Here is a 57,135-nt window from a genome sequence, read left to right on the forward strand (position 1 = left end):
AAGTCTCCTACCGTCTGGCTTGCAGAAGCGGGTCTTGTCCCTCCACCCCCGACAGGTTCCTACCCTAACGCCATACAAGCGGGCCATGCCCGCGACAGCGCCCATGGGGCGCTCCTACAAGGGGAACTCCGTCATCAGCCCAAACGTTGTAGCCCCGTAGGGCGCAGAACGCGCCAGCGTTATCCGCCGTTCAAAAGCCGGCGGATAACCTGTTCCAGGTTATTCGCCCTACGATTCTGTAGGAGCGAGCTTGCTCGCGAACCGCCCTGCACCGGAGCTGCCGGTAACGCCATTCGCGAGCAAGCTCGCTCCTACAAACAGCCTACGACTATCCTTACCCTCCAGCCCTCCCCGCTCGCCGCGACACCGCCGGAGGCCGTCATCGACCCGGACGAAGCAAACTTCCTCAGCTACCTGCTCGCCGAAAGCGGCGACGGCGACGCGCGCGCCTTTGCCACGCTGTACCGCAACACGGCCGCGCGCCTCTATCCACTGGCGCTGAAGCTGAAGACCGATCAGACAGAAGCTGACGCGCTGCTGGTCGACACCTACCTCCATGTCTGGACCGACGCCGACCGCTACCACCCCACGCGCAGCGCCGCGCTGGACTGGATGATCGCCCTGCTCTACCAGCTCGCCGGCCACCCTGCCCCGCCGTCCTGCGACGAGCCCTGGCCGGAACTGCCGCCACCGGACGAACTCTGGCCCGCCATCCACGCGCGCATTCCCGATGACGAGGACGACAGCCCCGGCCTGCGCTGGCCGCTGATCATCGCCAGCCTGGTCGGTGTGCTGATCGGCGCGGCGATCTGCCTGAGCCTGCTGCTGGAGCTGCGCCCCGCGTCCTAGGCATTCGTCTGAAGGACGATGGGTATCGCTCTTCGAGCAAAGCCAGAAACACGCCGCCCCAGCCCCGTCACCCACCATAAAAACCCTGAATTCCGTACGGCATCACCTTGCCAAGCCGCCGCGTACTTGGCATAAACGTCCGATTCTTTTTCGCACATATAACAAGGAAGTTTCGATGCGCATTTTCGGACGCGTCCTACTTGCAGTTCTGCTGCTGCTCTTGCTCGTCGGCGGCGTCATCGCCTGGTACACCGCGCATCCCAATCTCCCCGAATACACCAAGCCGGACAAGATGATCCACCTCGGCCAATGGTCCAGTGAAGATCGCGAGCGTTACTACTACACGCCCCAGGGCACCCAGGTGAAAGGCCTGCGCTACGACTGGTTCACCCACCTCGAGCAACCCTTCTCCAAGGACAAGTTCGCCAGTCCGGAAAACCTCGCGCGTTTCGGCTTCCTCATCGAGCCCGAGCAGATCGGCCGCGACGCCGACGACACCCTGGCGGCCACCGCCAAGAACCCCGGCAACCTGCCAGTAGGCTTCGCCCGCCACCAGGACGGCGAGACCGGCGCCTGGTACCTCGACATCACCTGCTCCGCCTGCCACACCGGCGAGCTGCGCTACAAAGGCACCGCCGTGCGCATCGACGGCGGCGCCGCCATGCACTCCATCGCCTCCACCGTGCCCACCCTGCGCGGCGGCGCGTTCGGCCAGGCGCTGGGCGCCAGCCTCGCCTCCACCTACTACGTGCCGTGGAAGTTCGACCGCTTCGCCAAGGGCGTGCTGGGCGACCGCTATCCCAAGGGCAAGGCCGCACTCAAGCGCGACGTGCGCAACGTCATCGGCACCCTCGTCGGCACCGCCTGGAACGACACCCACCGCGGCCTCTACCCGACCCAGGAAGGCCCCGGCCGCGCCGACGCCTTCGGGCGCATCGCCAATGGCGTGTTCGGCGACGGCATCGACGCCTCCAACTACCGCGTCGCCAATGCCCCGGTGAACTACCCGCAACTGTGGGACATCTGGAAATTCGACTGGGTGCAATGGAACGGCTCGGCCATGCAGCCCATGGCGCGCAACATCGGCGAAGCCCTCGGCGTCGGCGCCACCCTGCGCATGTTCGAGAGCGACGGCAAACCGGTGATGGGCGATGAGCGCTACGCCTCCAGCGTGCGCCTGCGCGATCTCCACACCCTCGAAGAGACCCTCAAGCAGCTCAAGCCGCCGACCTGGCCGAAAGAGGTCTTCGGCGAGATCGACCTGAAGAAGGCCTCCCAGGGCCGCGCCCTGTTCCAGGCCAACTGCGTGTACTGCCACGGCCCGCACGTGAAGGAACCCGGCGCCGCGGACTACATCGCCCCGGCGCGGGTGCCCGAGTGGCGCATGAAGATGGTCCCCACCAGCGAGATCGGCACCGACCCGACCACCGCCGACAACATCGCCGACCACACCTTCGACGTGCGCTCGCTGAAGTGGAACCCCGACGAACTGAAGAACATGAACGTGCGCCTCTACCCCGAGAGCGACAAGCCGCTGGACCTGTCGAAGATCTCCGCGGCCAAGGGGCTGGCCTACGTCACCGCGTTCGTCGAGCAGCGCGGCTACCGCGACGCCCACATCGGCGCCGAGCAGCAGAAGGACATGAACGGTTACGGCCTCGACATCGGCGTGCGCGAACTGCGCGCCTACAAGGCCCGCCCGCTGGACGGCATCTGGGCGACCCCGCCGTTCCTGCACAACGGCTCGGTGCCCAACCTGTTCCAGATGCTCTCCCCGGTGGCCGAGCGCGACAGCCAGTTCTGGGTCGGCAGCTTCGAGTACGACCCGAAATTCGCCGGCTACCGCAGCGAGCGCTTCCCCGGCGGCTTCCTCTACAACACCAGCGCCACCGGCAACAGCAACCGCGGCCACGAATTCCGCGACGGCTGCCGCAAGGACGGCGTCATCGGCCGCGCCCTGTCGCCGGAAGAACGCTGGGCACTGGTGGAATACCTGAAGGTGCTGGGCAACCCCGAGTACGAAAGCCAGCTCGACCCGAACGTCCCCACCCCACCGTGGACGCCGGGGCCGAAGTGCGAGTGACGCCGATCCGATTTTCGTAGGACCGAGGGGGACGCCTAGTCATTGCTCGCGAACCCGCCCAACTCCGGCGCCGCCGGGTAGCCCGTTCGCGAGCAAGCTCGCTCCTACAACAGCTAAGCCGAAACGCCGCAGCATCATCGAAACGCCAATCCAGTCCCCTCTCCCTTCAGGGAGAGGGTTAGGGAGAGGGAGACGCCCAGCGCCGATCCATCCCGAAACACCGATCCGCCCCTCTCCCATCAGGGACAGGACTAGGGAGATGGAATCGCCCACCACCATTCCCTCCCCGCAACACCGATCCACCCAGCAGTCCCCTCTCCCCAGAGAGAGGGTCAGGGAGAGGGAAGCTCCTGGGGTCCCCTCCATAAAAAGAACACCAAAGGACCCCGTGCCATGCAATCCCTGCTCACCCGCATCTGGCTCTTCCTCGGCAAATGGCTCGGCCGTCTGCTGCTCGCCGTCGCCGCCATCGGCCTGCTCGGCTGGGGCCTCGGCAGCCTCTACTACGCGTGGAAATTCTCCGGCCCGGTCTCCGCCCAGGAAGAAATCCCGCCGGGCGAAGCCCAGCTCACCCAGGCCATCATCGAAGACGCCGTGCGCATCGTCGAACAGCACCGCGACAACACCCGCGTCCTGCGCGATGCCCACGCCAAAGCCCACGGCTGCGTGAAGGCCGAAGTCACGGTCGCCAGCGACCTCGCCCCCGGCCTGCGCCAGGGCGTGTTCGCCGAACCGGGGCACAAATGGGAGGCCATGGTCCGCTTCTCCAACGGCAACGCCTACCCGCAGTTCGACAGCGCCCGCGACGCCCGCGGCATGGCCATCAAACTGCTCGACGTGCCCGGCGCCAAGCTGATGCCCGGCAAGGGCCACGACACCGAACAGGACTTCGTCATGTTCAACCACCCGGTGTTCTTCGTCCGCGACGTCGCCGAATACCGGCAGAATTTCGCCGCGCAAGCCAGCGGCCAGAAGGTCGCCGCGTTCTTCCCCAGCTGGAAGCCCAACACCTGGGAAATCCGTCACCTGGTCATCGCCCTGCAGACCCTCGCCCCCGCCCCGGACAGCCCCCTGCAGGCCGGCTACAACGGCATCGCCCCCTACAAGCTGGGCGAGGCGAACAACATCAAGTACCGCGTCATCCCGCTGAGCGAAGGCTGCCCGGCCTACCAGCTACCCAAGCTCAACGAGAAGCTGCCCAACTTCCTGCGTACTGCGATGTACCAGCAACTCTCGGTCGACCGCGTCCCCGCCTGCTTCGCCCTGCAAGTGCAGAAACAGGACCCGAGCCACTACATGCCCATCGAAGACGTCAGCGTCGAATGGAGCGAGAAGGACTCCCCCTTCCAGACCGTCGCCACCGTCAGCATCCCGCCCCAGGACTTTGACAGCCGCGAACAGAACCTCGCCTGCGACAACCTCTCCTACAACCCCTGGCACGCCCTTCCCGAACACCGCCCGATTGGCGGCATCAACCGGCTGCGCAAGGCGGTTTATGAGGCGGTGAGTGTTTATCGGCATGAGCGGAATGGGGTGGGCAAGGATTAACCCTTCACTACGCGATTCTCATCCTGAATAGCCGAGGCGCTTATGGCGCACACGATAGCTTTTCCTAGTGACAAAATGGCTGGAAAGCGCATTTCAAATGCCCAACACATTCATAACAAACAAAAATCATTTAAACCAACAGAAAAAGGAAATACAACTAAAAGCAACAAATCAATATAAATACACTCGCATCCAAAAATTTTAATTGGCTTTCAAAAAATGATTATTGATGGAATTATTGAAAAAATCGGCGAAAGCGGCCCCAGAAGCTATTACGCTTTTGAAACTTTCATTTTAAATCTTTTAAAACATCACACAGAAAAACAAAACAGACCACTCTATTTCAACAACAACCCCAAAGGCACTATAGCAGCAGGAGACGCATTTGCACCAAAGGGAATAGATACAATCGAAGGGCCATTGATGATCGAGGTAAAATTCGATCTCTTAAGATCACCAAGAAAGCATTTGATAGACCTTATTCATCACAGAATCGAAACCGCAAAAGAACTAGACGAGGCAATACCAAAATTCTTAGTAATATTCGCAAAGCCAGGGAAAAGTTTCTATAAGGAAAAAATAGAAGAAGATATTCGAGCTGCAATGCTTGAAACAAGCGTTTTCCTCTGGGGCCCAGAAGAAATAAACAAGGTAATAAACCAGCATCGCGCAAAAACAAAGGAGATAGTTGACAATTTATTCGCATTGCGACTTGAGTCAGCAGTTAGTAGCTCACCTTCAAACTGGAGGGCAGAAAGAGATCGAGTCATATCAAAACTTAAGGATCAATATCTGAAAGGACAGTTTTCTTTACTCCTAGGGGCGGGTGTCTCTAGCTCTGCAGGCATGCCGGATTGGAACAGCTTGCTAAATTCACTTTTCGTCGGATACTTAACCAAAGAACTAAATGGAGACGGAGAAACCACCGACGCCGATATAGCCGAACTCGTAGATCGTCTAAACTCAATAAACGAACCATCCGCACTGATGGCCGCCAGGTATCTTCGGAAGGGTCTTGTAAAAAGCGACGCAGAATCCATAGACTTTATTACAGCGATCACGACAAGCCTATATAAGCTAAGAAACACAAAGTTCCCTATTGACTCCAGCCTTTTAAAGGCCATATCTGCAATGTGTACGCCCCGCAGGACAGGAGCAAAAATCAGATCTGTAATAACCTATAATTTTGACGACCTACTAGAACGTCAACTTCATAGCAGCAAAATTCACCACCACTGTATATACACAGAAAACGAAACGTACGACCCTGACGAACTCCCTATTTATCACGTTCACGGCTTCCTCCCGGAGGACAAAAAAAATTATTCCAGACTAGAAAAATCAACATTAGTTTTTTCAGAGGAAGGATATCATCAGATATATTCTGATTCATACCACTGGTCAAACCTAGTCCAGCTTAGCACTTTGCGAGAAAACAACTGCTTAATGATTGGTCTTTCTATGACAGACCCAAACCTACGCAGGCTTCTTGATATTTCAGCTAGAAGCATTGAAAGCAGCAAGCACTATACCTTCATGAAAAGATTGACCAAAAATAGTTTTTGCCACGACCTATCGCAGGACCCGCCAAAGAAAATAATTAGCAATGACCTAGGCGCAAATAAATTCTTAGAAAGGCATCACGCGCTTAACGAAGAAATCATGAAAGAACTTGGCGTGACTATTATTTGGTACGAAGAATACAATGAAATCCCAGAAATTCTTGAGGAAATTACAAGACAATAACACTAAGAGCCGATGACCGGACCGCTTGAAATGACTGAGAACATTGAACTAACCTGAATGTGCCCCGTGAAAAAGACGGGGCCGGGATTAGCAGCCCGAAACTCCAGAGACAATCGCCGATCTGTATCGGCGGCCCAACCATTTGGGCCGTCCACCGGAACGCGGCGTGTTGGTTCGTGTGGCTGCTGATCCAACATCGTCCGTAGGTGGTCTGCTCGTAGTAGAGATGCGACTGAAATGGACGATTTATCCCTGCCAATCCCGCTGCCCTTCCTCCGCAATCGCCGCACCCTGCGCGCCCTGCTGATCGACGATCAGGTCTGGTTCATCCTCTCCGACTTCTGCCGCGTGACCGGCTATGCGCACGAAGACCGCCTGGCCATGCGCCTGGCAGACGACCAGATTCGCCAGGAGCGGCTGCTGACCGAGGACGGCCTGGAGCTGGATTACGTGCTGCTGAGCGAATCCGCCGTGTACCAGGCGCTGGTGCTGTTCAACGTGCCGGACTATGGCGCGCTGCGGCGCTGGATCAGCGGCACGGTGGTGCCGCAGGTGCGCAGCCAGTTCAACGCCAGCGGCCCGCGCCATGTGCAGCTGCAATTCGAGCGGCAATGCCTGCGGGTGCTGGATTGGCAGGATGATCTCTGGGTGCGCTTCGGCGACCTGCCGCGCGTGCTTGGCGGGCGTTCGCCGATTGCCGGGCGCAGCGGCTGGCGCGGTTGGGCGAAAAGGTTGCGGACGTAGGGCATCGTCTGACCGAAGCTACCTGTAGGAGCGCGCCATGCGCGCGATCGCGGGTGTGGCCCGCTCCTACAGGAATTTACCGGCTTTTCAGATAGAGAACGGCAGAGCCGTAGCGCTCCAGCTTGGCGTCCGCCGTCACCAGTTGCAGCCCCTCGACCTGCGCCTGGGCCACCAGCATGCGGTCGTGCGGGTCCTTGTGGTCCTCATGCTGCGGCAGCGCGCGCAGTGCAACTGCATGAGCGCCGACGAAGGGCAGTTCGCGCAAACCACCCTCGAGGGACGCTCGGCGCAGTTCATCGGGCTCCACGCCCAGCGACTTTTTCGCAAGGCTGGCCTTGATGGCGATTTCCGCCAGGCTGATGGCGCTGAAATGCACAGGCTGGCCATTGTCCAGCGCGCTCTCGATCATCTGGCGGGCTTTGGGAGTCAGCCGTGGGTCATCCGTGGCGGCCCAGATCAGGATGTGGGTATCCAGCAATATCAATCGGATGGCTCCTCGAGATAAAGCTGGGCAATTTCGTCATCCAGGGCATCGAACTCGTCGGACAGACGGCCTTTCAGGCTACCGATGAAGGGTTTGCGCTGCCCCTCTCCATAGGTCAGCGATACCAGCTTGGCGACGGGCTTGCCTGCCTTGCCAATGATCACCACCTCCCCTTTCGCCGCCTGATCGACAAGCTTGGACAGGTTGGACTTGGCGTCATGGATGTTGTGGACGTCAGGTGCTTGCATGGCTGCGCCCCTCCGGGGACAGGTTAGCGACGAGCCCAGCTTAGCTAAGGTGTTAGCTAAAATACATCAGCCTCCGCCGAATCACCTGTAGGAGCGCGCCATGCGCGCGATCGCGGGCGTGGTCCGCTCCTACAGGGGGCGCTGCGTCAGAGCGTGCCGGCGAGCTTGAGGAGGGTCATTATCAGCCCGCCGATGGTCATGAAGGACGCGAGCAGCGTGCCGAGGATCAGCGGGACAACGCCGGCCGGCGAGACATAGGGCGTCACTTCCAGCAGGAAGCCGGGGCGGATGTGCTGCGGGGTCAGGCAGGTGATCCGGTAGTCGCCGGGCTCGCTGCAGCGGAATTCGCCCAGGGGATTGCTGGAGTTGCCGCCCATGTCGCTGCGGCGCACGGTGAAGACGTTGAAGCGGCTGTAGGCCTCATAGGGCACGGGCATGTCGGTGACACAGGCAGTGACGGCGAAATCGGCGTTGAAGTGCGCGGTTCCGGTGACGACGCTGAACGGCGGGAAGACGATGTTGACCACGTAGCGCCCCGGTCGCGGCAGCGCCACCACTTCCGCGCTGGCGGGGTCGGCCCAGCGGTAGCAGAGGTCAGGGGCGATCACCCGGCGCAGCCCGCCGATGCAGCGGACCAGCAGGTAACCGCCGAGCAGCATCACCAGCGGTGCGCTCCACAGCAGGGTCGAGGGGTCGAGGCTCATGGTGGGTTGTCCTGCGTGGGTTGAAGGCGGGCACCGTGGCGGTGCCCTCTTCCACTATGGCGCATGCGTTCACTGTGGCGATGCAGCACGGCTCGGCGCTCATGCAATCTGCCAAGGCCTGAAGGGGCTGATCTTGCAGGCTGCATGGCAATCGCCCGATCGCCTTTTACAAGCCATTGATAAAGCAGACTTTATTATTTTGTAACATTTGGCACAGCGGCTGCAAAAGCTCCCATCGAGGTTTCCACCCTCTCGCCACGGAGCAGCCAAGATGATGACAACTACTGATGCCTACGCAGCCACTGCCGTGGATACCGCCGATCATTCGGGGGTGTCCTGGGCGGCGGTGTTCGCCGGGGCCGCTGGAGCGGCGGCGCTGTCCCTGATCCTAATTCTCCTGGGCTTCGGCCTGGGCTTTTCCGCGGTGTCGCCCTGGCCGGGCGATGGTGCGACGTTCAAGCAGATGGGGATTTCCACCGTCATCTGGCTGATGCTGACGCAGATTCTCGCTTCCGGCCTGGGCGGCTACGTCGCCGGCCGCCTGCGGGTGCGCTGGGCCAGCCTGCATGACGACGAGGTGTATTTCCGCGATACCGCCCACGGCTTCCTGGCCTGGGCCGTGGCAACCCTGGTGACGGCCACGCTGGTGGTGGGCTCGGTGAGCAGCATCGTCGGCGGCGGCCTGCAGGCCGGGGCTGCGGCCGCTACCAGCGCTGCCGCTGCGGCGGGCTCGACCGGCGGCGCCAGCACTGCCAATGATGGCTCGGGCTACTTCATCGACCTGCTGTTCCGCGACAACCGTCCGGTGGCGGTGGGCGATGATGCGGCCCATGCCATCGCCACTCGCATCTTCGTGCGCAGCCTCGCCGAAGGTCAGCTCAACGCGGACGACCGCACTTACCTCGCCCGCGTGGTGGCACAGCGCACCGAGATCGGCCAGGCGGAAGCCGAGCAGCGCATCGACCAGGTATTCGCCGCCGCGCAGCAGGCCAAGCTGAAGGCCCAGCAAGCTGCGGATACGGCACGCAAGGTGGCCGCCGGCTCGGCGCTATGGATGTTCGTCGCGCTGCTGTGCGGCGCGTTCTTCGCCAGCTTCCTGGCCATCCACGGCGGCCGCCGTCGCGATGCGGTGGTGCTGGTGAACCGCACGCCCACCCATGCCATGTCCCATTCCCGTCCCGCCCATTGACTGGAGGCACACCATGCGCTCGATTCTTCTGTACTTCCTCGGCGTTCCGATCCCGATCATCATCCTGATCGCGCTGTTCTGGCACTGAATGCGGCCAGCCGCGCAGCAAAAAAGCCGCCCTTCGGGGCGGCTTTTTCGTGAGCCAGTGCGGATGGAAGCCCTGAAAGGTGCGTCAGCCACAGGAACCGTCGGCGGTTTCCTGGCTTTCGCGCATGAGGCGTTCGCCTTCGGCGCGCAGTTGTTCCCAGTTGGGCGTGTTCCGGCATTGCTCGGCGACGCGCACGGTCAGTTCGCCGATCCGGTGCATCTGCCGGGCGGATTCGCAGATACCCAGATCGCGGGATTGGGCTTCCTGGCCGACACGCTCCATGTAGAGCTGGGCCTTCTGCTGGGCGGCGTCGCAGCCGCCGGAGAGGTCTACCGAGGCGATGTCGGGAGCGACGGCCGAGGCGCTGTAGTTCTGGCCGCTGCCGCTGCTGGTGGCTGCGGCGGCCGGCCCGTCGGGCTGCACCAGGGTGCTGTTGCTGAACACGCCGCTGGCGGAGGAGCCATCAGGGTAACGGTATTTGCCGCGGCCACTGAGGGTACCGTTCTGCAGTTCGCCTTCGTAGCGGTCGCCCTTGGCCCACTGGATCACCGCAGGGCCGCTGAAGCTGCCCTTGTGCATGGTGCCTTCGGTGGTGGAGAACACCTGCCCGTTCACCAGCGACAGGAGGATGCCCTTGCCGTCGGCGAAGCCGCCCACGCATTGACCGGACCAGATGTAGCTGGGGTTGGAGCGCTGGGCGTTCCAGTTCTGCACCTGGCAGCCCTTGTCCGTCCTGGCGAATTCGCCGGCCAGGCAGGGCGCGCTGATCAACAGGGCGAGCAGGCTCGCCAGTCCGATTCGATTCATTCGATCACCCACTGAAGAGGGCCGGCACCTGATGGCCTCCCTGCGTGCGAAAGCGTAGTGGCACTCCGACACTGCCGCTAGCGGCAGGCGCCAGGCGGCGCGGGCGAGACTTCGTATTTATCGTCGCCATGCGCAGGAATATTCCGATAGAGCACTTTTCCCCCGCTCCCTAGCCTTGCGCTCCATGTCATCGACGCGCGCAAGCTGCTCATCCCGTGCAGCACTGTCCGCCGCCGTCCTGCCCTGGAGAATCCCCCGCATGTCCGCCCTCGAGAAGAAGTTGAACAAGCTGGCCGCCACTTTTCGGGCGGCGCTGGCCAAGGGGAATTACCAACTGGGCCGCGATACCGCGCGCCAAGCGCTGAAGATGGCGCCGAACCATCCCACGCTGCTGGCGGACTACGCCCTGTGCCTGATGCGGACCAAGGACTACGAACAGGCCTACAAGACCTACCTGAAGCTGCTGAACAAGCTGGGCGAGGACAATATGCCGGGGACGGCGCTGGACGGGCTGACCGAGGCCTGCGGCTGGCTGAAGCGCGAGGATCTGGTGCACCGTTACGGCAATCTGTCACTGAGCGTGGCGGACCGGAAATACAGCCAGTTCCCCGCCCATCCGCTGCCGGACGTGTCGCCACCGGCTTTCGACGGGAGTAGCCCAGAGCGCAACCTGATCGTCTTTTCGCTGTTCGGCGCCCGCCCGCGCTATTGCGAGAGCGCGCTGAAGAACGTGGAGGCCGCGCGCGAGCTGTTCCCGCAATGGCGCTGCCGCTTCTATGTCGACGATTCGGTGCCGCAGGCAGTGCTGGCCCGCTTGAAGGAGGCTGGCGCACAGGTTGTGCGAGTTGACGAAGCGACCCGCAGCGCCATCCCCGCGACCATGTGGCGTTTCCTGGTGATGGAGGACCGCGAGGTCTCGCGCTTCCAGGTGCGTGACGCCGATTCGCTGCTCTCCGAGCGCGACCGCGCAGCGGTGGAGGCCTGGCTGCAGAGCGGCTGCTGGTACCACCACATGCGCGATTACTTCAGCCACACCGAATTGCTGCTGGCGGGGATGTGGGCCGGCTGCCACAACCCGAATCTGCCGGGCATCCGCGAGCTGATCGCGCAGTACCTGAAGGAGGAGAAAGCCCACCAGCGCTTCGCCGACCAGTACTTCCTGCGCCGCAGCCTGTGGCCGACCATCCGCCAGAGCCTGCTGAGCCATGACGATCTGTTCGGCTTCCTCGGGGCGCAGCCCTTCCCGCCCCACGCGCCGGTGCGCTGGCGGACGGAGTCCTTCCATGTGGGCTGCAATGCCAGCTACCAGGGCATCAAGGTGCAGAGCAAGCTGAAGGACGGCGAGTTGCAGCCCTGGGGGTTGTTCGATGCCGAGGGCACGCTGCTGTGTCGTTACGAGACGCCGGTGGCCAGGGGACACCGGGAGGAATGGATGCCCTACTTCCTCTGCGAAGCCATTGCGGATGGCAGTTGCACGGTGCGTAGCCTGGCCAGGTGAGCAAGCTCGCCCTTCACGCGCGCGGGCAGAGCCCGATCCTACAGCGCGGCGGGGACATCCGCAGGATGGCTGGGGCCCGGGCGATACCCATGCTGGCCGTGCAGCGGATCGATGGGTATCGCTGCGCTCCACCCCATCCTACAAAGCCGCCCGAAGTCAGTCGATGCGGCGTCAGTAGACTTCCGGCACCTGCAACTCCTGCGGAGTGGGATGCCGGCGATAGCCTTCGTGGCGCTGCCGCTCGGGCAGGCTGACGGCGGGCTGATGCACTTCCTGATAGGGGATCTGCTGCAGCAGGTGGTGGATGCAGTTGAGCCGGGCCTTCTTCTTGTCGTCGGCCTGGACGATCCACCAAGGCGCTTCGGCGATGTGGGTGCGTTCGAGCATCACTTCCTTGGCCTTGGTGTAGGACTCCCAGCGGCGCCGCGATTCCAGGTCCATGGGGCTGAGCTTCCACTGCTTGAGCGGGTCGTGGATGCGGCTGAGGAAGCGGTAGTGCTGTTCCTCGTCGGAGATGGAGAACCAGTACTTGAGCACCTGCACGCCGGAGCGCACGAGCATGCGTTCGAACTCGGGCACGCTGCGGAAGAATTCCTCGTACTGGGCGTCGGTGCAGAAGCCCATCACCCGTTCGACGCCGGCGCGGTTGTACCAGCTGCGGTCGAACAGGACGATCTCCCCCGCCGCCGGCAGGTGCGAGACGTAGCGCTGGAAGTACCACTGGGTGCGTTCGCGGTCATTCGGTGCAGGCAGCGCGGCAACCCGGCAGACGCGCGGATTCAGGCGCTGGGTGATGCGCTTGATCACACCGCCCTTGCCGGCGGCATCGCGGCCTTCGAAGAGGATGACTACCTTGTGGCCGGTCTTCACCACCCAGTTCTGCAGCTTGACCAGCTCGGCCTGCAGGCTGAACAGGGTGTGGAAGTAACGCTGGCGCGCCAGGCGTTCCTCGTGGGTCTGCAGGCTGCCGTGGCGCAGCCCTTCGAAGTCGTAGAGTTCGTCGAACAGTTCGAGTTCGAGCTCTTCGTCGCGGTCATCCAGCAGGTCGCGCTGGACGCGTCGTGGGAAGTTCTTGTCATCGAGCAGCATGGTGGTTTGCCTTGTGCCGTCACTGGCTCAGTCACATCGCGTGACACTTTCATGACAGAAAAATGTAGTCATGCTTTGTGACGAATTCATGACAGCCAGTGAAAGAAATTTCTTACAAAGCCCGTGCTAGAGCGTTCCTCGATAGGACACCCGATGAATTAAGAAGGTCTTAACGGCGCCAGCGCACCGATGAATGGGGCTGCCAGCAAGGCGATATCAGCGCAGGGAAACGGCCGCGAATTTCCGTCCACGGCCGTTAACAGGAAGGGAACGGGTCAGGCGTCGGCCAGCGGGCGCGGCTTGTTGACGTACTTGAAGGTACCGGTCGCGGTGGCAACGACCACGCCCTGGCTGTTGCGCAGCTCGCCCTCGCAGAAGGCAATGGAACGGGTGTGATGCTGGACCTTGCCGTGGGCTTCGAGCACCTCGCCCACTTCGCCGCCGGGGCGCAGGAAGCTGGTCTTCATCTCCACAGTCACCACGCCGCGATAGGCTTCGTCGGCATCGCTGGCGCTCAGGGCCATGGCGACGTCGAGCAGGGTCATGATCAGGCCACCGTGGGCGTTGGCCCAGCCGTTCACATGCTGCGGTTCGACACGTATGACCAGACGGCCCGGCCCGTTGCCATCTTCCGCCGGGGCGTGGCGGAACTGCAGGAAATCGAGCATGGGAATGGCGATGCCACGGTGGGCGGTGTAGAGCTTGAGCTGGTCGATATCGAGGGGCATGGGGCTTCCTGGCACGTCAAATGGGGCCAGGCGATGTTCTCCGCTCCGGCCGGCGGATCGCAAGCCCGGCGCGGCTTCATGCATGGCGGGAATGCCCGTCGATTGCAGCGCTCAGGCGGCCGGGCGACGCCCCTCGCCGCGGGTGGTTAGCGCGAGCGGCGGGTGCCGTTCTTCTTTTCGCTCTGGCGCTCGACGGCCTGGACGAAGAGCTCCTCGACCAGCAGCGACTGGATCGGCGCGCGGGTTTCCAGCGACAGGCTCATGGATTCCAGCTTCTGGTTCACCCCCAGGCGGGCGATGCCGCACAGCAGGATGCGCTGGGCGCCGAAGATGTTGCCCTTGTCGACCAGCACTTCCCGGGGCTTTTCGCCATCCAGGTAGCTGATCTTGAGGGCAATGGCGGTGTCGTCGCGCACGGCGAGATTGAGCCAGGTGGCGACATTGAACTCGACGACCCAACCCAGGCCGGTCTTCTTGGCCACGGCTTCACGGACCAGGTGAGCAGGCACCGGTCCCAGGGGGGTACTGTGGTTTTCCATGGGCTACTTCTGACTGCTGCGGGTAGAGCGAAATGCGCTAACGGAAGACCTGATTTTATGTGAAGCAGTTCAAGTTTTCAGCCGGGAATTTGTAAGACATCGGCTACCAGGTATGCGCGACGTTACAGAAGCGAACCGCTCTGGAATGCCGTTTCCCGCAGGGAAAGGGATGAAGGACGCACAGCGGTGGCTCCGGAATATGGAATACAGTCCGACGAAGTGAATTAGCGGGGGATTAACGCGGTGCGAGGCCAGACCGGCGGTGGCCGGTTAAGGCCCGTGAGGTGATGCGGGATGGTGGGGTGCAGGCAGGAGCGAGGGGGACGCCCAGTTCCTGCTCGCGAACGGGTTACCCGGCGGCACCTCAACTGGGCGGTTCGCGAGCAAGCTCGCTCCTACAAAAATCGCGTCATTCCGAGTCAGTCACGCAACTCTTCGACCAGGCTCGCCACCGTCACCAGCACCGCGCCGGCCAGTGCCTTGGAGCGCGCCCCGCTCCACCCGGTGCGCGGGTTCGGCGACAGGTTGTGGTCCTTGAACGGCATTTCCAGGGTCAGCGACAGGCAGTCGTAGGTGCGGCCGACATGATTGCAGGCCAGGGTCAGGTTGGCCTTGCCCGGGGCATCCTTCGGATAGCCGTGCACGCTCTGGAATTCGCCGTTGGCCTCCAGGCGCTCGCGGAACAGGCTTTCCAGGCGATCCAGGCGTGGGGTGAATTCCGGGTTGCCCTCGCAGCCAGCGGCGAACACGAAGGGGATTTCCTCGTCGCCATGCACGTCGAGGAACAGGTCCACGCCGTAGTTGGCCATCTGCTGCTGGACGAACAGCACTTCGGGGCTTTCCTCGGCGCTGGGGGCGGCCCAGGCGCGGTTGAGGTCCTTGCCGGCGGCGTTGGTGCGCAGGTGGCCATGGAAGGCGCCGTCCGGGTTCATGTTCGGCACCAGGTAGAAATCGGCGCGCTCCAGCAGATGCTGGATGTCGGCATCGCCGGATTGCAGACGCTCGATCAGGCCTTCCATGAACCACTCGGCCATGTGCTCGCCGGGGTGCTGCTGCGCGATCAGCCAGATCTTGCGCGCACCCGTCGCGCCCTTGCCGATGCGCAGCAGGGGCAGCTCGCGGCCTTCGAGGCTGTGCCCGGTGGCGAGCAGTTCGGCGCCATTGGCCTGGGCGCGCTTCACCAGTTCGGCGTGGCGCGCGCGGCTGTAGGGCTCGAAGTAGGCGAACCAGGCCTGGGGCTGCTCGGCATCGAGGCTGAAGTGCAGGCCGTTGGCGTCGTAGGTACTCGGCACGCGGAACCACTCGCGCTGGTCGAACGACGCCACGGCGTTGTAGCCCGGCCAGCCGCCGGTGTAGCTGGAGCCGGGGGTGTTGGTCAGGCTGAACTGGTACTGCTGGCCGGGCTCGAGCCCCTCGGCCTTGAAGTGGAACCACTGGAAGTGCGGGCTTTTCGTGTCCGGGCGCAGCGCCAGGCGCACGTGGCGCGGGTCGCTGTCGTCGATGACCTGGATGTTGCCGCTGTCGAAATCGCAGTCGATCTTCATGAATTCTCCGTAGGCGCACGAACCTGAGGCGCCAAAGCCCTGCATTTTCGCCCTCCCCGCCGCGCCTGTCATGTAGCGGCGACTTGCCGGCGCAAACATATTATGCCTGTAATATAAATCAGGTAACGGATTGAAGCGGCCCTGCGCTGGTGATCCAGCGACCACCGGCTAACCTCGATTGACCTTTTCCACTGACGCTTTTCCAAGCATGGAGAACACGGCATGAGCGCATACGATGTGATCGTCATTGGCGGCGGCCCCGGTGGCTACAACGCCGCGATTCGCGCGGGCCAGCTGGGCCTGAAAGTCGCCTGCGTGGAGGGCCGCGAAACCCTCGGCGGCACCTGCCTGAACGTCGGCTGCATGCCGTCCAAGGCGCTGCTGCATGCATCCGAGCTGTATGAGGCGGCAGCCGGCGGCGAGTTCGCCAACCTCGGCATCCAGGTCAAGCCCAAGCTGGACCTGGCACAGATGATGAAGCAGAAGGCCGAAAGCGTGACCGCGCTGACCAAGGGCGTGGAGTTCCTGTTCCGCAAGAACAAGGTGGACTGGGTCAAGGGCTGGGGCCGCATCGACGGGCCGGGCAAGGTCGAGGTGACTGCCGCCGATGGCAGCAAGAGCACGCTGACCGCCAAGGACATCATCATCGCCACCGGCTCGGAACCCTCCCCGCTGCCGGGCGTGGAAGTCGACAACCAGCGCATCCTCGATTCCACCGGCGCGCTGTCCATTCCCGAGGTGCCCAGGCACCTGGTGGTGATCGGCGCCGGCGTCATCGGCCTGGAACTGGGCTCGGTGTGGCGCCGCCTGGGCGCGGAGGTCACGGTGATCGAATACCTCGACCGCATCTGCCCCGGCATGGACCTGGAAACCGCGAAGACCTTCCAGCGCGCGCTGACCAAGCAGGGCATGAGCTTCAAGCTGGGCTCGAAGGTCACCCAGGCCAAGGTCAGCGGCAAGCAGGTGACCCTGAGCGTGGAGCCTGCCGCCGGAGGCGCGGCGGAGTCCATCCAGGCCGATTACGTACTGCTCGCCATCGGCCGCCGTCCCTATACCCAGGGCCTCGGGCTGGAGAGCGTGGGCCTGACCACCGACAAGCGCGGCATGCTGGAGAACCACGAACACCGCAGTGCCGTGCCGGGTATCTGGGTGATTGGCGACGTGACTTCCGGCCCGATGCTCGCGCACAAGGCCGAGGACGAGGCCATCGCCTGCGTCGAGCTGATCGCCGGCAAGGCCGGGGAAGTGAACTACGAGGTGATCCCCAGCGTGATCTACACCCATCCGGAGGTCGCCACCGTGGGCAGGACCGAGGAGCAGCTCAAGGCCGAGGGTCGCGCCTACAAGGTCGGCAAGTTCCCCTTCACCGCCAACAGCCGGGCGAAGATCAACCACGAGACCGAGGGCTTCGTGAAGGTGCTGGCGGACGAGCGCAGCGACGAGATCCTCGGTGTGCACATGATCGGCCCGAACGTCGGCGACATGATCGCGGAGTACTGCGTGGCCATGGAGTTCCGCGGCGCCGCCGAGGACATCGCGCGCACCTGCCACCCGCACCCGACCCGCTCCGAGGCGTTGCGCCAGGCGGCGATGAATGTGGACGGCTGGGCCATGCAGGCCTGACCGCCGGTCGCTTCTGACGAGTGGTAGATGCGGCGCAATAGCGCACCCACCACAGCGCTGCAGGCCACGGCTGACGGGGCCTGCAGCGATCCGCTCGGTTTTATTTGCGACTACTTTGTGTACAAACGCGACATGGGCTGTGACTTTCTTCGACTCTGAAACCATCAATTGCGTGAACGAACACGAAAGTGGATGAACCGCTTTCGCCACCTTCGCAATGGATTACCGCAGAGAGATCACAACCATGCATGCGACTCTTCGTTTCAACGAGGCTCTGCTGATCACCGGACGAGCCTTCCAACCCTTCAATTGTGTGACCTGGGTTGACCAAGGGGGCGACGGCAGCCTCGACCTGTCCGTCCTCGATCGTACCGGTGCCCGCCTGCTGGGCCTCACCCGCATCCCCAGCTCCGCCTACTCCGACCCGGAGCAGCTCGAAGGCCTGCTGAACCAGGCCCGCGACGAGCTGAACCGCGAAGGCTACCGCCTGCAGGAATGGCACATGCCCGCCTGATCGGCAGATCGGCACCGCGAAAGAGCCCGGCCCCGGCCGGACTTTTTCATGGGCGCTGCCAGCCGTCGGCCAGCGCTCAATTTCCCGCCCCATCCGCCGATAGCGCGTTATCGGTCGCACCTCCTGCTGCATCGTTTCAGCTTCGAATCCGAACCCAGGCTTTCCACTCGTCCGATTCCCGCTCTGTGGCGAGGGATTCGCGGGCGCAGCGACCGACAATGATGGCAATTTGCAGCCATCCTGTGTTTTGCTTCCCCCAGTCTCGTCTTCCACCGGGCCTTCGGCACGCAGTACGGTCTTCGTTCAATGCTCGATCTGCAGCGATATTTCTACAGCGGCGACACCCCTTCGCTGCTGGTTTTCGGCGAGCACAACACGGCGCTGGTGGCGCTCTCCATCCTCATCGCCATCTTCACCTCGGCCATGGCCCTGCAGCTGTCGGGCGTGGCGCGGCTGGCGCGCAGCCCGTTCTACCGTCAACTGGCCATCGGCACCGGCGCAGTGGCGCTGGGCGGCGGCGTGTGGGCGATGCACTTCATCGGCATGCTGTCCTTCCAGCTCTGCGCGACGGTGCGCTATGACCCGCTGATCACCCTGCTCTCCGGCCTGCCGAGCCTGTTCGCCTCGTGGATCGCCCTGAGCCTGCTGGCGCGGCGCAACGTCAGCCGCCTGCAACTCATCGGCGGCGGCGTATTGGTCGGTGCCGGCATCGGCTCCATGCACTACAGCGGCATGGCCGCCATGCAGATGGCCCCGCTGCTGCGCTACGACCCGTGGATGTTCGCCCTGTCGATCCTGGTCGCCGTGGTGCTGGCGGTGATCGCGCTGTGGGTGCGCTTCGGCCTGCGCGGGCGGATGCGGCCGAACCTGACCATCCTGGTCAGCGGCGTGGTGATGGGCCTGGCGATCGCCGGCATGCACTACACCGGGATGGCCGCGGCGCGCTTCGTCGGCACCGAGGAATTCGGCGTCCCGCAGGGCGTGCAGGGCAGCTTCTGCCTGGCGATGGCGGTGTCCATGGCCACCATCAGCCTGAGCATCTGCGTCGCCGCGGTGAATGGCCTGCTGCGCTACCGCCAGCTGTTCCAGGAACTGCAGCGCCGGCGCAAGCACCTGGATTCGCTGCTCGACGCCGCCGTCGAGGCCATCCTCACCATCGACCACACTGGCGTGATCCGCTCGGTCAACCACGCCGTGCTGCGCCTGTTCGGCTGGCACCCGCACGAACTGGTCGGCCAGAGCATGCAGGTACTGATGAACGAGGCCTACGGGCACCAGTTCCGCATCGCCCTGGAAAGCTACAAGCGCAGCGGCGAGCGCCAGTTCCACAATTCCGAACTGGAGCTGGAAGGCCTGACCCGCGACGGCCGTGAATTCCCCGCCCGGGTCAGCCTCGGCGTCACCGATCACGACGGCAAGCCCTGGTTCGTCGTGTTCGTCGCCGACATCAGCGAGCGCCGCGTGATGGAGCAGGCCCTGCGCACCAGCGAGGAACAGTACCGCTCGCTGATCCGCAACATGCCCGGCATCGCCTTCCGGGTGCTGCCGGACGACGTCTGGAGCACGCTGTTCGTCAGCGACGCGGTCGAGGCCGTCACTGGCTGGTCGGCACAGGACTTCATCGACCGGCGTATCACCTTCGGCGAGCTGTATCACCCCGATGACCAACCGGCGGTGAACGAAGAAGTCCGCCGTGCCATCGCCGAGCGCCGCAGCTACGTCGTCGAGTACCGCATGTTCGACCGCAGCGGCGCCGAGCATTGGATCTGGGAAGGCGGCAGCGCCTGCTACGACGAAGCCGGCAAGCCGCAGTGGATCGACGGCGTGCTGCTCGACCAGACCGAAACCAAGCTGCTGAGCAACGAGTACGAGGGCAAGGTCACCGCCATCGGCCGCGCCATGGCGCTGATCGAGTTCGACCTGGAAGGCCGCGTACTCGCCGCCAACGAGAACATCCTCGAACTCTTCGGCTACACCGAGGCCGAGGTGCTGGGCCAGCACCACAGCCTGTTCTGCCCGCCGGACGTGGCCGCCAGCGCGAAGTACCAGGCATTCTGGCAGGGGCTGCGCGACGGCGAGTACAGCGCCGGCGAGTACCGCCGCCTGGCCAGGGACGGACGCGAGGTGTGGATCCACGCCACCTACAACCCGATCCTCGATTTCGACGGCAAGCCGGTGAAGGTGGTGAAACTGGCCACCGACCTCACCCCGCGCCGCGTCATGGAGCAGGAGCTGCGCAGCGCCCGCGACCGCGCCGAACAGGCCGCTGCCGCGCGCAGCAGCTTCCTCGCCAACATGAGCCACGAAATCCGCACGCCGATGAATGCCATCATGGGCTTCACCGAACTGCTGCTGGATTCGCCGCTGGAAGAGAACCAGCGGCGCTACCTGAGCACCGTGCAGAACGCCTCGCGCTCGCTGCTGGGTCTGCTCAATGACATCCTCGACACCGCCAAGCTCGACCGTGGCGCCATCGAACTGGAAGCCCTCGACTTCTCCCTGCCGGAGCTGTGCGAGCAGGTCTGCGCGGCGCTGCGGCTGTCCGCCGAGCGCAAGGGCCTGAGCCTGCAGATCGACTACGGCCAGCGCGCCGGCGAGTACTTCCAGGGCGACCCGCTGCGCCTGCAGCAGGTGCTGACCAACCTGCTGGGCAATGCGGTGAAGTTCACCGAGCGCGGCGAAGTGCGGCTGATCATCAGCGGCGAACCGGGCGCCCTGCGCCTGGCCATCCGCGACACCGGCATCGGCATCGCCGCCGACCGCCTGGAGCGCATCTTCGACCCCTTCGCCCAGGCCGACGCTTCCATGAGCCGGCGCTTCGGCGGCACCGGGCTGGGCACCACCATCTCGCGCCAGCTGGTGGAGCTGATGGGCGGCCGCATCACCGTGGAGAGCCGGGTGGGCCAGGGCAGCGTGTTCACCGTCGACCTGCCGCTGCCGGCCGGCCGCAGCGTGCAGCCGACTACTCGCAGCCACGCACCGAGCCTGCCGCCGCTGCGCATCCTGGTGGCGGACGACGTACCGCAGAACGTCGAGCTGCTGGAGCTGAACCTGCGCCGTCTGGGCCACCGCCCGCACAGCGTCGGCGACGGCCAGGCCGCCGTGGAGGCCTACAGCGGGCAGGACTTCGACCTGATCCTGATGGATGTGCAGATGCCCGGCATGGATGGCCTGGAAGCCACCCGGCGGATCCGCGGCATCGAGCAGGAGCGGGGCGCGGCGGCCGTGCCGATCATCGCCCTCACCGCCAGCGTGCTCGACCGCGACCGGCAGAACGCCCTGGACGCCGGCATGAACGGTTTCGCCAGCAAACCGCTGGACCTCGCCGGGCTGCTGGATGAAATGGCCCGTCTGCTCGGCGCCGCCCCGGCGGTACGCAGCGCACGAGCCAGCCAGCCCGCAACGCTGGCGACCCTGGACTGGAACGCCGGCGCGCACCTGTGGGGCGGCCCGCTGCCCATGGCGCGGGCCATCGTGCGCTTCCTCGACGAGCAGGAAGCTGGCCTCGCCACTTTGGAAAGCGCCGTGATCGACGGCGACCGTGCCGGCATCACCGCCCTCACCCACCGCCTGCGCGGTGCCGCCGCCAACCTCGCGCTGCCGCGTCTGGCCGGCGCCATCGGTGCGCTGGAAGGTGCCGCCGACCACGGTACGGCTGAGCAGCTGGGCACGGCACTGGAGCAAGTCCGTGCCGAGTTCGCCACCGTCCGCGAATCGGTGCCGCTGGTGCCGGAAGCAGTTGCCGAGGCTGTCGGCCAGGTCGTTGGCGAGACTGCCTCACAGGACCTGCGCGACGCGCTGCAAGCCCTGCAACTGGCCCTCTCCCGTGGCGGCCTCGACGACCAGGCGCTGGAACGCCTGCGCCTGGGCACCGCCCAGGGCGAGCACCGCGAGGCCTTCGAGGCCCTGCGCTACGCCATCGACGATTTCGACTTCGACCAGGCCCTGGAATGGGTCCGGACCCTCGGCACCCGCCTGGAGCGAGCATGACCCAGACCGCCCAAGATCATCGGCCCTGCCTGCTGCTGGTGGACGACGAAGCCACCAACCTCCAGGTACTGCGCCACATCCTGCAGGACGACTACCGCCTGCTGTTCGCCAAGGACGGCGACAAGGCGCTGGAGCTGGCCAACCGCGAACGCCCGGACCTGGTCCTGCTGGACGTGATGATGCCCGGCATGACCGGCTTCGAGGTGTGCCAACGGCTCAAGGCCGAGCAGAGCACCTGCGCGATTCCGGTGATCTTCGTCACCGCCCTGGCCGACGTGCCGGACGAGGCCAAGGGCTTCGAGGTCGGCGCGGTGGACTACATCACCAAGCCGGTGAGTCCGCCCATCGTCAAGGCACGAGTGCGCACACACCTGTCACTGGTCCGCGTGGAAGAGCTGCGCGAGACTCGCCTGCAGATCGTCCAGCGCCTGGGCAAGGCCTCGGAGTACAAGGACAACGAGACCGGCCTGCACGTCATCCGCATGAGCCACTACGCGCAGATTCTCGCCCGCGCCGCCGGCTTCGCCGAGAAGGCCGCCGACGACCTGCTCAACGCCGCGCCCATGCACGACGTGGGCAAGATCGGCATTCCCGACGCCATCCTGCAGAAGCCGGGGCGCCTGGAAGAGGACGAATGGGCGGTGATGCGCCAGCACCCGGAGATCGGCGCGCGGATCATCGGCGAGCATGATTCGCCGCTGCTCACCCTGGCCCGCAGTATCGCCCTCACCCATCACGAACGCTGGGACGGCACCGGCTATCCCAACGGCCTGCGCGGCGAGGATATCCCCGTGGAAGGCCGCATCGTCGCCATCGCCGACGTGTTCGACGCGCTGACCAGCGTGCGCCCCTACAAGCCGGCATGGAGCGTCGAGGACGCAGTGGAGCTGCTGCGCCGGGAGAAAGGCAGCCAGTTCGACCCGGAGCTGGTAGAGCTGTTCCTCGGCTGCCTGCCCGAGATCCTCGCCGTGCGCGAGCGCTGGGCCGACGCCGGCTGAACGGCGAGCCGTGCAAATCCTGCTTTACTCTCAGGCCTTCCCCCCTGCCGAGAACAAGCAAGATGAATGCGAAACAGCACGACACCCTGCTGGCCATGCTGCAGGCCCGCTTCGACCAGCATCCCGAGCGCCACAAAGGTATCGACTGGGCGGACGTCCAGGCGCGCCTGAAGAGCGCCCCGGCCAAGCTCAAGGCCCTGGAGCAGATGGAAGCCACCGGCGGCGAGCCCGACGTGGTCGGCCGCGAGAGCGCCAGCGGCGCCATCCTGTTCTTCGACTGCTCCGCCGAAACCCCGGCCGGCCGCCGCAGCCTGTGCTATGACCGCGAAGCGCTGGACGCACGCAAGAAGGACAAGCCCGCCGGCTGCGCCACCGAGTTGGCCGCGCAGATCGGCATCGAGCTGCTGGACGAGGCGCAGTACCGCCAGTTGCAGGAGCTGGGCAGCTTCGACCTGAAGACCTCCAGCTGGCTGCGCACCCCCGGCTCCATGCGCAAGCTGGACGGCGCACTGTTCGGCGACCGCCGCTACGAACGGGTCTTCACCTACCACAACGGCGTGCAGTCGTATTACGCGGCGCGGGGCTTTCGCGGCGTACTGAAAGTCTGACGGAAGGCTTGATGTAGTCCGTTTCTGAACGATTCCTGTACCGCCGCTGAACTTTCCCAGGGCCGCCCGGCGGCCCTTGATACAGGTCAGGCGAATTCCTCCGGGTGGCGCGCAGCCTTGTCGCACCCCACTCGATGACGAGGAATCTTCCGTGAAAACCCCCGCCTGCCTTCTGCTCGCCAGCCTGCTGGTCGGTTGCGGCCCGACGCCTCCGGTGCCGGCCGACAGCGTGCGCCCGGTGAAGCTCTACAGCGTGCCCGCCGCGGCCGCCGAAGGTGTGCGTCAGTTCCCCGGCCAGTTGGTGGCCTCGGATGAAGTCGACCTGTCCTTCCGCCTCGCCGGGCATCTCAAGACCCTGGCGGTGAAGACCGGCCAGCGCGTGGAGCGTGGCCAGCTGATCGCCGAACTGGACGACGCCGACCTGCGCCTGCGCCTGCGTGACCGCGAGGCCACCTTCAACCTGGCCCGCGCCCAGTACCAGCGTGTGGCCACGCTCAACGAGCGACAACTGGTCGCCCGGGCCGAGCTGGACCAGCGCAAGGCCCAGCTGGATTCCGCCGAGGCCGCGCTGAAACTGGCCCGACAGGAACTCGGCTATGCGCGCCTGACCGCTCCGTTCGGCGGCGTCATCGCCCAACTGCCGGTGCAGAACCACCAGATGCTGCAACCCAAGCAGACCGTGGCGATCCTGCAGTCCGCCGACAGCTACGACGTACAGTTCCAGCTGCCGGAAAGCCTGCTGGAGCGCGTCGACGGCGCCAGCCTGCGCACTGACTACCAGCCCATCGTGCGCCTGGCCCGCGTGCCCGGCCGCGATTTCCCCGCGCAGTACAAGGAGCACAGCACCCGCCCCGATCCGGCGACCCTGAGCTACACCGTCACCCTGACCCTGCAGCGGCCGCAGGACGTCACCCTGCTGCCGGGCATGAGCGCCACCGTCGAGGTGGACTTCGCCCAGCTCGGCCGCGACACCCAGGCCATCCTGCGCATTCCGGTGGAAGCGGTGTTCAGCGCCGATGACGGCGCGCCGGGGCAGAGCCAGGTGTGGGTGGTCAAAGGCCAGGGCGACAGCCTGCACGTCGAGCGCCGTACGGTGCAGCTCGGCCAGCCGGGCGCCGCCGGCATCCAGATTCTTTCCGGGCTGGAGCCGGGCGAACACATAGTCGCCGCCGGCACCGCCGAGCTGCGCGAAGGCCAGCGCGTGCGCCCGTGGCAACGCGAACGGGGGCTGTGATGGACATCAGCGGCTATTTCATCCGCAACAAGGTCAGCAGCTGGATCGTCATCCTCCTGCTGGCCCTCGGCGGCCTCTACGCGATCCTCGAGATCGGCCGCCTGGAAGATCCGGCCTTCACCGTGAAGACCGCCGTGGTCGCCACCCGCTACGCCGGCGCCTCGCCGCAACAGGTCGAGGAGGAGGTCACCTACCCGCTGGAGAACGCCATCCAGCAGCTGGCCTACGTCGACAAGCTCACCTCGATTTCCAGCGCCGGGCTGTCGCAGATCACCGTCAACGTGAAGCCGCAGTATCGCGCCGGCGAACTTCCGCAGATCTGGGACGAGCTGCGGCGCAAGGTCAACGACCTCGCCCCGCATCTGCCGCCGGGCGTTGCGCCGCCGCAGGTGAACGATGATTTCGGCGACGTCTACGGCATCCTCCTGTCGCTGTCCGGCGACGGCTACAGCTACCAGGAACTGCGCGACTATGCCGACTACCTGCGCCGCGAGCTGGTGCTGGTGCCGGGGGTGAGCAAGGTGGTGGTTTCCGGGCTGCAGGCCGAGCAGGTTCAGGTGGAAGTCTCGCGGGAGAAGATGAACGCCATGGGCGTACCGCTGCAGCGCCTGGTGGACCTGCTGAACCGGCAGAACGTGGTGTCCGACGCCGGCAGCCTGCGGGTCGGCAGCGAGAGCATCCGCCTGCACCCCACCGGCGAGTTCGCCGACGTCGGCGAGCTGGAGCGCCTGCTGGTCAGTGCACCGGGCAGCGCCCAGCTGATCCGCCTCGGCGACATCGCCATGGTGCAGCGCGGCTTCACCGACACGCCGAGTCACCTCTGGCGTGCGGACGGCAAGCCGGCGCTGGCACTGGGCATCGCCTTCGCCCCGCAGGTCAACGTGGTGAAGGTCGGCGACGCGCTGCACCAGCGTCTTGACCAGCTGGAAAGCGAACGCCCGGCGGGCATGCAACTCACCCCCTTCTATGACCAGGCCGTGGAAGTGCACGGTGCGGTCAACGGCTTCCTGCTCAGTTTCGTCACCGCGCTGGCCATCGTCGTCGGCACGCTGCTGGTGTTCATGGGCCTGCGCAGCGGGCTGGTGATCGCCGGGGTGCTGGCGCTCAACGTGCTGGGCAGCCTGCTGCTGATGTACCTGCTGGGCATCGAGCTGCAGCGCATCAGCCTCGGCGCGCTGATCATTTCCCTGTGCATGCTGGTGGACAACGCCATCGTCGTGGTCGAGGGCGTGCTGGTCGGCCGCCTGCGCGGCCAGGGCATCGACGCCGCGATCCGCCACATCGTCCGCCTCACCGCCCTGCCGCTGCTCGGCGCCACGGTGATCGCGGTGCTTGCCTTCGCGCCCATCGGCCTGTCCTCGGACTCCACCGGCGAATACTGCCGCTCGCTGTTCGACGTGCTGCTGGTGTCGCTGCTGCTCAGCTGGATCACCGCCATGACCCTGGCGCCGCTGTTCGCCCGCTGGGCCTTCGCGAAGATGCCGGTGCAGGCGGACAGCGCCGAGCCGCACAACGGCTGGCTGTACCGTACCTACCGCGGCCTGCTGGAAGCCTGCCTGCGCCAGCGCGCGCTGACCCTGGGCGTGCTGGCGGTGGCGCTGGCTGCCTCCCTGCTGGGCTTCTCCCAGGTGCGGCAGAATTTCTTCCCGCCGGCCAACACGCCGATGTTCTTCGTCGACCTGTGGCTGCCCCAGGGCACCGCCATCGAGCACACCCGCGACTTGGCCGCCGAGATCGACCGGCACATCACCGCCCTGCCGGGTGTGGAGCGCACGGTGACCAGCATCGGCCAGGGTGCGCCGCGCTTCATCCTCACCTACGGCGCCGAGCGCCAGCATGCCAACTACGCCCAGGTTCTGGTGCGCACCGAGAACCGCGCGCAGATTCCGGGGTTGATCGCCGACCTGCAGCACTACCTCGACGAGAACTACCCGCAGGTGCAGACCGGCCTCAAGCGCCTGATGTTCGGCCCCTCCAACGGCAGCGCCATCGAAGTGCGCCTGACCGGGCCGGACCCGCAGGAACTGCGCCGCCTCGGTGCGCAGGTGGGCGACATACTCGCTGCCGACCCGGTGGCCACTGGTGTCAGCCACGACTGGCAGGCCCGCGCGCTGCTGGTCCGCCCGCAGTTCAACGAGGCCCGCGGCCGCGAGCTGGGCATCGACAAGCGCGACCTCGACAGCCTGCTGCGCATGAGCTTCAGCGGCCTGAGCGTGGGTATCTACCGCGACGGCACCCAGCAGATGCCCATCGTTGTGCGCGAACGCGATGTGGACGCCGGGCAGATCAACGACCTGATGCTGTGGAGCCCGGTGAGCCAGCGCTACCTGCCCATCGAGCAGGTGGTCGGCGGTTTCGACAGTGTCTGGGAGGACCCGCTGATCCTGCGCGAGGACCGCAAGCGCACGTTGACGGTGATGGCCGACGTCGCCCCGCAGAGCGGTGAGACCTCCTCGCAACTGCTGGGCCGGGTCCGCCCGCAGATCGAGGCGCTGCCGCTGCCGCCGGGCTACGAACTGGCCTGGGGCGGCGACGTGGAAAGCTCCAGCGACGCCCGCAACGGTGTGCTCGGCAGCCTGCCGATGGCCTTCCTGGCGATGTTCATCATCACCGTGCTGATGTTCTCCTCGCCGCGCAAGGCGCTGCTGATCTGGCTGACCGTGCCGCTGGCGATGATCGGCGTAACGCTGGGCTTCCTGCTTACCGGCATCCCCTTCGGCTTCATGGCGCTGCTGGGGCTGCTGAGCCTGTCCGGCATGCTGGTGCGCAACGGCATCGTGCTGCTGGAGGAAGTCGACAACCTTGCCGAAAGCGGCCAGCCGCCGCGCGAGGCGCTGGTGAATGCTGCCTGTGCGCGCCTGCGGCCGATCTGCCTGACCGCGCTGACCACCATCCTCGGCCTGGCGCCGCTGCTGCTGGACGCCTTCTTCCAGAGCATGTCGGTGGTGATCATGTTCGGCCTGGGCTTCGCCACGCTGCTGACGCTGATCGTGCTGCCGGTGTTGTATGCCAGCGCGTATCGCCTTGGCAGCGCGGAGGTAAGCGCGCGCTGATTTGGCAAGATTCGTGGGGGGACTGACGTTGCCGCCAGCGTCGGTCACCGCCACACTCGTGGCATCCAATGAACGAGCCCTGCCATGGAATCGCCGCGCCGCATCGCCTGCCTGCTCTACCCCGAGGTCATGAGCCTGGACATCACCGGGCCGCTGCAGGTATTCGCCTCCGCCAACGTCGAGCGCCAGCGCCAGGGCCTGGCGCCGCTCTACGAGTTGCTGGTGCTGGGCGAACAGGCCGGGCCGGTGGCGACTTCCGCCGGGATACGTATCTGCGCTGACCAGGCGTGGCGCAAAGTCGACCCCGCGACCCTGGACACCCTGCTGGTGCCAGGCGGCCTGGGCGTTCCCGATCAATGCCAGAACAGCGAGCTGCTGCACTGGCTCGCCGCCGCCGAGCCCCAGGTGCGCCGGCTCGGCTCGGTGTGCTCCGGCGCGCTGATCCTCGCGGCTGCCGGCGTGCTCGACGGTCGCCCGGCCACCACGCACTGGGCGGATGTCGATGAACTGTGCGCGGGCTTCCCCGAAGTCCTGGTCCAGGGCGACCGCCTGCATACCTATGATCCGCAGCGCCGCGATGGCGACGACCACGTGTTCACCTCGGCGGGCGTCACCGCCGGCATCGACCTCGCCCTGGCACTGGTCGAGGCCGACCTCGGTCGCGCGCTGGCACTGGCGGTCGCGCGGCGTCTGGTGATGTTCCTCAAGCGCCCTGGCGGGCAGGCGCAGTTCAGCCACTGGCTGACCCCGGAGCCGACACGTACGCCGCGACTGGCCGCACTGCTGGAGTGGATACCGGCGCACCTGGGCAACGACCTGTCGCTGGAAGCCCTGGCCGAGCAGGCCTGCATGAGCCCGCGCACGCTCTCGCGGGTGTTCATCAGCGAACTGGGCATGGGCCCCGGCCGCTACGTCGAACGGGTACGCCTGGAGGCGGCGCGCGCGCTGCTGCAGGACGCCCAGGCATCGATCAGTACGGTGTCGCGCCTGTGCGGCTTCGGCCATCCGGAGAATCTACGCCGGACCTTCCACAAGCATCTGGCGATCAGCCCCCAGGAATACGCCGAACGCTTCGGCCAATTGCACTGACAACCACCACCCTCCAAGGAGAAGGCCATGCTAGAACTCCGCCCCGGCTGTGAATGCTGTGACCGCGACCTGCCCGGCGACAGCGCCGACGCGCTCATCTGCAGCTTCGAATGCACTTTCTGCCGTGATTGCGCCGAACAGGTACTGCACGGCAAGTGCCCGAACTGCGGTGGCGAGCTGGTGCCGCGCCCCCGCCGGCCGCTGGAAGAGCTCGCTGCCAATCCGGCCTCGACCCAGCGGGTGCTCAAGCCGGCAGGCTGCCAGGGATGACTCCTGTGTCGGCAAGGAGCTGTAGGGCGGATAACGCTTGCGGCGTTATGCGCCCTACGTGACTGAAAGTCTGTGCCAGGATTTACCCTCTCCCCCGCCCTCTCCCTGAAGGGAGAGGGAGCTATCCGTGCCGGCTGACGCCGTGGTTTCAGCCGGCACCGAACCAGTCCCCTCTCCCTTCAGGGAGAGGGTTAGGGAGAGGGCAAGCCCCCTCGCAGGATTTCATGCAGGAGCGGACTCCGTCCGCGATGGGGCCGCATCACGCCGATGCCCTCTGCGTATGCATCGGGCGCCGGCCCTGCCGGCGGTTCGCGGGCAGGGCCCGCTCCTACAGGAAGCTGCAAGCAGGGAGCGGAAACGAAAAAGGCGACCCGAAGGTCGCCTTTTCGCTGCTTGATCGCCTGACTTAGTAGTAGGCGTTCTCGCGATTGCTGTGGTCGGTGACGTCACGTACACCCTTCAGCTCCGGGATGCGTTCGATCAGGGTCTTCTCGACGCCATCCTTCAGGGTCATCTCAACCGCGCCGCAGCCCTGGCAACCACCACCGAAACGCAGCACGGCGATGTTGTCCTCGACCACGTCCACCAGGCTCACCTGGCCGCCGTGGCTGGCAAGCCCCGGGTTGATCTCGGTCTGCAGGTAGTAGTTGATGCGCTCGGTGAGCGGGCTGTCTTCGTTGACCATCGGCACCTTGGCGTTGGGCGCCTTGATGGTCAGCTGGCCACCCATGCGGTCGGTGGCGTAATCGACCACGGCGTCGTCCAGGAACGGCTCGCTGACGGCGTCGATGTAGGCGGTGAAGGCTTTCAGGCCGACCGGGGTGTCTTCCGGCTTCTGCTCGCCCGGCTTGCAGTAGGCGATGCAGGTTTCGGCGTACTGGGTGCCCGGCTGGGTGATGAAGATGCGAATGCCGATGCCGGGAGTGTCCTGCTTGGACAGCAGCTCGGCCAGGTAATCCTGTGCGGCTTCGGTGATGGTGATAGCGCTCATGGCAACTCCTCGCAAACGTGGCGCCAGTTTACGCCATTCGGGGGGCAGGTAGAAAGCCCTACTGTTTTAGTAGGAATAATTCGCAGCTGGGCTGGATAGCCTGTAGCAGGAGCGAGCTTGCTTGCGAACAGCCCCGCTGCGGGGGTTGGTTCGCGAGCAAGGACTCGGCGTCCCCCTCGCTCCTACATGTCCGGCTTAAAGGTTCTCGTAGCGGTTCATGTCCAGCACGCCCGCCTCCACCGGCTCGGTTTCGTGCAGGTAGGCGTCGAGGTCGTGGAAGTAGAACCAGAACTGCGGATGGCTGCGGCGGATACCCCAGCGGTCGGCGACCTTCTCGAAATCCTCCGCGCTCTTCACCTGCTCCAGCGCAGCGACGAAATCGCCCACCTCAGCGGCCTTCAGGTTGAACATGAAGTTCGGGTAGCTCGACAGCACGCCGGGGTAGATGGTCAGGGTGTCCAGCCCCGGCTGGTAGCGCAGGGATTCACCCGCGATGAAAGCAACGTTGCTGTGCGCGCGGTTGCGCAGCACGGTGTAGATTTCGCGCTGGCCGTCCGGCAGTTCAACGCGCAGCATGGTCGCTTCCGGGAACTGGTCGATCACCGGCAACCCGGCCGCAGGGCGGCTGACCAGGCGGCTGAAGGCCTGTTCGGCGTCCTGCAGCGGCGCAGCGACAGTGCTGCGGTAGCAGGCGCCGTTCTCGCACAGGTTGATCGGGTCGGGCCGCGCATTGAGCGCCACGTAGTTCTTCAGCAACTGCTTGGCGAACGCCTGCTTGGCGCCCTTCTCCGGCAGGAACAGCCCGGTCGGCGCGTCGCTGTCGTTGTTGTAGTAATCGGCCCACATCTTCAGCTTGCCGCTGCTCTGGTACCAGTCATCGAGCAGCTTCTTGCGATCGCCGACGGGCATCAGGCGCAGGAAGTTCTGCTCGGCGCCGTTGCGGATCAGGTCGAAATACAGGCGGGTCTGCGCCTGGTGGGCGACGTTGCCGAACACGTCGAAGTTCACCACCAACCCGTAGTAGGTGCGCTCCAGCAGCGGGTAGTCGAGCCACCAGATGGTCTGTGGCACGCCACCGATCAGGCCCTTGCGCACCGAGGCGCTGTCGTACTGGCGGAAGATGCTCAGCACGGCGTTGTCGTTACCGGCCCAGATATCCGCCCAGGTCGGCGCCGGCGCATCGTCATAGACGTCCTGGCGCAGCTCTTCGTACCGGTTGCGCTTGTCGCGGTAGGAGCGCCACTGCGACAGCATGGCGCCCATGTCGTCGATCTGCCCCGGCAGCGCCAGCAGCGGCGAGGCCTGGTGCTGGAATTTCGGGTCGGTAACGTAGAGGTCGTGGTCCGGGTCCTGGAACAGCGCCCAGAAGTTGTCGCGGATCACGTCGGTGGCGATCTGCCCGCGGCACACCGGCCCGCGGATGAAGGTGCGGACGAAGTATTCGGCGTTGTCCAGCATGAACTGGTAGCGCGCCCGCGCCGGGATCGCCTCGAAGGTCACGAAGGGGTTGGCGCGGTGCTGCAGGCCGTAGCCCGGCACCTTGTCGGTGTTCCAGGCGGTACCGTAGAACAGCTCCTGGTTGCGCTTTAGACGGGCCTCGTTGAGCGGATAGGTGATGTGCGTCTTGTGCACGATTACGCCCTGGATGGGCCACAGGCGGTAATAGAAGGTATTGCCCGGGTCATCGTTGGGGCGGCGCGTGGCGATCGGATCGATGGGCTGACCGCTGGGCGTGCGCGAACGTACCAGCTGGAAGAAATGCCCCGGCTCGCCGTGCTCGGTGAAATACAGGTGGGCAAGGAACAGGTGCTCGTAGATCCAGCGCGACACCAGGCTCTGGCGCGCACCGGGCTGGTTGAGGAAGCTTTCCCAGCCGGCAATCTGCGCCGCCTCGCCGCTGCCCGGCTGCCAGGCCTTCTCGTCCACCGGCGCGCCCTGGGCCAGCCAGGTCTTGATGGTCGAAAGCTGCTTGTCGGTGAGGCCGGTGACGGCGAAAGGCATGCCGCTGCGCGGGTTCTTCGCCACGAAATCGTCCATGGAGTCAGGTGTCGGGCACTGGTTGGTGCGGTAGATCGACAGGTCCAGCCCGTCGGGAATCTTCGCGTTGGGCACCAGCGGGTGCTCATGGCCCAGGTCGATCATCCGCGCCATCAGCGCCGCCTGGCTGCCGCGGCCATCGAGCACCGACCAGAAGTCCTTGCGCCGCCACTCATCGGCACCATGGGCGTCGAGGAACAGCCGGGTGGTCTCCTGCGCCTTGGTCCGCCCACCGTCGTACACCGGCAGCTTGTTCGCCCCGCGCTGCGCCCCTTCGGCAGCGGTCAGGTTGAGCTGGCACGGCGAGTCGTAGCAGGCGTGGCAGGCCACGCATTTCTCGGTGAAGATCGGCTGGATGTCCTTGGTGTAGGACAGCCCTCCCGCCTGGGCCAAAGCCGAAAACGCCAGGGACGCAATGAGCAACGTGAAGCGGGCTCGCAGGGACATGAAGGACTCCGGACATCAGGATGGAGCGGATTCTAGCGGGAGTGCCGGCGCAATGCGCTCCAACCAAAGACTGAACATGAGGAATCTTCATGTAAAACCGCGCGCGGTCAAATTTCCTGCAGCTTTGTTATCATCAGCGACCTTTCGTCACGCCTTTTTCCGAGACCTCCAATGATCGACCGTGCCGCACGCCTGCAAGCCCTCCAGCAAGCCCTCAAGGAGCGCATCCTGATCCTCGATGGCGGCATGGGCACCATGATCCAGAGCTACAAGCTGCAGGAAGAGGACTACCGTGGCGCGCGCTTCGCCGACTGGCCGAGCGACGTGAAGGGCAACAACGACCTGCTGCTGCTCAGCCGCCCGGACGTCATCCAGGCCATCGAGAAGGCTTACCTGGACGCCGGCGCCGACATCCTCGAGACCAACACCTTCAACGCCACCCGCGTGTCCCAGGCCGACTACGACATGCAGGAACTGGCCTACGAGATGAACGTCGAAGGCGCGCGCCTGGCCCGTGAAGTGGCCGACGCCAAGACCGCCGAGACCCCGGACCGCCCGCGCTTCGTCGCCGGCGTCCTCGGCCCGACCAGCCGCACCTGCTCGATCTCCCCGGACGTCAACGACCCTGGTTTCCGCAACGTCACCTTCGACGAACTGGTGGAAAACTACAGCGAATCCACCCGCGGCCTGATCGAAGGCGGCGCGGACCTGATCCTGATCGAGACCATCTTCGACACCCTCAACGCCAAGGCGGCGATCTTCGCCGTACAGGGCGTCTATGAAGAACTGGGCGTCGAGCTGCCGATCATGATCTCCGGCACCATTACCGACGCCTCCGGCCGTACCCTGTCGGGCCAGACCACCGAAGCCTTCTGGAACTCGGTGCGCCACGCCAACCCGATCTCCGTCGGCCTGAACTGCGCCCTCGGTGCCAAGGAATTGCGCCCCTACCTGGAGGAGCTGTCGACCAAGGCCGCGACCCACGTTTCCGCGCACCCCAACGCCGGCCTGCCGAACGCCTTCGGCGAGTACGACGAGACCCCGGCGGAAATGGCCGTGGTCGTGGAAGAGTTCGCCGCCTCGGGCTTCCTCAACATCATCGGCGGTTGCTGCGGCACCACGCCGGGGCACATCGAGGCCATCGCCAGGGCCGTAGCCAAGTACGCCCCGCGCGCGATTCCGGAAATCCCCCGCGCCTGCCGCCTGTCCGGCCTCGAGCCGTTCACCATCGACCGCAGCTCGCTGTTCGTGAACGTCGGCGAGCGCACCAACATCACCGGCTCGGCCAAGTTCGCCCGGCTGATCCGCGAGGAGAACTACGCCGAAGCGCTGGAAGTCGCGCAGCAGCAGGTGGAAGCCGGCGCCCAGGTAATCGACATCAACATGGACGAGGGCATGCTGGACTCGAAGGCCGCCATGGTCCGCTTCCTCAACCTGATCGCCTCCGAGCCGGACATCTCCCGCGTGCCGATCATGATCGACTCCTCCAAGTGGGAAGTGATCGAAGCGGGCCTCAAATGCATCCAGGGCAAGGGCATCGTCAACTCCATCTCCATGAAGGAAGGCGTCGAGCAGTTCAAGCACCATGCCCGCCTGTGCAAGCGCTATGGCGCTGCCGTGGTGGTGATGGCCTTCGACGAAGCCGGCCAGGCCGACACCCAGGCGCGCAAGGAAGAAATCTGCCAGCGCTCCTACGACATCCTGGTCAACGAAGTGGGCTTCCCGCCGGAAGACATCATCTTCGACCCGAACATCTTCGCGGTCGCCACCGGCATCGAGGAACACAACAACTACGCGGTCGACTTCATCGAGGCCTGCGCCTACATCCGTGACAACCTCCCCTACGCCCTGACTTCGGGCGGGGTGTCCAACGTGTCGTTCTCGTTCCGCGGCAACAACCCGGTGCGCGAGGCGATCCATTCGGTCTTCCTCTACTACGCGATCCAGAACGGCCTGACCATGGGCATCGTCAACGCCGGCCAGCTGGAGATCTACGACGAGATCCCCAAGGAGCTGCGCGACAAGGTCGAGGACGTGGTGCTCAACCGCAGCCCGGATGCCACCGAGGCGCTGCTGGCCATCGCTGACAATTACAAAGGCGGCGGCGCAGTCAAGGAAGTGGAAGACGAAGAGTGGCGCAGCCACAGCGTCGAGAAGCGCCTGGAGCACGCGCTGGTCAAGGGCATCACCACCTTCATCGTCGAGGACACCGAGGAGTGTCGGCAGAAATGCGCGCGCCCCATCGAAGTCATCGAGGGCCCGCTGATGAACGGCATGAACGTGGTCGGCGACCTGTTCGGCGCCGGCAAGATGTTCCTCCCGCAGGTGGTGAAGTCCGCCCGCGTGATGAAGCAGGCGGTGGCCCACCTGATCCCCTTCATCGAAGCGGAAAAAGGCGACAAGCCCGAGGCCAAGGGCAAGATCCTCATGGCCACCGTGAAGGGCGACGTACACGACATCGGCAAGAACATCGTCGGCGTGGTGCTGGGTTGCAACGGCTACGACATCGTCGACCTGGGCGTGATGGTCCCGGCGGAGAAGATCCTGCAGACCGCCATCGCCGAGAAGTGCGACATCATCGGCCTGTCCGGCCTGATCACCCCGTCGCTGGACGAGATGGTCCACGTCGCCAAGGAAATGCAGCGGCAGAACTTCCACCTGCCCCTGCTGATCGGCGGCGCCACCACCTCCAAGGCGCACACCGCGGTGAAGATCGACCCGCAGTACAGCAACGACGCCGTGGTCTACGTCACCGACGCCTCCCGCGCAGTGGGCGTGGCGACCACCCTGCTGTCCAAGGAAATGAAACCCGAGTACACCCGCAAGCTGCGCGAGGAGTACGCGGAAGTCCGCGAGCGCACCGCCAACCGCAGCGCGCGCACCGAACGCCTGAGCTACGAGCAGGCCATCGCCGCCAAGCCGAAGTTCGACTGGGCCGGCTACCAGCCGCCGGTGCCGAGCTTCACCGGCGTCAAGGTGCTGAATGACATCGACCTCAACGTGCTGGCCGAGTACATCGACTGGACGCCGTTCTTCATCTCCTGGGATCTGGCCGGCAAATATCCGCGCATCCTCACCGACGAAGTCGTGGGCGAAGCGGCGACCAGCCTGTTCAACGACGCCCAGGCGATGCTGAAGAAGCTGATCGGCGAGAAGCTCATCCGCGCCAAGGCAGTTTTCGGCTTCTGGCCGGCCAACCAGGTGCACCACGACGACCTGGAAGTCTATGGCGACGACGGCCACAAGCTGGCCACCCTGCACCACCTGCGTCAACAGACCATCAAACCCGACGGCAAGCCGAACTTCAGCCTGGCGGACTTCGTCGCGCCCAGGGACAGCGGCGTCAAGGACTATGTCGGTGGCTTCATCACCACCGCCGGCATCGGCGCCGAGGAAGTGGCCAAGGCCTATGAGGCCAAGGGCGACGACTACAACGCGATCATGGTCAAGGCCCTCGCCGACCGCCTCGCCGAGGCCTGCGCCGAATGGCTGCACGAACGCGTGCGCAAGGACTACTGGGGCTATCAGCCCGAGGAGCACCTGGACAACGAGGCGCTGATCAAGGAGCAGTACGTCGGCATCCGTCCGGCGCCCGGCTACCCGGCCTGCCCGGACCACACCGAGAAAGGCACGCTGTTCAAGCTGCTCGACCCGAAAGGCGACTCCGGCGTGACCCTGACCGAGCACTACGCCATGTTCCCCGCCGCCGCCGTCAGCGGCTGGTACTTCGCCCACCCGCAGGCGCAGTACTTTGCCGTGGGCAAGGTCGACAAGGACCAGATCGAACGCTACAGCGCGCGCAAGGACCAGGAAATCACCACCAGCGAGCGCTGGCTGTCGCCGAACCTGGGTTACGACAACTGATCACGACGACTGCCGGATGGCCGGCAGTGCCGTGACAATCCGGAACGCGAGGCCAATCGACCGGCCTCGCGTTTTTCATTCAGGGACCTTGCTATTTCTCGGCTCGCGGGACTCTCCGGCAGTGCGCCGCGCAAGGCTACGCTGCATTGAACCGGCAAATGGGGGATAATCCGCCAGTTAACGGATCTCGATCCCGACTGGCCCCACGAGCCATCCGCTGCCAGCCGCCTGCCCCTTTCGCTGCACAGAGAGAAAACTCCATGAAATACCTCACCCCCGAACAGATGGCCAAACCGCGCAAGCGCCGCCTGCTGAAGAAGCTGCGCCTGGCCGAGTTCCAGGAATTCGGTTTCAGCCTGGAAGTGAACTACAGCGGCGACCTGGATGACGTACTCGACCAGTGGATCGCCTTCGTCGAGTCCGAGGGCTGGGTCTTCGTCGGTGGCGCCACCGAAGATGGCGAGTTCACCGGCTACCTGTGCCTGAACGCCGTCGGCAGCCTGACCGAGGCCGACCGCGAGACCACCCGCCTGTGGCTGGAAAAGCAATCCTGGGCCAAGTCCTTCGAGCTGGGCGACCTGAGCGACTGCTGGCACGGCCTGTTCGAATAAGCGGCACCCGAGGGCGGCTTTTTCTGGCCGCCCTTTCCGATTTTTCTCATACAAACTCGGCCACCGCAGCGGCACAGTTCGACGAATTCAATCCTCGTCGGAAATACCCATGCGCTCCCTTCTCCTCGGCCTACTTCTCACCGGCACACTTTCCGGCTGCGGCACCATGATCGCCCGCGTCGATGACCATGGCTGGACGAACGACACCTACTACAAGGGCGTGCAGGCCGATGCCAAGCTGCTCACCGGGAACATCAGCACCGGTTACGCCCCCATCACGCTGTTCTGCTGGATAAGCATCGTCTGTCCGGTGGTCACTATCGTTTCCATGCCGGTGGACGCGGTCATCGACACCGTGGCGCTGCCTTTCGATCATCCGTAGCGGCCTACTGCCCCGTTCGCCGGGATTGCCAGCAGCCTTGACCTTTGCGACCCTGCCCCGGTCCGAAACAAGGAAATGTTTGCATGGAACATATCGCCATCATCGGCAGCGGATTCTGCGGCACGGCGCTGGCCATCCAGTTGCTGCGCCATGCCAGGGGCCCACTGCGCCTGAGCCTGATCAACCGCTCCGGGCGCCTGGCTCGCGGCCTGGCCTACGGCACCCGCTCCGCCAGCCATATCCTCAATGTACCGGCCGAGCGCATGAGCCTGTTCCCCGACCAGCCTTCGGACTTCCTCGAATTCGCCCGAAAGCAGCTGCCCGAGGCGAAGCCGGGCGACTTCCTGCCCCGGCGCTTCTATGGCGACTATCTGCAGGACCGCCTCGGTCACGCCATCGCCGAAGCCGCACCCGGCGTGCGCTTCAGCAGCCTCTGCCAGCAGGTACTGGAGTTGACGGACAAGGGCGACCACCTGCAGCTGTTGCTCGACGACGGCCAGCCGCTGGAGAGCGCGAGGGTGGTCATCGCCACCGGCAACTTCGCCCCGGCCACTCCCGCCCCGCTCAAGGCGCTGGAGAGCGATCCGCGCTACCTTCGCGACCCCTGGACACCCGGTGCCCTGGAAGGCATTCCGGCCGATGCCGACATTCTTCTGCTGGGTGCCGGCCTGACCATGTACGACATGGCCCTGGCCCTTCAGGACCAGGGCCATCGCGGCCCGCTGCTGGCCCTTTCCCGCCGCGCCCTGCTGCCCCAGGCGCACCGTGACAACGCCAGCCACCCGCATCTGCCGGAGCTGCCGGAAGCCTTCCTCCAGGACATGGGGCTGAACCAGCGGCTGCGCAGCCTGCGCCAGCTGATCCGCCAGGCCGCCGAAGACGGCCACGACTGGCGCGATGTAATCGCCGCGCTGCGCCCGGTCACCCCGCAACTCTGGCAGGCACTGGACGACCGCGAGCGCAGCCGCTTCCTGCGCCACCTGCAACCCTACTGGGATGTGCATCGCCACCGCGCCGCGCCGCCGGTGGCCCGGCGCATCAACGACCTGCGCGACAGCGGGCAACTGCGTGTGCAGGCCGGCCGGGTGCTGACAGCCAGTGCTGCGCAGAACGGCATCGAGCTGGATGTCCGCCTGCGCGGCGCGAAGCAATCGCAGCAGCAACGCTTCGATTACCTGATCAACTGCACCGGCCCCTGCACCAACCTGCGCACCGTCAACGAACCACTACTCGGCAGACTGCTCGAGCACGGCGTCATCCGCCAGGACAGGCAAGGGCTGGGCCTGGATACCGATAGCGGCTTCCGCCTGCTCAACGTCGGCGGTGAGCCCAACCCGAACCTCTACCTGCTCAGCCCCATGCTGCGCGCCAGGCACTGGGAGGCCACTGCCGTACCGGAACTGCGCAACCATGCGGCACATCTCGCCCAGTTGCTGCTGGCCTGAAACACAACTGGCCCATGAAGGGCCAGTCGAATTCGATGAAAGCGGGCGGACCTCCCCGTCCGCCCTTCGATCAGGCAAGGTCAGATCGCCATCTGCCCCTCGACTTCCTGCAGCTTGCGCCGGGCCAGTGCCAGGTTGGCCTTGACCTTGTCCAGCACGTAGTACATGAACACCCCTTCATGCTTCGCCATGGGGCGGATGATGTGGTACTGGCGGCCGAGAGTGATGAGGATGTCCTCGATCACGTCGTTGAGCGCCAGGGACTTCATGGTCTTGAGCTTGGCGCGAACCACCTCGGTATTGCCCGCCGCCGCCAGTTCCAGGTCCACGCCACCCCCAGCCTGCCCGAGCAGCATGCCGCTCTTGGCATCCACCACGGCCGACGCCAGGGCACCATCCAGGTTCAGCAGTTCGTCCAGCGATTGTTGCAGTGCTGCCATAGCGATAACTCCTTGAGTGCGCGTCCTGTTGTAGGGGCTTCGCAGCCGCGCGCGCCGCGAAGCCGTTTGTCTCAGCCGGCCAGCGACAGGTCCGCCAGCCGTGTAGCCGTTCGTTTTGCCTGGTAGAGCACCTGGCCGAGCATCTCCTCGCGGTCGGCGACCAGGTTGAGGATCATCGGGTGGCTCGGGTGCGGGATGTCGACGATGACGATGTAGCCTTCGCTCGCCTCCACTATCACGTTCTGATGCGGCCCGACCTCGCTCTCCTGGCCAACCATCGCGCCGAGGGCAGAGATCGAGCAGGCCATGGCCGCCAGCTTGGAAACCTCCAGCCCCTTGCCGGCGCGGGAGGCCACTTCGAAACCATCGGTGGTGGCAATCACCGCCGCGCTCAGCCGGCCGAGGCTGGCCCCCAGTTCGTCCAGCGCCAGTTCGGCATCGTGGCGCAGTCTTTCCGGCAGACTCATCAGGGCATGTTCCATGGTCGACTCCAGTCGGTGGCGAACGTCAGGCCTCAGGCCGCCGTGCATTCCAGTTGCAGCAGGAGCAAGTCGAGCAGCAGCCGGACCTCCTCCGCTTCGCGTACGTCCACCTCGATCACCGGGAAGCTGTATCCGGCCTGCGCCAGGGCGGCGGCGTAGTCGTCCAGGCCGGGATGGGGATTGCTCGGCAGGCGGCCGACACCGATCACGCAGGGCGCGCGGCCGATGCAATCGGCGAAACCGTCGAGGTAGACCCGCAGGTCGCCCAGCGGATCGGGCCGCGAGTTGTCGATCAGGATCACCAGCCCGAGCGCACCGCGGGCGAGGATTCCCCACATGAAGGCGAAGCGCGCCTGGCCCGGCGTGCCATAGAGGCGCAGGCGCTCGTCCGGGCCGAGCAGCACTTCGCCGTAGTCCAGGCCGACCGTGGTGCGAGCCTTGTCGAGGCTGGGGTCGTTGTTCTGCACATCGGTGCTGACCGGCTCGATATCGCTGATCGCGGCGATGGCGGTGGTCTTGCCGGCGCCCATGGTGCCGGTGAACAGGATCTTGTATTCCCTCATCGTCCCGCCTCCGAGTTGCCGCCCAGGCCCAGGTGGCGACGGATGCGCGCCAGCAGCCCGACGGGTGCGGCCAGCGATGGCTCTGACCGCGCCGGCAGCGCCTCGGGGGGCTGGAACAGGTTCTGAGCAGCCATCAGCCGAACGAAGTTTTCCGTCACCTGACGCGACACCCCGGAGCGTTCGCACAGTTCGTCCAGGCTCATGGTTCGCGCACAGAGCAGCGTGGCCAGGCGCACGTAGCGGTGGTCGCCCTGGAGCAGCGAAGCCGCCGGCCAATGTTTCAGGCGCAGCGCTTCTCCCGCCGGTTGTGATGGTCGCTGGCCGATGGCGCGAGCGGCGCGCTCCAGGCAGTCAAAGATTTCACTGGCACGCAATGGCCAGTGCACCCAGAGCGACTCGCCTTCGGACGTGCGCAACTGCACCCGTGGCTCGCCCTCCTCGCCCTCCACCAGCAGGTCGGCCGGCCCTTCGACGTACGCCCAACGGGCAAGTGTGCGACCACTGAGCAGGCCAACGATGGACTTGAACACCACCTGATCCCGCAGCGCCATCCGGGCGAACCCGTAGGTGTATTGAACCTGATACGGCTGATTCATCGGCGCGCTCCCTTTGGCCAACAAACACCATCAACCTGCACGGGTTGATCAGGAGGCTCACCGGGACGTTGGAAGATGCCGAGCGCAAGCTCGCAGAAGGCGCGGACGAACGTCCGGCCTGCTTGGCAACCCCGCGGTCATGGCCCTTCCGGGCGGTAGATCGGTGGCTTTGCGTCCCTGGCTTTCGCACAGGTTTGCCCTGGTCAATTGAGTCTCAGCGTAGTACGCCGATTTCGTTCGCCAAGGCAAAAAAACGTGATATGCCTCACACAAATATCGGAAATATCACCGGAACAACTTCGCAATATTCGTAGGCATATTCCGACTTAAAGCGGAGCGGGAAGCCGTCCCTTCGGCTAGGATTTCCTACAGCGGAGCCCTACCGGCAAGGGCCCGCCGGATGTCCATACAAGGCCGGAGCTCACTGCCCAGAGACGCCATGCTAGAGCGCCAGCGGTTCCAGAATATTCTCAGCCTGGGTCTGCCGATCATCGGCGGCATGCTCAGCCAGAGCCTGCTCAACCTGGTGGATGCGGCCATGGTCGGCCATCTCGGGGAGAAGTCCCTGGCCGGGGTCGGCATCGGCAGCTACGCCAATTTCGTCGCCATTTCGCTGGTGATGGGCCTGGGCGCCGGCGTTCAGGCACTGGTGGCACGCCGACGGGGCGAAGGGCGCAGCGATGAACTGGCCGCGCCGCTCAATTGCGGGCTGCTGGTGGCGCTGGGCCTGTCGCTGCCGATCACGCTGATCTGCCTGCTGTTCGCCGAACCCATCGTCCGCGCCCTGTCCAACGACCCCGAGGTGCTGGCGATCGGCATCCCCTACTTCGAATGGCGCGCCCTGTCGGTGCTGGCCGTCGGCCTGAACTTCTCCTTCCGCGGCTACTGGAACGGCACCCGGCGCTCGGGTATGTACATGCGCACCCTGGTGGTGATGCACCTGGCCAACGCGGCGATCAGCTACAGCCTGATCCACGGCCTGTTCGGCCTGCCCCGGATGGGCGCGACCGGCAGCGGCCTGGGCACCACGCTGGCGCTGTACATCGGCTCGCTGATCTACGCCTGGATCACCTGGCGCGACGCCCGCGCCAACGGTTTCCAGCCGCGCCTGCCCAGCGAGCGCGACATCCGCACCCTGCTGCGCCTGTCACTGCCCAACTCGCTGCAGCAGTTCTTCTTCGCCGCCGGCATCACCCTGCTGTTCTGGATCATCGCCCAGGTCGGCACCCGCGAACTGGCAGTGGCCCACGTACTGATCAACCTGGCGCTGTTCCTGATCCTGCCCGGCGTTGGCCTGGGCATGGCAGCCACTACCCTGGTCAGCCAGAGCATGGGCGAGCGCGATTTCGACAGCGCCCACCGCTGGGGCTGGGACGTGGTGAAGGTGGCGGCGTGTGGCCTGGCGCTGCTGGGCGCGCCGTTCTGGATATTCCCCGAAGCCATCCTGCGGCTGTTCGTCAGCGATCCTGCGCTGATCGAACTGGGCCGGGTACCGCTGATGCTCACCGGTATGGGCATGGTGATCGACGCCACCGCGCTGGTGCTGACCCAGGCGCTGCTCGGCGCCGGCGCCGTGCGCACGGTGATGGCGGTCAGCCTGGGCAATCAATGGCTGTTCTTCCTGCCGCTGGCCTACCTGGTCGGCCCGGTGCTGGGCGGCGGGCTGCTGGCGATCTGGAGCATGCAGATTCTCCAGCGCGGGCTGGCCTCGGCGATCTTCGCGGTGATGTGGCAGAAGCGCCAGTGGACGCAGATCGAACTCTAACGTCTAGGATTGGATGCAAAAGGAGGACGAACGATGGACGAGCAACAGAACAAGCCGCCGACCTTCTGGCAGATGCTGCACAGCGTGCTGGCCGCAGCCTTCGGCGTGCAGAGCGGGCGCAATCGCGCGCGCGACTTCACCCACGGCAAGCCCAGTCACTTCATCGCCATGGGCATTCTCTTCACGCTGGTCTTCGTGCTGCTGCTCTACGGGCTGGTGCAGCTGGTGCTGCATTTCGCCGGGCTGTAGGAAAGCCGGCTGGGGGGATAAGGTACCGGGCGGGCCGCAGGACGACCCGCCGGCACCGCTGTCACTGGTGGCTGACCCAGAACACGGCGGTCGCGACCACCAGCAGGATCAGGATGAATGCGGCGCGGGCATCGACGACGCTGTCGCTGGTCTTGTTGGACGTTTCTTCGCTCATGCTTCCCCCATCTTCTCGTTATTGGCTGAAGGACCACAGGCAAGAGTTAAGACCAGCCCTGCCCTGTGCTCAAGGAACCGCCCCTTTTCGCTACTGCGCAATTACCGTTAGGCTGCTCGCTCCATAAGAACAAGCGAGTGGATTAAGCACGTGGACTCACTGCAAGACACTGTCGCGCCGGAAGGCGTCTGCTACGGCTGCGGCGGCAGCAACCCGCATGGGCTGCACATCAAGAGCCGCTGGCACGAAGACGGCGTCCATGTCGTCGCCGAGCACCTGCCCGAAGCCAAGTACTGCGGCTGGCCGGAGCTGGTCTACGGCGGCCTGATCGCCATGCTGGTGGACTGCCACTCGAACTGGACCGCCATGGCCTACCACTACCGCGCCGAAGGCCGCGAGCCCGGCAGCCTGCCGCGCATCGACTGCGTCACCGGCAACCTGGGCATCAAGTACATCAAGCCCACGCCCATGGGTGTGCCGCTGACCCTGAAGGCTTATGTCGAAGGTGAAGTCGGGCGCAAGAGCCGGATCATCTGCGAGGTCTATGCCGGCGACGTGCTGACCTGCATCGGCGACTCGATCTTCGTCCGCGTCGACACCGCGCAGCTGCGCGACGCCGCCCACGGCCGCGATGCCTGATCGCCCCCCGTTGCTCCGCCGACCATAGCCAAGCGGAGCGACGCAACGGAGGAACGAACGCCCCGCTGCAAGCCCCCGCCCCGCCTGTGTTTCAGGCCTGGCGGGGCTTAGATCCGAAAGTTCTCTCCATATACTCAAACATCACTTTTGCGCATATTCCCGAACTGGTATCGTGCGCCCCACTCCGCGTGGAGCGCGTTGCCGTGCGCGCTGGGATACGCAGTAAGCCTGAGCGCCATAGCCTGACAGCAGGAAGATTCATGTACGTATATGACGAATACGATCAGAGGATCGTAGAAGATCGCGTCAAGCAGTTCCGCGATCAGACCCACCGTTACCTGGCGGGTGAACTGACCGGCGAGGAATTCCGCCCGCTGCGTCTGCAGAATGGCCTGTACATCCAGCGCTACGCGCCCATGCTGCGAGTGGCGGTGCCTTACGGCCTGCTGTCCTCCCGGCAGGTTCGCAAGCTGGCGCAGATCGCCCGCGACTACGACAAGGGCTACGCGCACATCAGCACCCGCCAGAACGTCCAGTACAACTGGCCGGAGCTGGAAGACGTGCCGGAAATCCTCGCCGAACTGGCCACCGTGCAGATGCACGCGATCCAGACCAGCGGCAACTGCATCCGCAACACCACCACCGACCAGTTCGCCGGCGTTGCCCGTGACGAACTCGTGGACCCGCGCCCCTGGTGCGAGATCATCCGCCAGTGGTCGACCTTCCACCCCGAATTCGCCCACCTGCCGCGCAAGTTCAAGATCGCCGTCAACGGCGCCGTGAGCGACCGTGCGGCCATCGAGGTGCACGACATCGGCCTGGAAGCGGTGCAGAACGAAGCCGGCGAGCTGGGCTTCCGTGTCTCCGTCGGCGGCGGCCTGGGCCGCACCCCGATCGTCGGCAGCTTCATCAATGAATTCCTGCCCTGGCAGCACCTGCTGTCCTACCTGGACGCCATCCTGCGCGTGTACAACCGCTATGGCCGTCGGGACAACAAGTACAAGGCGCGCATCAAGATCCTGGTCAAGGCGCTGACTCCGGAAGTCTTCGCCCAGAAGGTCGACGCCGAATGGGCGAACCTGAAGGACGGCCCGAGCACCCTGACCGACGCCGAACTGCAGCGTGTAGCCGCGCACTTCGTCGACCCGGCCTACCAGGCCCTGGAAGACCAGGACGCCGCCCTCGCCCAGCTGGACGCCGAGAATCCCGGCTTCGCCCGCTGGCGCACCCGCAACACCTTCGCCCACAAGAAGCCCGGCTACGTCGCCGTCACCCTGTCGCTCAAGCCCACCGGCGTGGCGCCTGGCGACATCACCGACAAGCAGCTGGACGTGGTCGCCGACCTGGCCGATCGCTACAGCTTCGGTGAAGTGCGCAACAGCCATAACCAGAACATCATCCTGGCCGACGTCGAGCAGGCGCAGCTGTTCACCCTCTGGGGCGAACTGCGCGAGAACGGTTTCGCCACCCCGAACGTGGGCCTGCTGACCGACCTGATCTGCTGCCCGGGCGGTGACTTCTGCTCCCTGGCCAACGCCAAGTCGTTGCCGGTGGCCGAAGCCATCCAGCGCCGCTTCGATGACCTGGACTACCTGTTCGATATCGGCGACCTCGACCTGAACATCTCCGGCTGCATGAACGCCTGCGGTCACCACCACGTGGGCCACATCGGCATCCTCGGCGTGGACAAGAAGGGCGAGGAGTTCTACCAGGTCTCCCTCGGCGGCAGCGCCAGCCGTGAGGCGAGCCTCGCGCAGATCCTCGGCCCGTCGTTCGCCCAGGACCAGATGGCCGACGTGATCGAAAAGATCATCAAGGTCTACGTGGAACAGCGCACCGAAGAGGAACGCTTCCTCGATACCTACCGTCGCATCGGCATCGACCTCTTCAAGGAGCGCGTATATGCAGCGAATCATTAAGAACCGCGAGGTCGTCGACGATCGCTGGCACCTGCTGCCCAAGGACGCGACCCTCGAGACCGTGCCCAACTGCGACGACGTGATCATCCCGCTGAACCTGTGGCTGGAACACGGCCCTGCCCTGCGCGGCCGTGACGGTGGCCTGGGCGTGTGGCTGGACGCGGACGAAGAGCCCGAAGCCATCGCCGAAGACCTGGACAAGTTCAAGGTCATCGCCGTGAACTTCCCTGCCTTCACCGACGGCCGCGGCTTCAGCACCGCGCGCCTGCTGCGCGAGCGCTTCGGCTACAAGGGCGAAGTGCGCGCCATCGGCGACGTACTGCGTGATCAGCTGTTCTTCATGCAGAGCTGCGGCTTCGACGCCTACGCCATCCGCGCCGACCGCGACCCGCAAGCGGCGCTGGCCGGCCTGGACGACTTCTCCGAGGTCTACCAGACCTCGGTGACCCAGCCGCAACCGCTGTTCCGTCGCCGTCAGCTGGCCTGATCCGGTCGACATGACAAAGCCCCGCACTACGGGGCTTTTTCGTTTCTGCACGGGGTGTTTTTCGTAGGGCGCATAACGCGCCAGCGTTATCCGCCGCCAGGGGACGGCGGATAACCTGTTCCAGGTTATTCGCCCTACGGTTCAGCGAGACTTCTGGCGTCTTTCGTAGGAGCGAGCTTGCTCGCGAACCCGCCTGATACCGACACGACTGGAAACCTCTGTTCGCGAGCAAGCTCGCTCCTACAGGGTGACATTGCGCGGCTACGGGATCAGGCGCGAACACTGTCCCAGGCAATCTGCGCCAGCTGCTCGCGGCACTCGATCAAGTCCACCCGAGTGCGCCCGGCCAGCCAGTTGCGTGCGTAGTCATGGGTCGGGCCGATCACCACGGAGTTGAACAGCTCCGCCGACAACGCCTTGAACGCCCCCGACTTGCGGTGCTCGGCCAGCAGCTCGGCGATGCGCCGTCCCTGCGTGCGGTTGGCCTCGCGCAACTCTTCGCCCACCTCTCCCGCCTCCACGCGGCCACGACTGTGCAGGATGAAGCGCGCCCATTGCGGATTGGCCGACACCCAATCGATGTAGGAGGTGACGAACAGCTTCACCACCGCTTCGGCGCTCTTCGCCTCTTCCAGCCCCGCGTCGAGCAGCGCCGCGTACTGGCCGATGCCGGTCAGGTACAGCGCGCCAATGATGCGCTCCTTGTTGCCATAGTGGTGGTAGAGGCTGCCGATGCTGGCGCCGGAGCGATCACGGATCATCTCGATGGTGGTGGCATCCACGCCGGATTCGCTGAAGCAGGCCAGCGCGGCCTGGAGGATGTCGTCTTTGCGGGAAGGTCGGGCCATGGGGTTCCTGCTGGAAAAACCGCTCGAATAGAATTCTAGAATATTTTTCTAGAATTAATTTCTAGTCTTCGTATACTGCCTGGGCGCGCATTCATCTTCAATCCGTTTTGCCCCGGAGTTGCCATGAGTCAGATGATGCAAATGTACCAGCAGGCCGGCCCGGCGCAGTTCAGCGCCATGATCGGCCAGGTCGCCCCCTACTTCTCCACCATTGCCCCGCAGTTCGTCGAGCTGCGCCCTGGGTATGCGGAAGTCACTTTCCCCAAGCGCCGCGAGGTGCTGAACCACATCGGCACCGTGCACGCCATCGCCCTGTGCAACGCCGCCGAGCTGGTGGCCGGGACGATGACCGACGTGTCGATCCCCAAGGGCCACCGCTGGATTCCCCGCGGCATGACCGTGGAATACCTGGCCAAGGCCGAGGGCGACGTGCGCGCCGTGGCCGACGGCCTGGCCATCGACTGGAACCAGGAAGGCGACATCACCGTTCCGGTGCTGGCCTATGTCGGTGACAAGAAGGTCTTCCGCGCCGACATCACTATGTACGTCAGCCAGGCCTGAGGGACGCTGCCATGATCACCCCGCTCCCCCGTCCGCTGGACAACGGTAACGGCCACAGCCTCTCCAGCCACTGGTACTACCCGCCCGGCGAAGCTCGCGGGGCGGTGCTGATCGTCCCCGCCATGGGCGTCGAACAGCGCTTCTACACCGCCTTCGCCAACTGGCTCGCCGAGCGCGGCTACCTCGCCGTGACTTTCGACTACGTCGGCATGGGCAAGTCCCGCGCCGGCCATCTGCGCGACCTGAACGTCGACGTCGTCGCCTGGGGCAACCACGACTGCAGCGCCATGCTCGACGCCGTGGTCGAGGCCGCTGGCGACCTGCCGGTGTACTGGATCGGCCACAGCCTGGGCGGGCAGATCCTGCCCTTCGTCCGAGGCAGCGAGCGCATCCAGCGCGCCTTCACCATCGCCACCGGCAGCGGCTACTGGCGCGAGAACACCAAGGGATTGCGGCACAAGGCCTGGTTGCTCTGGTACTGCCTGGCGCCGACCATCACGCCGCTGCTGGGCTACTTCCCGGGCAAGCGCCTGGGCGTGGTCGGCGACCTGCCGCGCGGGGTGATCGAGCAATGGCGGCGCTGGTGCCTGGACCCGGAATACGCCGTGGGCGCGGAAGGCGGCGCGGTGCGCGAGGCGTATTCATCGGTGCGCACGCCCATCACCTCCCTCTCCTTCACCGACGACGAGATGATGTCCGGGCGCAATACCGAGTCGCTGCACGGCTTCTACCGTGGCTCGCCAAAGACCGTGAAGCGAATCGCCCCGGAGGACATCGGTGTGAAACGCATCGGCCACTTCGGATTCTTCCGCAGCCAGTTCGCCGATTCGCTGTGGGCGGATTACCTGCTGCCGGAACTGGGCTGAAGCTCAAGCAGCAACAAGCGCAGAAAGATACCCAGCGGTCAGCGAACCAGCTCTCCGCTGGAAGTCCTGATCTCGTCGACATGGAAACCCAACGACGACGTCCGCCCCACTAACCGATATTGAGCAGTCACCGGCAAAGCCTCGAACTGCTCCGCGCCGACACAGAGGTAATCAGGCCAGGCCGCACGCAGCACGGGCCCCACGAGTCGGTAGTCGCAAGCCCGCCGACTATGCACGCGCTCTTTCGTCAAAACAGCCTCGACCTGCATCGCGCGCCCAACCCACCGCGAATACAGATCGGCAGCCCCTCGCCCCCCCCCAGCCACACTACGAAGTAAAGAAACAGCGGAAGCGCCAGAACGGCCAGCCACTTGCGCCAGAAGGAATTTGTGCTTTTCAGGGGAACGCGTCCCAGCGCCAGGTTCACTAGGAAGACAAACATCGCGATGGCCGTGATGGCAGCTGCAATGTAGGCGCCAATGGACTGCCAAACGGGGGCAGGCACAAAATCGGTGATCGCTCCGTAACCGAACATGCCCAGCGCAAAGTACATGCAGAGCACCCAAGCTAACCGCTCTTTTGATGGGCTTTCGCTGCCGATAACCGCTGTTTTCCAGCTCACTCTGCGGCCTCCCTGCCCCAGAAAGAACAAAGGAGCCTATTGCAGGCTCCTCCATAGTCCATCTCAGTCCAGCGTCACCAGCACCCGGCCGACCAGCTTGCCGGCGAGGATCTGGTGAATGGCGGCCGGCAGGTCGTCGAGCTTGACCTCGCGCACTGCCGCTTCGAGGTTGTCGAGCTTCCACTGCAGGGACAGCTTGTCCCACATGGAAGCCTTGACCACCAGCGGCAACTCCACCGAGTCCACGCCCAGCAGGTTCACACCACGCAGGATGAAGGGCAGCACGGTGGCCTTGAAGGCCGCGCCAGCGGTCAAGCCACAGCAGGCGACGCTGCCGCCGTACTGCAGCGATTTGACCACGTTGAACAGGATGTCGCCGCCCACGGTGTCCACCGCGCCGGCCCACTGCTCGCGCAGCAGCGGCTTGTCGACGCCGTCGGAGACGGTGGCGCGGTCGAGGATCTGCCGCGCGCCGAGACGGTTCAGCAGCTCGGCCTGTTCCAGCTTGCCGGTGGCGGCAGCCACGGTGTAGCCCAGTTGCGCCAGCAGCATCACCGCGATGCTGCCCACGCCGCCGGTGGCACCGGTGACCAGGATCGGCCCGGCGGACGGCGTAACGCCGGCGCGCTCGAGCTTGTCGACGCACAGCGCGGCGGTCAGGCCGGCGGTGCCGAGGATCATCGATTCGCGCAGCGACAGGCCCTGCGGGCGCTTGATCAGCCAGGCGGCAGGCACGCGGATGTACTGGCCGAAACCGCCCGGGGTGTTCATGCCCAGGTCGTAGCCGGTAACGATGACTTCGTCGCCGGCGGCGAATTCGCCCACCGAGGATGCCTCCACCACGCCGGCGGCATCGATGCCGGGGGTGTGCGGGTACTTGCGGGTGACGCCACGGTTGCCGCTGGCGGACAGCGCATCCTTGTAGTTGAGCGAGGAATACTTCACCCGCACCAGCACTTCACCTGCCGGCAGATCGGCAACCTGCCGCTCGGCCACCTGCAGGTCATACACGCCATGCGCGCTCTCCGTGACCCACAACGCCTTGAATGCACTCATCTCGACCCTCCTCTTTCGAATTTGGAACGGGCGCGATCCCGGCGCCCGACGACGATCATTGCCAGAAGCGGCTGCGCCCCAGGCGGTCCCACCAGGTCACCAGCACGCGATCGATCACGCCGCTGACGCCCACGCCGAAGCGCTCCTGGATGGACTTCTTCTGCACGTAGCTGAGCTGGTAGACATCCGCCTCGCGGGCGCGTTCGGCCAGGTATTCATCACTGGTCTTGAGCTCGTCGACCAGCTTCTTGCCCAGCGCCGCCTGGCCCAGCCAGACCTCGCCGGTGGCGATCTCGTCGATGGCCAGTTGCGGGCGATAGTGGACGACGAAGCGCTTGAACAGCTCGTGGGTGGTTTCCAGGTCTTCCTGGAACTTCTCCCGGCCCTTGTCGGTGTTCTCGCCGAACACGGTCAGGGTGCGTTTGTACTCGCCAGCGGTGAGCACCTCGAAATCGACGTCATGCTTCTTCAGCAGGCGATGAATATTGGGCAACTGCGCCACCACGCCGATGGAGCCGAGGATGGCGAAGGGCGCGGAAAGAATGCGCTCGCCGATGCAGGCCATCATGTAGCCGCCGCTCGCCGCGACCTTGTCGACGCAGACAGTCAGCGGTACACCGGCCTGGCGGATGCGCGCCAACTGCGAGGCGGCCAGGCCGTAGCCGTGGACCATGCCGCCGCCGCTTTCCAGGCGCAGCACCACTTCGTCGCGCGGGGTGGCGAGGGTCAGCAGCGCGGTCACTTCATGACGCAGCTGCTCGGTGGCAGAAGCCTTGATGTCGCCGTCGAAGTCGAGCACGTAGACGCGATTCTTCTCGCCGCCCTTCTTCTTTTTTGCTTCCTTCAGGCTTTTCGCCTCGGACTTGCGCAGGGCCTTGAGCTTGGTCTTTTCCAATACGCTATGTTGCAGGCGCTCGCGCAACTCCTTGTAGAAGTCATTGAGCTTGTGCACCTCCAGGTGCCCGCTGCCACCGCGACGACCGCGGCCGCGCAGTGCGGCGATCACTACCAGGACAATGACGATGGCCACCACCACGGTGAAGGTCTTGGCCAGGAAACCCGCGTAATCCGCTAGAAACTCCACTCACATCCCCTTTTACAATTCTGGTCGAGCCCGCCAGGCGAGCGCAGCGAATCCCGCAAGCATACCCACGCCGCAGGCCCGCCACCAGCGCTGGCAAAGCGCTGCATCAGTCCAGCGAATAGCATTCAAACAAGCGTATGTTTTTTCGTTGACAGCCCCAGGTGATCCTCATAACCTCGCCGGAACTTTCAGCCCTGCCGGGATACTGCGCGTGGGAAGCATCTACCTGATTCGACATGGCCAGGCTTCATTCGGTGCCGACGACTACGATGTGCTCTCGGCCACCGGCGTACGCCAGGCGGAAATCCTCGGCGAACACCTGGCCGGCCTCGGCCTGCGCTTCGATCGCTGCGTGGCCGGCGACCTGCGCCGCCAGCGTCACACCGCCGAAGCGGTGATGGGCCGGCTGAACGAGGCCGGGATCGAAACCCCCACCCTGGAAATCGACTCCGCCTTCAACGAATTCGAAGCCGACGCGGTAATCCGCGCGCACCTGCCGGACCTGCTGGAGATCGAGCCGCAGGCGCTGCACATCATGCGCAACGCCGCCGACCACCGCGCCGAGTTCCAGCGCCTGTTCTCCACCGTGATCGCCCGCTGGGTTTCCGGCGACCACGACAAGGACGGCCTGGTCAGCTGGGCCGAGTTCCTCGACACCGTGCACGGCGGCCTCCAGCGCCTGCTCGAATCGGCCAGCGGCAAGGACAACATCGGCGTGTTCACCTCCGGCGGCACCATCACCGCGGTGCTCCAGCACGTGACCGGCATCCCGGCGCTGAACGCCTTCGAGCTCAACTGGCAGATCGTCAACACCTCGCTCAACCGCCTGAAGTTCCGCGGCAGCGAAGTGGCCCTGGCTTCCTTCAACAGTCACGTGCATCTGGAACTGTTGAGGGCGCCGGAACTCATCACCTATCGTTGAGTACCGGCCCATTGCGACGCGAGCGTCGCGCGAGAAAACCTAGAAAAGGAATAGAACCATGAGTGTTGCTGACATCGTTTCCACCATGCAGAGCAAGTTCAACGCCAGCGCGGCCGCCGGCCTGGATCTGGTGTTCCAGTTCAACATCGAAGACGGCGACAACCACTACCTGGTCGTCAAGGACGGCACCTGCCAGGTCGTGCAGGGCGACGCCGAGTCCCCCAACGTCACCCTGATCATGGACAGCGAAACCCTCAAGGGCATCACCAGCGGCGAAACCGACGGCATGCAGGCCTTCATGGCTGGCAAGCTGCGCGCCGAAGGCGACATGATGCTGGCGATGAAGCTGGGCGAACTGTTCCCGGTCTGATCCGAGGAAAACTGCCCACGCAGCACGAAAAACCGGAGTCCATGGCTCCGGTTTTTTTATGCCCGCACCCCGCTGCAAGGCCCGGATCAGGCAGCCTGATCGGGGTCCAACACGGATGCCAATAACGGCTTTGCGTGCTTGTGACGGGCAAGGCGGGACATTAGATTAGCCAATGATCACCCGGCGCCATCATTGCTTTGCCTGATCCTGCCGCGATCCACCGGGCAAGACACAGACGCCGGCCTGCGCGCACCTCGCCAGGAGCCTTGGGCCCTCGTGAGGACGATTCGTAAAAGCCCGTACAAGAAAGGGACCAGCATGTCGTTGACCGACCAGACCATCCGCTCCCGCGAAGGCGAAGAACTCGATGCCGCCGTGATCGACGGCTTCCTCAAGGACCACATTTCCGGCCTGCAGGGTCAGCCGCGCATCAGCCAGTTCCCCGGCGGCGCCTCGAACCTGACCTACCTGATCCAGTACGACAACCAGGAACTGGTCCTGCGTCGCCCGCCGTTCGGCAAGAAGGCCAAATCGGCCCACGACATGGGTCGCGAGTACCGCATCCTGAACCAGCTCAAGGACGGTTTCCCCTACTGCCCCAAGGCGTACACCTATTGCACCGACGAATCGGTGATCGGCGCCGAGTTCTACGTCATGGAGCGGGTCAACGGCATCATCCTGCGCAGCGACCTGCCCAAGGAGCTGAACCTCGACGCGCCGAAAACCACCGCGCTGTGCAAGAGCTTCATCGACAAGTTCGTCGACCTGCACAATGTCGACTACAACGCCTGCGGCCTGGGCGACCTGGGCAAGCCGGAAGGCTATGTGCAGCGCCAGATCGGCGGCTGGATCGACCGCTACGAGAAATCCCTGACCCCCGATGCACCGGCCTGGGAACAGGTGAAGCAGTGGCTGCGCGAGAAGATGCCGGCCGACCACCACAAGCCGGGCATCGTCCACAACGACTACCGCTTCGACAACGTCATCCTCGACCCGAACAACCCGATGCAGATCATCGGCGTGCTCGACTGGGAAATGACCACCATCGGCGACCCGCTGATGGACCTGGGCAACACCCTCGCCTACTGGATCGAAGCGGGCGACCCGCAGCCGATGCAGATGCTGCGCCGCCAGCCGAGCCACGAGCCGGGCATGCTGACCCGCCAGCGGTTCGCCGACTACTACGCCGAGCGCGCCGGCATCCAGATCGACAACCTCGATTACTACTACACCTACGGCCTGTTCCGCCTGGCCGGCATCATGCAGCAGATCTACTACCGCTTCTTCCACGGCCAGACCCAGGACAAGCGCTTCGCCACCTTCATCCACGCCAACAAGCTGCTGGAACAGGTGAGCCTGCAAGTCATCGGCAAGTCCCGCCTGTAACGGCGCCCCAGAACAAGGAGAATTTCCATGTCCAAGACCCAACTGTTCGACCTCGAAGGCAAGATCGCCTTCGTCTCCGGCGCCAGCCGCGGCATCGGCGAGGCCATCGCCAAGCTGCTGGCCCAACAGGGCGCCCACGTGATCGTCTCCAGCCGCAAGATCGACGGCTGCCAGGCCGTGGCTGACGAAATCCTCGCCGCTGGCGGCAAGGCCACCGCGATTGCCTGCCACATCGGCGAAATGGAGCAGATCCAGGCCGTCTTCGCGCAGATCCGCGAGCAGTTCGGCCACCTGGACATCCTGGTCAACAACGCCGCCACCAACCCGCAGTTCTGCAACGTGCTGGACACCGACCTGTCGGCCTTCCAGAAGACCGTCGACGTGAACATCCGCGGCTACTACTTCATGTCCATCGAAGGCGGCAAGCTGATGAAGGCCAACGGTGGCGGCAGCATCATCAACGTCGCTTCGGTCAACGGCGTCACCCCGGGCGAGTTCCAGGGCATCTACTCGGTGACCAAGGCCGCGGTGATCAGCATGACCAAGGTGTTCGCCAAGGAATGCGCGCAGTTCAACATCCGCTGCAACGCCCTGCTGCCGGGCCTGACCGACACCAAGTTCGCTTCGGCGCTGGTGAGCAACGACGCCATCCGCAACGTCGCCCTGCAGCGTATCCCGCTCAAGCGCGTGGCCGACCCGAGCGAGATGGCCGGTGCGGTGCTGTACCTCGCCAGCGATGCCTCCAGCTACACCACCGGTGTGACGCTGAACGTGGACGGCGGCTTCCTCGCCTAAGCGTTATTGCAGAACGAAAAAGGGAGCCGGTTGGCTCCCTTTTTCTTTGCCGGAATTCGACTACCTGTAAGAGCAAAGAGAACGCCATCGCGGTTGCTCACGAACGCACGCTGCCTCGCTCCTCAGCGAGCGCCTTTGCAGGGCAGTCCGGGAGCTTGAGATACCCATGCTGCGGGCGCAAGAGGATCGATGGGTATCGCTTCGCTCCACGCCATCCTACGTTCGTGCTTCGCCTTGGTTTCGATGTGGATGGGAAGTCCGCCCCTACGGTCAGGCGCGGTGCCAAGTGATTCGCGAGCAAGCTCGCTCCTGCGAAGAGCCCGACGCCCACTCCACCTTTGGCTTTGGCTTTGGCTTTGACTTTGGCTCCGAAAGTTTTCCAGCGAAACATCCAAGCACTCCGAACGCCCCGTTCAGGAGGCCTCGTTGAAGCGGAGTTTCAGGGGTTGAGCGACATGGATGTCGCGAGAGCCGCGATGGGCCAGGGATGGCCCTTCGCGGCGTGCCCCTGAAACTTCGATTCAACGAGGGAATTTTTCGCCTAAGCGAAAAACCGGATGTCCGGGGCAAGACCTTTGCCCACTTTGGGTCGTTTGCCAAAGTGGGTCGCCCGAGGGGGCGAAACAAGAAGCCAACGCGGACACCGAGGCGGCGCAGAAACACCTAAGCCAACGCAGCAGTCTTGCAACAACAGGGCAAAAGATACGCCGGCCCTGCCGGCGGATCGCGGGCATGGCCCGCTCCTACACAAGCGCGAGGATCACTGCCAGGTTTTCAGGGCCTGGATTGCCGCCGCATTCATGGGCTCGGCGGTCAGCCCGCCGGCTCCATAGCGCACCGCAAAAACAGCCTGGTCGGCCAGCGGCAGGTAATTCACCCGGCCGGCCTTGGGCACGAAGGTCAGCAGGTCATGCTGGCCATCGCGGAGCCAGCGCCACAGGTCGATCCCCAGCGCCTCGTCCGCCAGCGCCACCTTGCGCCCGAGGCTCTGCTGCTCCACCGCCAGGAAGCGGCCGCTGATGTCCTGCAGGCGGTAGCCCGGCGCCAGGCCGATCAGCCGTGCCAGGCCTTTCCACTCCAGCACCCGCGCATCCAGCTGCCAGAGATCACCGGCCAGTTCCACGCGACGCTCTTCATTGCCCTGCAGCAGTGTCACGTCATAACGCTGCTCACCGACCTTGTGGAAGCTCAGCGTCGCCAGCGGGCGCTCTGCCGGCAGTGGGTCGTAGCTGCGCAGGTCCCAGGCCACCAGCGCCACCAGTGCGGCGACGGCCAAGAACAGCATGCCCGCCGTGCCCCGCAGCCAGCCGAGGAACCAGTGACGGTCGAACAGAATGCGGGCGGCGACCACCAGGGCCAACAGCGCCACGAGGGCCACGACCCAGGCCAGACCGTCGTACTGCATCGAATGATTTCCTTCCCCGTAGAAATGCCGGCATTATGCGCACCGCGTACCTGCGCGGCCAGCCAGACCGTCGCAGCTTTCGGGCCCGTTAACGTTTCCTATGCCATCCGCTCTTTACAAAAGAGTGGCGCCGCGGGCTCCTGATCAAGGCCTGACCCATGCCCTTCGAACTCGTCGTAGACCCGACCACCCTCGTCATTCTCGCCGGCGTCGCCTTCCTTGCCGGCTTCATCGACGCCATCGCCGGCGGCGGTGGCCTGCTGACCATCCCTGCCCTGCTCACCGCGGGCGTTCCGCCGCACCTGGCGCTGGGCACCAACAAGCTCAGCTCGACTTTCGGCGCCGCCGTGGCCAGCTACACCTTCTACCGGCGCAAACTGTTCCAGCCGCGCCAGTGGCGCAAGGGCATCATCGCAACTGCGATCGGCGCAGCGCTGGGCGCCTGGGCCGCGCACCTGATGCCGGCGGAATGGCTCAACCGCATGCTGCCGGTGGTGGTCTTCGGCTGCGGCCTGTACCTGCTGTTCGGCAAGACGCCGGAAGCACCGCTGGACGCCAACCCGCAGATCGCCCAGCGCCGCCAGTGGCCGCAGGGCCTTGGCCTGGGCTTCTATGACGGCGTGGCCGGCCCCGGCACCGGCGCCTTCTGGACCGTCAGCAGCCTGCTGATGTACCCGCTCGACCTGGTGCGCGCCAGTGGTGTGGCGCGCAGCATGAACTTCGTCAGCAACATCGTCGCGCTGGCGGTGTTCATCGCCTCGGGTCAGGTGGTCTGGCTGATGGGCCTGTGCATGGGCAGCTCGCTGATGATCGGCGCCTACTTCGGCGCGCGCACGGCGATTGGCGGCGGTGCCAAGTTCA

At 64.8% G+C, this 57,135-nt stretch carries 50 protein-coding genes, 1 pseudogene and 1 riboswitch (1 of these 52 only partly in view); of the genes and pseudogenes, 32 read left to right on the top strand and 19 right to left on the bottom strand.

All coding sequences use genetic code 11. The annotated features are described in order from the left end of the window. The 5 genes and pseudogenes from J2T47_RS21855 to J2T47_RS21875 all read left to right on the top strand — a co-directional run. Positions 1-849: pseudogene (locus J2T47_RS21855) on the top strand (hypothetical protein); the annotation flags it as partial. A 175-nt stretch (positions 850-1,024) separates the two neighbouring features. Beyond that, on the top strand, positions 1,025-2,932 hold the full coding sequence (locus J2T47_RS21860; protein ID WP_253451571.1) for a di-heme-cytochrome C peroxidase: 1,908 nt from the start codon (positions 1,025-1,027) through the stop codon (positions 2,930-2,932). Between the two features lie 393 nt (positions 2,933-3,325). Then, a complete protein-coding gene (locus J2T47_RS21865; RefSeq protein ID WP_253451573.1) occupies positions 3,326-4,480 on the top strand; it encodes a catalase family protein in 1,155 nt (384 codons plus the stop codon). Between the two features lie 219 nt (positions 4,481-4,699). Further along, positions 4,700-6,226 (top strand): SIR2 family protein, encoded by a 1,527-nt coding sequence (locus tag J2T47_RS21870; protein WP_253451575.1) that lies wholly within the window; start codon positions 4,700-4,702, stop codon positions 6,224-6,226. A gap of 237 nt (positions 6,227-6,463) precedes the next feature. Then, a complete protein-coding gene (locus J2T47_RS21875; protein WP_253451577.1) occupies positions 6,464-6,970 on the top strand; it encodes a BRO-N domain-containing protein in 507 nt (168 codons plus the stop codon). 76 nt (positions 6,971-7,046) lie between these two features. On the opposite strand, the gene J2T47_RS21880 is transcribed toward J2T47_RS21875, so the two are convergent. The 3 genes from J2T47_RS21880 to J2T47_RS21890 form a co-directional block, all read right to left on the bottom strand. Then, a complete protein-coding gene (locus tag J2T47_RS21880; RefSeq protein ID WP_253451579.1) occupies positions 7,047-7,454 on the bottom strand; it encodes a type II toxin-antitoxin system VapC family toxin in 408 nt (135 codons plus the stop codon). Next, positions 7,451-7,702, bottom strand: coding sequence for a type II toxin-antitoxin system Phd/YefM family antitoxin (locus tag J2T47_RS21885; protein ID WP_081516574.1), 252 nt, complete (start codon positions 7,700-7,702; stop codon positions 7,451-7,453). The genes J2T47_RS21880 and J2T47_RS21885 overlap by 4 nt, the downstream gene beginning before the upstream one ends. A gap of 146 nt (positions 7,703-7,848) precedes the next feature. Further along, on the bottom strand, positions 7,849-8,406 hold the full coding sequence (locus tag J2T47_RS21890; protein ID WP_253451582.1) for a hypothetical protein: 558 nt from the start codon (positions 8,404-8,406) through the stop codon (positions 7,849-7,851). Positions 8,407-8,677: 271 nt separating this feature from the next. Between J2T47_RS21890 and J2T47_RS21895 the strand changes: the two genes are divergently transcribed. After that, on the top strand, positions 8,678-9,595 hold the full coding sequence (locus J2T47_RS21895; protein ID WP_253451583.1) for a hypothetical protein: 918 nt from the start codon (positions 8,678-8,680) through the stop codon (positions 9,593-9,595). Positions 9,596-9,767: 172 nt separating this feature from the next. On the opposite strand, the gene J2T47_RS21900 is transcribed toward J2T47_RS21895, so the two are convergent. Then, entirely contained in the window at positions 9,768-10,490 is a 723-nt protein-coding gene (locus J2T47_RS21900) for a hypothetical protein (protein ID WP_253451585.1), read from the bottom strand. A gap of 259 nt (positions 10,491-10,749) precedes the next feature. Here J2T47_RS21900 and J2T47_RS21905 point away from each other — a divergent pair, with 259 nt between their 5' ends. After that, on the top strand, positions 10,750-11,988 hold the full coding sequence (locus J2T47_RS21905) for a tetratricopeptide repeat protein (protein ID WP_253451587.1): 1,239 nt from the start codon (positions 10,750-10,752) through the stop codon (positions 11,986-11,988). 171 nt (positions 11,989-12,159) lie between these two features. Here J2T47_RS21905 and ppk2 read toward each other — a convergent pair whose 3' ends face one another. The 4 genes from ppk2 to J2T47_RS21925 all read right to left on the bottom strand — a co-directional run bounded on the left by ppk2 (position 12,160) and on the right by J2T47_RS21925 (position 15,888). Further along, positions 12,160-13,077: a polyphosphate kinase 2 gene (ppk2, locus tag J2T47_RS21910; protein WP_253451590.1), complete on the bottom strand. Its 918-nt coding sequence runs from the start codon at positions 13,075-13,077 to the stop codon at positions 12,160-12,162. Between the two features lie 275 nt (positions 13,078-13,352). Continuing rightward, the gene (locus J2T47_RS21915; RefSeq protein WP_253451592.1) at positions 13,353-13,805 is read right to left on the bottom strand and encodes a PaaI family thioesterase; all 453 of its coding nucleotides are present in this window, start codon (positions 13,803-13,805) and stop codon (positions 13,353-13,355) included. A gap of 146 nt (positions 13,806-13,951) precedes the next feature. Further along, complete coding sequence (locus tag J2T47_RS21920) at positions 13,952-14,344, bottom strand: hypothetical protein (protein ID WP_253451594.1); 393 nt, start codon at positions 14,342-14,344, stop codon at positions 13,952-13,954. 419 nt (positions 14,345-14,763) lie between these two features. Next, positions 14,764-15,888 (bottom strand): M14 family metallopeptidase, encoded by a 1,125-nt coding sequence (locus J2T47_RS21925; protein ID WP_253451596.1) that lies wholly within the window; start codon positions 15,886-15,888, stop codon positions 14,764-14,766. A 222-nt stretch (positions 15,889-16,110) separates the two neighbouring features. Between J2T47_RS21925 and lpdA the strand changes: the two genes are divergently transcribed. The 9 genes from lpdA to J2T47_RS21970 all read left to right on the top strand — a co-directional run bounded on the left by lpdA (position 16,111) and on the right by J2T47_RS21970 (position 29,267). Next, on the top strand, positions 16,111-17,511 hold the full coding sequence (lpdA, locus tag J2T47_RS21930) for a dihydrolipoyl dehydrogenase (RefSeq protein ID WP_253451598.1): 1,401 nt from the start codon (positions 16,111-16,113) through the stop codon (positions 17,509-17,511). Between the two features lie 244 nt (positions 17,512-17,755). Beyond that, positions 17,756-18,025, top strand: a complete 270-nt coding sequence (locus J2T47_RS21935; protein WP_081516567.1) for a hypothetical protein — start codon at positions 17,756-17,758, stop codon at positions 18,023-18,025. Between the two features lie 306 nt (positions 18,026-18,331). Further along, positions 18,332-22,015 (top strand): PAS domain S-box protein, encoded by a 3,684-nt coding sequence (locus J2T47_RS21940; RefSeq protein WP_253451600.1) that lies wholly within the window; start codon positions 18,332-18,334, stop codon positions 22,013-22,015. Next, a complete protein-coding gene (locus J2T47_RS21945) occupies positions 22,012-23,013 on the top strand; it encodes a response regulator (protein WP_253451602.1) in 1,002 nt (333 codons plus the stop codon). The genes J2T47_RS21940 and J2T47_RS21945 overlap by 4 nt, the downstream gene beginning before the upstream one ends. Before the next feature lie 62 nt (positions 23,014-23,075). Beyond that, positions 23,076-23,621 (top strand): DUF4256 domain-containing protein, encoded by a 546-nt coding sequence (locus J2T47_RS21950; RefSeq protein WP_253451604.1) that lies wholly within the window; start codon positions 23,076-23,078, stop codon positions 23,619-23,621. A 151-nt stretch (positions 23,622-23,772) separates the two neighbouring features. Beyond that, the gene (locus J2T47_RS21955) at positions 23,773-24,855 is read left to right on the top strand and encodes an efflux RND transporter periplasmic adaptor subunit (protein WP_253451606.1); all 1,083 of its coding nucleotides are present in this window, start codon (positions 23,773-23,775) and stop codon (positions 24,853-24,855) included. Continuing rightward, positions 24,855-27,908 (top strand): efflux RND transporter permease subunit, encoded by a 3,054-nt coding sequence (locus tag J2T47_RS21960; RefSeq protein WP_253451608.1) that lies wholly within the window; start codon positions 24,855-24,857, stop codon positions 27,906-27,908. Before J2T47_RS21955 ends, J2T47_RS21960 begins: the two co-directional genes overlap by 1 nt. 84 nt (positions 27,909-27,992) lie before the next feature. Then, entirely contained in the window at positions 27,993-28,997 is a 1,005-nt protein-coding gene (locus tag J2T47_RS21965) for a GlxA family transcriptional regulator (RefSeq protein WP_253451610.1), read from the top strand. 27 nt (positions 28,998-29,024) lie between these two features. Continuing rightward, a complete protein-coding gene (locus J2T47_RS21970) occupies positions 29,025-29,267 on the top strand; it encodes a DUF1272 domain-containing protein (RefSeq protein ID WP_253451611.1) in 243 nt (80 codons plus the stop codon). 406 nt (positions 29,268-29,673) lie between these two features. Here the strand turns inward: J2T47_RS21970 and nfuA are convergent, their stop codons facing one another. Next, entirely contained in the window at positions 29,674-30,258 is a 585-nt protein-coding gene (gene nfuA / locus J2T47_RS21975; protein WP_253451613.1) for a Fe-S biogenesis protein NfuA, read from the bottom strand. A 195-nt stretch (positions 30,259-30,453) separates the two neighbouring features. Continuing rightward, positions 30,454-32,742 carry a fatty acid cis/trans isomerase gene (locus J2T47_RS21980; protein ID WP_253451615.1) on the bottom strand — a complete coding sequence of 763 codons (2,289 nt, stop codon included), beginning with the start codon at positions 32,740-32,742 and terminating at the stop codon, positions 30,454-30,456. A gap of 171 nt (positions 32,743-32,913) precedes the next feature. Here J2T47_RS21980 and metH point away from each other — a divergent pair, with 171 nt between their 5' ends. The 4 genes from metH (at position 32,914) to J2T47_RS29270 (ending at position 39,044) form a co-directional block, all read left to right on the top strand. Further along, positions 32,914-36,606 carry a methionine synthase gene (gene metH, locus J2T47_RS21985; protein WP_253451617.1) on the top strand — a complete coding sequence of 1,231 codons (3,693 nt, stop codon included), beginning with the start codon at positions 32,914-32,916 and terminating at the stop codon, positions 36,604-36,606. 260 nt (positions 36,607-36,866) lie between these two features. Beyond that, positions 36,867-37,217, top strand: coding sequence for a 50S ribosome-binding protein YggL (locus J2T47_RS21990; RefSeq protein ID WP_138216300.1), 351 nt, complete (start codon positions 36,867-36,869; stop codon positions 37,215-37,217). Between the two features lie 109 nt (positions 37,218-37,326). Continuing rightward, complete coding sequence (locus J2T47_RS21995) at positions 37,327-37,599, top strand: YceK/YidQ family lipoprotein (RefSeq protein ID WP_253451619.1); 273 nt, start codon at positions 37,327-37,329, stop codon at positions 37,597-37,599. A gap of 83 nt (positions 37,600-37,682) precedes the next feature. Further along, positions 37,683-39,044, top strand: coding sequence for an FAD/NAD(P)-binding protein (locus J2T47_RS29270; protein ID WP_301295655.1), 1,362 nt, complete (start codon positions 37,683-37,685; stop codon positions 39,042-39,044). A gap of 80 nt (positions 39,045-39,124) precedes the next feature. Here J2T47_RS29270 and J2T47_RS22005 read toward each other — a convergent pair whose 3' ends face one another. The 4 genes from J2T47_RS22005 to J2T47_RS22020 all read right to left on the bottom strand — a co-directional run bounded on the left by J2T47_RS22005 (position 39,125) and on the right by J2T47_RS22020 (position 41,125). After that, positions 39,125-39,484: a hypothetical protein gene (locus tag J2T47_RS22005; RefSeq protein ID WP_024763315.1), complete on the bottom strand. Its 360-nt coding sequence runs from the start codon at positions 39,482-39,484 to the stop codon at positions 39,125-39,127. 71 nt (positions 39,485-39,555) lie between these two features. Continuing rightward, entirely contained in the window at positions 39,556-39,966 is a 411-nt protein-coding gene (locus J2T47_RS22010; protein WP_138216302.1) for a roadblock/LC7 domain-containing protein, read from the bottom strand. A gap of 32 nt (positions 39,967-39,998) precedes the next feature. Then, on the bottom strand, positions 39,999-40,529 hold the full coding sequence (locus tag J2T47_RS22015; protein WP_253451621.1) for a GTP-binding protein: 531 nt from the start codon (positions 40,527-40,529) through the stop codon (positions 39,999-40,001). Beyond that, a complete protein-coding gene (locus J2T47_RS22020; protein WP_253451623.1) occupies positions 40,526-41,125 on the bottom strand; it encodes a hypothetical protein in 600 nt (199 codons plus the stop codon). Before J2T47_RS22020 ends, J2T47_RS22015 begins: the two co-directional genes overlap by 4 nt. A gap of 121 nt (positions 41,126-41,246) precedes the next feature. Next, positions 41,247-41,334: riboswitch (cyclic di-GMP riboswitch) on the bottom strand. Positions 41,335-41,564: 230 nt separating this feature from the next. On the opposite strand from J2T47_RS22020, the gene J2T47_RS22025 reads away from it, so the two are divergent. The 5 genes from J2T47_RS22025 to J2T47_RS22045 all read left to right on the top strand — a co-directional run bounded on the left by J2T47_RS22025 (position 41,565) and on the right by J2T47_RS22045 (position 46,359). Then, positions 41,565-42,890, top strand: a complete 1,326-nt coding sequence (locus J2T47_RS22025) for an MATE family efflux transporter (RefSeq protein WP_253451625.1) — start codon at positions 41,565-41,567, stop codon at positions 42,888-42,890. Positions 42,891-42,923: 33 nt separating this feature from the next. Continuing rightward, positions 42,924-43,139 carry a DUF2970 domain-containing protein gene (locus J2T47_RS22030; RefSeq protein ID WP_138525536.1) on the top strand — a complete coding sequence of 72 codons (216 nt, stop codon included), beginning with the start codon at positions 42,924-42,926 and terminating at the stop codon, positions 43,137-43,139. Positions 43,140-43,455: 316 nt separating this feature from the next. After that, the gene (locus tag J2T47_RS22035; RefSeq protein WP_253452027.1) at positions 43,456-43,953 is read left to right on the top strand and encodes a PaaI family thioesterase; all 498 of its coding nucleotides are present in this window, start codon (positions 43,456-43,458) and stop codon (positions 43,951-43,953) included. A gap of 260 nt (positions 43,954-44,213) precedes the next feature. Next, positions 44,214-45,872, top strand: coding sequence for a nitrite/sulfite reductase (locus J2T47_RS22040; protein WP_138216307.1), 1,659 nt, complete (start codon positions 44,214-44,216; stop codon positions 45,870-45,872). Beyond that, positions 45,856-46,359, top strand: a complete 504-nt coding sequence (locus J2T47_RS22045) for a DUF934 domain-containing protein (protein ID WP_253451627.1) — start codon at positions 45,856-45,858, stop codon at positions 46,357-46,359. The genes J2T47_RS22040 and J2T47_RS22045 overlap by 17 nt, the downstream gene beginning before the upstream one ends. 269 nt (positions 46,360-46,628) lie before the next feature. Here J2T47_RS22045 and J2T47_RS22050 read toward each other — a convergent pair whose 3' ends face one another. Beyond that, the gene (locus J2T47_RS22050) at positions 46,629-47,207 is read right to left on the bottom strand and encodes a TetR/AcrR family transcriptional regulator (RefSeq protein ID WP_253451629.1); all 579 of its coding nucleotides are present in this window, start codon (positions 47,205-47,207) and stop codon (positions 46,629-46,631) included. A 123-nt stretch (positions 47,208-47,330) separates the two neighbouring features. On the opposite strand from J2T47_RS22050, the gene J2T47_RS22055 reads away from it, so the two are divergent. Together J2T47_RS22055 and J2T47_RS22060 are read left to right on the top strand one after the other, a co-directional pair. Next, on the top strand, positions 47,331-47,768 hold the full coding sequence (locus J2T47_RS22055; protein WP_253451631.1) for a hotdog fold domain-containing protein: 438 nt from the start codon (positions 47,331-47,333) through the stop codon (positions 47,766-47,768). Positions 47,769-47,779: 11 nt separating this feature from the next. After that, the gene (locus J2T47_RS22060; RefSeq protein WP_253451633.1) at positions 47,780-48,634 is read left to right on the top strand and encodes an alpha/beta hydrolase family protein; all 855 of its coding nucleotides are present in this window, start codon (positions 47,780-47,782) and stop codon (positions 48,632-48,634) included. Between the two features lie 247 nt (positions 48,635-48,881). Here the strand turns inward: J2T47_RS22060 and J2T47_RS22065 are convergent, their stop codons facing one another. From J2T47_RS22065 to sohB, 3 genes are all read right to left on the bottom strand, one after another. Next, positions 48,882-49,256: a hypothetical protein gene (locus J2T47_RS22065; RefSeq protein WP_253451635.1), complete on the bottom strand. Its 375-nt coding sequence runs from the start codon at positions 49,254-49,256 to the stop codon at positions 48,882-48,884. A 63-nt stretch (positions 49,257-49,319) separates the two neighbouring features. After that, positions 49,320-50,312 (bottom strand): YhdH/YhfP family quinone oxidoreductase, encoded by a 993-nt coding sequence (locus tag J2T47_RS22070; RefSeq protein ID WP_192404413.1) that lies wholly within the window; start codon positions 50,310-50,312, stop codon positions 49,320-49,322. Positions 50,313-50,367: 55 nt separating this feature from the next. Then, positions 50,368-51,396, bottom strand: coding sequence for a protease SohB (gene sohB / locus J2T47_RS22075; protein ID WP_081516544.1), 1,029 nt, complete (start codon positions 51,394-51,396; stop codon positions 50,368-50,370). Positions 51,397-51,607: 211 nt separating this feature from the next. Between sohB and J2T47_RS22080 the strand changes: the two genes are divergently transcribed. From J2T47_RS22080 to J2T47_RS22095, 4 genes are all read left to right on the top strand, one after another. Beyond that, a complete protein-coding gene (locus J2T47_RS22080; protein ID WP_253451637.1) occupies positions 51,608-52,318 on the top strand; it encodes a histidine phosphatase family protein in 711 nt (236 codons plus the stop codon). A gap of 58 nt (positions 52,319-52,376) precedes the next feature. Further along, the gene (locus J2T47_RS22085) at positions 52,377-52,688 is read left to right on the top strand and encodes an SCP2 sterol-binding domain-containing protein (RefSeq protein ID WP_081516542.1); all 312 of its coding nucleotides are present in this window, start codon (positions 52,377-52,379) and stop codon (positions 52,686-52,688) included. Between the two features lie 318 nt (positions 52,689-53,006). Then, positions 53,007-54,074, top strand: coding sequence for a phosphotransferase family protein (locus J2T47_RS22090; protein WP_253451639.1), 1,068 nt, complete (start codon positions 53,007-53,009; stop codon positions 54,072-54,074). Positions 54,075-54,101: 27 nt separating this feature from the next. Continuing rightward, the gene (locus tag J2T47_RS22095) at positions 54,102-54,869 is read left to right on the top strand and encodes an SDR family oxidoreductase (protein WP_253451641.1); all 768 of its coding nucleotides are present in this window, start codon (positions 54,102-54,104) and stop codon (positions 54,867-54,869) included. 760 nt (positions 54,870-55,629) lie between these two features. Here the strand turns inward: J2T47_RS22095 and J2T47_RS22100 are convergent. Next, positions 55,630-56,274, bottom strand: coding sequence for a hypothetical protein (locus J2T47_RS22100; RefSeq protein ID WP_253451643.1), 645 nt, complete (start codon positions 56,272-56,274; stop codon positions 55,630-55,632). 158 nt (positions 56,275-56,432) lie between these two features. On the opposite strand from J2T47_RS22100, the gene J2T47_RS22105 reads away from it, so the two are divergent. Then, positions 56,433-57,135, top strand: the 5' portion of a protein-coding gene (locus J2T47_RS22105) for a TSUP family transporter (protein ID WP_253451645.1). The gene runs 80 nt beyond the window's last position; only the first 703 of its 783 coding nucleotides appear in the window; its start codon is at positions 56,433-56,435; the stop codon falls past the right edge of the window.

Origin of the sequence: Pseudomonas nitroreducens, from assembly GCF_024170165.1 — a bacterium.
GTDB lineage: Bacteria > Pseudomonadota > Gammaproteobacteria > Pseudomonadales > Pseudomonadaceae > Pseudomonas > Pseudomonas nitroreducens_C.

Coding starts and splice junctions, on each gene's coding strand:
- J2T47_RS21860 (WP_253451571.1), top strand. CDS start 1,025: ATGCGCATTTTCGGACGCGTCCTACTTGCAGTTCTGCTGCTGCTCTTG.
- J2T47_RS21865 (WP_253451573.1), top strand. CDS start 3,326: ATGCAATCCCTGCTCACCCGCATCTGGCTCTTCCTCGGCAAATGGCTC.
- J2T47_RS21870 (WP_253451575.1), top strand. CDS start 4,700: ATGATTATTGATGGAATTATTGAAAAAATCGGCGAAAGCGGCCCCAGA.
- J2T47_RS21875 (WP_253451577.1), top strand. CDS start 6,464: ATGGACGATTTATCCCTGCCAATCCCGCTGCCCTTCCTCCGCAATCGC.
- J2T47_RS21885 (WP_081516574.1), bottom strand. CDS start 7,702: ATGCAAGCACCTGACGTCCACAACATCCATGACGCCAAGTCCAACCTG.
- J2T47_RS21890 (WP_253451582.1), bottom strand. CDS start 8,406: ATGAGCCTCGACCCCTCGACCCTGCTGTGGAGCGCACCGCTGGTGATG.
- J2T47_RS21895 (WP_253451583.1), top strand. CDS start 8,678: ATGATGACAACTACTGATGCCTACGCAGCCACTGCCGTGGATACCGCC.
- J2T47_RS21900 (WP_253451585.1), bottom strand. CDS start 10,490: ATGAATCGAATCGGACTGGCGAGCCTGCTCGCCCTGTTGATCAGCGCG.
- J2T47_RS21905 (WP_253451587.1), top strand. CDS start 10,750: ATGTCCGCCCTCGAGAAGAAGTTGAACAAGCTGGCCGCCACTTTTCGG.
- ppk2 (WP_253451590.1), bottom strand. CDS start 13,077: ATGCTGCTCGATGACAAGAACTTCCCACGACGCGTCCAGCGCGACCTG.
- J2T47_RS21915 (WP_253451592.1), bottom strand. CDS start 13,805: ATGCCCCTCGATATCGACCAGCTCAAGCTCTACACCGCCCACCGTGGC.
- J2T47_RS21920 (WP_253451594.1), bottom strand. CDS start 14,344: ATGGAAAACCACAGTACCCCCCTGGGACCGGTGCCTGCTCACCTGGTC.
- J2T47_RS21925 (WP_253451596.1), bottom strand. CDS start 15,888: ATGAAGATCGACTGCGATTTCGACAGCGGCAACATCCAGGTCATCGAC.
- lpdA (WP_253451598.1), top strand. CDS start 16,111: ATGAGCGCATACGATGTGATCGTCATTGGCGGCGGCCCCGGTGGCTAC.
- J2T47_RS21935 (WP_081516567.1), top strand. CDS start 17,756: ATGCATGCGACTCTTCGTTTCAACGAGGCTCTGCTGATCACCGGACGA.
- J2T47_RS21940 (WP_253451600.1), top strand. CDS start 18,332: ATGCTCGATCTGCAGCGATATTTCTACAGCGGCGACACCCCTTCGCTG.
- J2T47_RS21945 (WP_253451602.1), top strand. CDS start 22,012: ATGACCCAGACCGCCCAAGATCATCGGCCCTGCCTGCTGCTGGTGGAC.
- J2T47_RS21950 (WP_253451604.1), top strand. CDS start 23,076: ATGAATGCGAAACAGCACGACACCCTGCTGGCCATGCTGCAGGCCCGC.
- J2T47_RS21960 (WP_253451608.1), top strand. CDS start 24,855: ATGGACATCAGCGGCTATTTCATCCGCAACAAGGTCAGCAGCTGGATC.
- J2T47_RS21965 (WP_253451610.1), top strand. CDS start 27,993: ATGGAATCGCCGCGCCGCATCGCCTGCCTGCTCTACCCCGAGGTCATG.
- J2T47_RS21970 (WP_253451611.1), top strand. CDS start 29,025: ATGCTAGAACTCCGCCCCGGCTGTGAATGCTGTGACCGCGACCTGCCC.
- nfuA (WP_253451613.1), bottom strand. CDS start 30,258: ATGAGCGCTATCACCATCACCGAAGCCGCACAGGATTACCTGGCCGAG.
- J2T47_RS21980 (WP_253451615.1), bottom strand. CDS start 32,742: ATGTCCCTGCGAGCCCGCTTCACGTTGCTCATTGCGTCCCTGGCGTTT.
- metH (WP_253451617.1), top strand. CDS start 32,914: ATGATCGACCGTGCCGCACGCCTGCAAGCCCTCCAGCAAGCCCTCAAG.
- J2T47_RS21990 (WP_138216300.1), top strand. CDS start 36,867: ATGAAATACCTCACCCCCGAACAGATGGCCAAACCGCGCAAGCGCCGC.
- J2T47_RS21995 (WP_253451619.1), top strand. CDS start 37,327: ATGCGCTCCCTTCTCCTCGGCCTACTTCTCACCGGCACACTTTCCGGC.
- J2T47_RS29270 (WP_301295655.1), top strand. CDS start 37,683: ATGGAACATATCGCCATCATCGGCAGCGGATTCTGCGGCACGGCGCTG.
- J2T47_RS22005 (WP_024763315.1), bottom strand. CDS start 39,484: ATGGCAGCACTGCAACAATCGCTGGACGAACTGCTGAACCTGGATGGT.
- J2T47_RS22010 (WP_138216302.1), bottom strand. CDS start 39,966: ATGGAACATGCCCTGATGAGTCTGCCGGAAAGACTGCGCCACGATGCC.
- J2T47_RS22015 (WP_253451621.1), bottom strand. CDS start 40,529: ATGAGGGAATACAAGATCCTGTTCACCGGCACCATGGGCGCCGGCAAG.
- J2T47_RS22020 (WP_253451623.1), bottom strand. CDS start 41,125: ATGAATCAGCCGTATCAGGTTCAATACACCTACGGGTTCGCCCGGATG.
- J2T47_RS22025 (WP_253451625.1), top strand. CDS start 41,565: ATGCTAGAGCGCCAGCGGTTCCAGAATATTCTCAGCCTGGGTCTGCCG.
- J2T47_RS22030 (WP_138525536.1), top strand. CDS start 42,924: ATGGACGAGCAACAGAACAAGCCGCCGACCTTCTGGCAGATGCTGCAC.
- J2T47_RS22040 (WP_138216307.1), top strand. CDS start 44,214: ATGTACGTATATGACGAATACGATCAGAGGATCGTAGAAGATCGCGTC.
- J2T47_RS22045 (WP_253451627.1), top strand. CDS start 45,856: ATGCAGCGAATCATTAAGAACCGCGAGGTCGTCGACGATCGCTGGCAC.
- J2T47_RS22050 (WP_253451629.1), bottom strand. CDS start 47,207: ATGGCCCGACCTTCCCGCAAAGACGACATCCTCCAGGCCGCGCTGGCC.
- J2T47_RS22055 (WP_253451631.1), top strand. CDS start 47,331: ATGAGTCAGATGATGCAAATGTACCAGCAGGCCGGCCCGGCGCAGTTC.
- J2T47_RS22060 (WP_253451633.1), top strand. CDS start 47,780: ATGATCACCCCGCTCCCCCGTCCGCTGGACAACGGTAACGGCCACAGC.
- J2T47_RS22070 (WP_192404413.1), bottom strand. CDS start 50,312: ATGAGTGCATTCAAGGCGTTGTGGGTCACGGAGAGCGCGCATGGCGTG.
- J2T47_RS22085 (WP_081516542.1), top strand. CDS start 52,377: ATGAGTGTTGCTGACATCGTTTCCACCATGCAGAGCAAGTTCAACGCC.
- J2T47_RS22090 (WP_253451639.1), top strand. CDS start 53,007: ATGTCGTTGACCGACCAGACCATCCGCTCCCGCGAAGGCGAAGAACTC.
- J2T47_RS22095 (WP_253451641.1), top strand. CDS start 54,102: ATGTCCAAGACCCAACTGTTCGACCTCGAAGGCAAGATCGCCTTCGTC.
- J2T47_RS22100 (WP_253451643.1), bottom strand. CDS start 56,274: ATGCAGTACGACGGTCTGGCCTGGGTCGTGGCCCTCGTGGCGCTGTTG.